Annotated in this window: 44 protein-coding genes; 26 read left to right on the forward strand and 18 right to left on the reverse strand. The window is 66.2% G+C overall.

The genetic code is table 11. The annotated features are described in order from the left end of the window. Nucleotides 1-30: 30 nt before the first annotated feature. The 18 genes from pyrH to QM612_RS05630 all read left to right on the forward strand — a co-directional run bounded on the left by pyrH (nt 31) and on the right by QM612_RS05630 (nt 19,764). Complete coding sequence (pyrH, locus tag QM612_RS05545) at nt 31-669, forward strand: UMP kinase (RefSeq protein ID WP_415252943.1); 639 nt, start codon at nt 31-33, stop codon at nt 667-669. A gap of 64 nt (nt 670-733) precedes the next feature. Beyond that, nucleotides 734-1,291 carry a ribosome recycling factor gene (frr, locus tag QM612_RS05550; protein WP_415252902.1) on the forward strand — a complete coding sequence of 186 codons (558 nt, stop codon included), beginning with the start codon at nt 734-736 and terminating at the stop codon, nt 1,289-1,291. A 143-nt stretch (nt 1,292-1,434) separates the two neighbouring features. Then, nucleotides 1,435-2,187, forward strand: coding sequence for a polyprenyl diphosphate synthase (uppS, locus tag QM612_RS05555; protein WP_415252903.1), 753 nt, complete (start codon nt 1,435-1,437; stop codon nt 2,185-2,187). Next, nucleotides 2,184-3,035: a phosphatidate cytidylyltransferase gene (locus QM612_RS05560; RefSeq protein WP_415252904.1), complete on the forward strand. Its 852-nt coding sequence runs from the start codon at nt 2,184-2,186 to the stop codon at nt 3,033-3,035. The genes uppS and QM612_RS05560 overlap by 4 nt, the downstream gene beginning before the upstream one ends. Before the next feature lie 17 nt (nt 3,036-3,052). After that, complete coding sequence (dxr, locus tag QM612_RS05565; protein WP_415252944.1) at nt 3,053-4,216, forward strand: 1-deoxy-D-xylulose-5-phosphate reductoisomerase; 1,164 nt, start codon at nt 3,053-3,055, stop codon at nt 4,214-4,216. After that, on the forward strand, nt 4,213-5,571 hold the full coding sequence (rseP, locus tag QM612_RS05570) for an RIP metalloprotease RseP (RefSeq protein WP_415252905.1): 1,359 nt from the start codon (nt 4,213-4,215) through the stop codon (nt 5,569-5,571). The genes dxr and rseP overlap by 4 nt, the downstream gene beginning before the upstream one ends. 109 nt (nt 5,572-5,680) lie before the next feature. Next, complete coding sequence (bamA, locus tag QM612_RS05575) at nt 5,681-8,146, forward strand: outer membrane protein assembly factor BamA (RefSeq protein ID WP_415252906.1); 2,466 nt, start codon at nt 5,681-5,683, stop codon at nt 8,144-8,146. Between the two features lie 15 nt (nt 8,147-8,161). Further along, a complete protein-coding gene (lpxD, locus tag QM612_RS05580; protein ID WP_415252907.1) occupies nt 8,162-9,181 on the forward strand; it encodes a UDP-3-O-(3-hydroxymyristoyl)glucosamine N-acyltransferase in 1,020 nt (339 codons plus the stop codon). Then, on the forward strand, nt 9,178-9,645 hold the full coding sequence (gene fabZ / locus QM612_RS05585; protein ID WP_415252908.1) for a 3-hydroxyacyl-ACP dehydratase FabZ: 468 nt from the start codon (nt 9,178-9,180) through the stop codon (nt 9,643-9,645). The genes lpxD and fabZ overlap by 4 nt, the downstream gene beginning before the upstream one ends. A gap of 4 nt (nt 9,646-9,649) precedes the next feature. Continuing rightward, entirely contained in the window at nt 9,650-10,444 is a 795-nt protein-coding gene (gene lpxA / locus QM612_RS05590) for an acyl-ACP--UDP-N-acetylglucosamine O-acyltransferase (RefSeq protein WP_415252909.1), read from the forward strand. A 115-nt stretch (nt 10,445-10,559) separates the two neighbouring features. Continuing rightward, on the forward strand, nt 10,560-11,765 hold the full coding sequence (lpxB, locus tag QM612_RS05595) for a lipid-A-disaccharide synthase (protein WP_415252910.1): 1,206 nt from the start codon (nt 10,560-10,562) through the stop codon (nt 11,763-11,765). 10 nt (nt 11,766-11,775) lie between these two features. Next, complete coding sequence (gene rnhB, locus QM612_RS05600) at nt 11,776-12,393, forward strand: ribonuclease HII (protein ID WP_415252911.1); 618 nt, start codon at nt 11,776-11,778, stop codon at nt 12,391-12,393. A 73-nt stretch (nt 12,394-12,466) separates the two neighbouring features. Then, nucleotides 12,467-15,988: a DNA polymerase III subunit alpha gene (dnaE, locus tag QM612_RS05605; protein ID WP_415252912.1), complete on the forward strand. Its 3,522-nt coding sequence runs from the start codon at nt 12,467-12,469 to the stop codon at nt 15,986-15,988. Between the two features lie 46 nt (nt 15,989-16,034). Then, nucleotides 16,035-16,997 carry an acetyl-CoA carboxylase carboxyltransferase subunit alpha gene (locus QM612_RS05610; RefSeq protein WP_415252913.1) on the forward strand — a complete coding sequence of 321 codons (963 nt, stop codon included), beginning with the start codon at nt 16,035-16,037 and terminating at the stop codon, nt 16,995-16,997. A 79-nt stretch (nt 16,998-17,076) separates the two neighbouring features. Then, complete coding sequence (locus QM612_RS05615; protein WP_415252914.1) at nt 17,077-17,262, forward strand: hypothetical protein; 186 nt, start codon at nt 17,077-17,079, stop codon at nt 17,260-17,262. Nucleotides 17,263-17,354: 92 nt separating this feature from the next. Beyond that, complete coding sequence (gene tilS, locus QM612_RS05620; protein WP_415252915.1) at nt 17,355-18,620, forward strand: tRNA lysidine(34) synthetase TilS; 1,266 nt, start codon at nt 17,355-17,357, stop codon at nt 18,618-18,620. Nucleotides 18,621-18,629: 9 nt separating this feature from the next. Continuing rightward, the gene (locus tag QM612_RS05625) at nt 18,630-18,890 is read left to right on the forward strand and encodes an exodeoxyribonuclease VII small subunit (protein ID WP_415252916.1); all 261 of its coding nucleotides are present in this window, start codon (nt 18,630-18,632) and stop codon (nt 18,888-18,890) included. Next, nucleotides 18,880-19,764: a polyprenyl synthetase family protein gene (locus QM612_RS05630; protein ID WP_415252917.1), complete on the forward strand. Its 885-nt coding sequence runs from the start codon at nt 18,880-18,882 to the stop codon at nt 19,762-19,764. The genes QM612_RS05625 and QM612_RS05630 overlap by 11 nt, the downstream gene beginning before the upstream one ends. A 7-nt stretch (nt 19,765-19,771) precedes the next feature. On the opposite strand, the gene QM612_RS05635 is transcribed toward QM612_RS05630, so the two are convergent. After that, complete coding sequence (locus QM612_RS05635; protein WP_415252918.1) at nt 19,772-20,191, reverse strand: DUF4870 domain-containing protein; 420 nt, start codon at nt 20,189-20,191, stop codon at nt 19,772-19,774. Nucleotides 20,192-20,273: 82 nt separating this feature from the next. Continuing rightward, the gene (pmbA, locus tag QM612_RS05640) at nt 20,274-21,659 is read right to left on the reverse strand and encodes a metalloprotease PmbA (protein ID WP_415252919.1); all 1,386 of its coding nucleotides are present in this window, start codon (nt 21,657-21,659) and stop codon (nt 20,274-20,276) included. 17 nt (nt 21,660-21,676) lie between these two features. On the opposite strand from pmbA, the gene yjgA reads away from it, so the two are divergent. Continuing rightward, nucleotides 21,677-22,225, forward strand: coding sequence for a ribosome biogenesis factor YjgA (gene yjgA / locus QM612_RS05645; protein WP_415252920.1), 549 nt, complete (start codon nt 21,677-21,679; stop codon nt 22,223-22,225). Between the two features lie 92 nt (nt 22,226-22,317). On the opposite strand, the gene tldD is transcribed toward yjgA, so the two are convergent. The 4 genes from tldD to QM612_RS05665 all read right to left on the reverse strand — a co-directional run bounded on the left by tldD (nt 22,318) and on the right by QM612_RS05665 (nt 29,840). Further along, nucleotides 22,318-23,757 (reverse strand): metalloprotease TldD, encoded by a 1,440-nt coding sequence (tldD, locus tag QM612_RS05650; protein ID WP_415252921.1) that lies wholly within the window; start codon nt 23,755-23,757, stop codon nt 22,318-22,320. A gap of 66 nt (nt 23,758-23,823) precedes the next feature. After that, nucleotides 23,824-27,660: a YhdP family protein gene (locus QM612_RS05655; RefSeq protein WP_415252922.1), complete on the reverse strand. Its 3,837-nt coding sequence runs from the start codon at nt 27,658-27,660 to the stop codon at nt 23,824-23,826. A gap of 126 nt (nt 27,661-27,786) precedes the next feature. After that, complete coding sequence (gene rng / locus QM612_RS05660) at nt 27,787-29,274, reverse strand: ribonuclease G (protein ID WP_415252923.1); 1,488 nt, start codon at nt 29,272-29,274, stop codon at nt 27,787-27,789. Then, nucleotides 29,271-29,840, reverse strand: coding sequence for a Maf family protein (locus QM612_RS05665; protein ID WP_415252924.1), 570 nt, complete (start codon nt 29,838-29,840; stop codon nt 29,271-29,273). The genes rng and QM612_RS05665 overlap by 4 nt, the downstream gene beginning before the upstream one ends. 126 nt (nt 29,841-29,966) lie before the next feature. Between QM612_RS05665 and QM612_RS05670 the strand changes: the two genes are divergently transcribed. Together QM612_RS05670 and QM612_RS05675 are read left to right on the forward strand one after the other, a co-directional pair. Beyond that, the gene (locus QM612_RS05670) at nt 29,967-30,701 is read left to right on the forward strand and encodes an SIMPL domain-containing protein (protein ID WP_415252925.1); all 735 of its coding nucleotides are present in this window, start codon (nt 29,967-29,969) and stop codon (nt 30,699-30,701) included. Between the two features lie 229 nt (nt 30,702-30,930). Further along, entirely contained in the window at nt 30,931-31,638 is a 708-nt protein-coding gene (locus tag QM612_RS05675) for an energy transducer TonB (RefSeq protein ID WP_415252926.1), read from the forward strand. A 193-nt stretch (nt 31,639-31,831) separates the two neighbouring features. Here QM612_RS05675 and rlmH read toward each other — a convergent pair whose 3' ends face one another. From rlmH to leuS, 6 genes are all read right to left on the reverse strand, one after another. Then, complete coding sequence (gene rlmH / locus QM612_RS05680; protein WP_415252927.1) at nt 31,832-32,302, reverse strand: 23S rRNA (pseudouridine(1915)-N(3))-methyltransferase RlmH; 471 nt, start codon at nt 32,300-32,302, stop codon at nt 31,832-31,834. Between the two features lie 53 nt (nt 32,303-32,355). Continuing rightward, nucleotides 32,356-32,751: a ribosome silencing factor gene (rsfS, locus tag QM612_RS05685; protein WP_415252928.1), complete on the reverse strand. Its 396-nt coding sequence runs from the start codon at nt 32,749-32,751 to the stop codon at nt 32,356-32,358. Further along, on the reverse strand, nt 32,748-33,491 hold the full coding sequence (gene nadD, locus QM612_RS05690) for a nicotinate-nucleotide adenylyltransferase (protein ID WP_415252929.1): 744 nt from the start codon (nt 33,489-33,491) through the stop codon (nt 32,748-32,750). Before nadD ends, rsfS begins: the two co-directional genes overlap by 4 nt. Before the next feature lie 44 nt (nt 33,492-33,535). Next, nucleotides 33,536-34,576, reverse strand: coding sequence for a DNA polymerase III subunit delta (gene holA / locus QM612_RS05695; RefSeq protein WP_415252930.1), 1,041 nt, complete (start codon nt 34,574-34,576; stop codon nt 33,536-33,538). A gap of 16 nt (nt 34,577-34,592) precedes the next feature. Then, entirely contained in the window at nt 34,593-35,108 is a 516-nt protein-coding gene (gene lptE, locus QM612_RS05700) for an LPS assembly lipoprotein LptE (RefSeq protein ID WP_415252931.1), read from the reverse strand. Nucleotides 35,109-35,171: 63 nt separating this feature from the next. After that, complete coding sequence (leuS, locus tag QM612_RS05705; protein WP_415252932.1) at nt 35,172-37,949, reverse strand: leucine--tRNA ligase; 2,778 nt, start codon at nt 37,947-37,949, stop codon at nt 35,172-35,174. 89 nt (nt 37,950-38,038) lie between these two features. Here leuS and QM612_RS05710 point away from each other — a divergent pair, with 89 nt between their 5' ends. Beyond that, entirely contained in the window at nt 38,039-38,290 is a 252-nt protein-coding gene (locus QM612_RS05710; protein WP_415252933.1) for a SemiSWEET transporter, read from the forward strand. Here the strand turns inward: QM612_RS05710 and QM612_RS05715 are convergent. The 3 genes from QM612_RS05715 to QM612_RS05725 all read right to left on the reverse strand — a co-directional run bounded on the left by QM612_RS05715 (nt 38,238) and on the right by QM612_RS05725 (nt 41,825). Continuing rightward, a complete protein-coding gene (locus tag QM612_RS05715) occupies nt 38,238-38,858 on the reverse strand; it encodes a DUF998 domain-containing protein (RefSeq protein WP_415252934.1) in 621 nt (206 codons plus the stop codon). The genes QM612_RS05710 and QM612_RS05715 overlap by 53 nt on opposite strands. Nucleotides 38,859-38,869: 11 nt before the next feature. Then, complete coding sequence (locus QM612_RS05720) at nt 38,870-39,520, reverse strand: histidine phosphatase family protein (protein ID WP_415252935.1); 651 nt, start codon at nt 39,518-39,520, stop codon at nt 38,870-38,872. Nucleotides 39,521-39,674: 154 nt separating this feature from the next. Beyond that, on the reverse strand, nt 39,675-41,825 hold the full coding sequence (locus QM612_RS05725; protein ID WP_415252936.1) for a S46 family peptidase: 2,151 nt from the start codon (nt 41,823-41,825) through the stop codon (nt 39,675-39,677). A 149-nt stretch (nt 41,826-41,974) separates the two neighbouring features. Between QM612_RS05725 and tdh the strand changes: the two genes are divergently transcribed. Beyond that, nucleotides 41,975-42,997, forward strand: a complete 1,023-nt coding sequence (tdh, locus tag QM612_RS05730) for an L-threonine 3-dehydrogenase (protein ID WP_415252945.1) — start codon at nt 41,975-41,977, stop codon at nt 42,995-42,997. A gap of 100 nt (nt 42,998-43,097) precedes the next feature. Further along, nucleotides 43,098-44,294 carry a glycine C-acetyltransferase gene (gene kbl / locus QM612_RS05735; RefSeq protein ID WP_415252937.1) on the forward strand — a complete coding sequence of 399 codons (1,197 nt, stop codon included), beginning with the start codon at nt 43,098-43,100 and terminating at the stop codon, nt 44,292-44,294. Between the two features lie 67 nt (nt 44,295-44,361). Here kbl and QM612_RS05740 read toward each other — a convergent pair whose 3' ends face one another. From QM612_RS05740 to QM612_RS05750, 3 genes are all read right to left on the reverse strand, one after another. Then, the gene (locus tag QM612_RS05740) at nt 44,362-45,078 is read right to left on the reverse strand and encodes a pseudouridine synthase (protein WP_415252938.1); all 717 of its coding nucleotides are present in this window, start codon (nt 45,076-45,078) and stop codon (nt 44,362-44,364) included. Nucleotides 45,079-45,104: 26 nt separating this feature from the next. Then, nucleotides 45,105-45,593 (reverse strand): hypothetical protein, encoded by a 489-nt coding sequence (locus QM612_RS05745; RefSeq protein ID WP_415252939.1) that lies wholly within the window; start codon nt 45,591-45,593, stop codon nt 45,105-45,107. 134 nt (nt 45,594-45,727) lie between these two features. Beyond that, nucleotides 45,728-46,813 carry an OmpA family protein gene (locus tag QM612_RS05750; RefSeq protein WP_415252940.1) on the reverse strand — a complete coding sequence of 362 codons (1,086 nt, stop codon included), beginning with the start codon at nt 46,811-46,813 and terminating at the stop codon, nt 45,728-45,730. A 231-nt stretch (nt 46,814-47,044) separates the two neighbouring features. Here QM612_RS05750 and QM612_RS05755 point away from each other — a divergent pair, with 231 nt between their 5' ends. Both QM612_RS05755 and QM612_RS05760 read left to right on the forward strand, forming a co-directional pair. After that, complete coding sequence (locus tag QM612_RS05755; RefSeq protein WP_415252941.1) at nt 47,045-49,063, forward strand: FAD-dependent oxidoreductase; 2,019 nt, start codon at nt 47,045-47,047, stop codon at nt 49,061-49,063. Nucleotides 49,064-49,362: 299 nt separating this feature from the next. Next, the coding region (locus tag QM612_RS05760; RefSeq protein WP_415252942.1) for a cell wall hydrolase at nt 49,363-49,790 on the forward strand (428 nt) is incomplete at its 3' end.

Genomic DNA, 49,790 nt, shown 5'->3' on the forward strand with positions numbered 1-49,790 from the left:
CGCGTTGATCACCGTGGTCAGCATGCCTATCTGGTCGCCGGTCACCCGGTCCATGCCGCCGGCGGCCAGGCCCGCGCCGCGGAAGATGTTGCCGCCGCCGATCACCAGCGCCACTTCCGTGGCGCGGGGCTGGCTGCTGGCGGGATGGATCGGGTAACCGGCGACCAGATGGGCATGCTGGCCACGGTCATCAATGCGTTGGCGATGCAGGACGCGCTGGAAAAGCTGGGCGCGCGCTGCCGGGTGATGAGCGCGATCAAGATCAACGACGTGTGCGAGGACTACATCCGCCGCCGCGCGATGCGCCATCTGGAAAAGGGCCGCGTGTGCATCTTCGCCGCCGGCGTCGGCAGCCCGTACTTCACCACCGATTCCGGCGCGGCGCTGCGCGCGATCGAGGTCGGTGCCGACCTGCTGCTGAAGGCGACCAAGGTCGATGGCGTGTATGACAAGGACCCGAAGAAGCACACCGACGCGGTCAAGCTGGACAGCCTGAGCTACGACGAGGTGCTCGCCCGCGACCTGCAGGTGATGGATACCGCCGCGTTCGCGCTGTGCCGCGATGCCGGGCTGCCGCTGCGCATCTTCGACATGGCCCAGCCGGGCGTGCTGCTGCGCATCCTGCGCGGCGAGAAGATCGGCACCCTGGTCCACCCGTCAGGCCGCTGAGCGCATCGCCAGCGCGCCTGCGCCGTATAATTGCTGGCTTGCCACAGAGCCACGGAGCCGCGCGATGCTGAACGAAATCAAGAAGGATGCCCAGGCCCGCATGGCCAAGAGCATCGAATCGCTGCGCCACAACCTGGTCAAGGTGCGCACCGGCCGCGCCAATACCGGCCTCGTGGACAGCATCCGGGTGGTCGCCTACGGCAGCGAAGTGCCGCTTTCGCAGGTGGCGTCCGTGTCGGTGGGCGATGCGCGCTCGCTGGTCATCACCCCGTGGGACAAGACCGTGGTCGGCGCGGTGGAGAAGGCGATCCTGGCCTCCGACCTGGGCCTGACCCCGAACACCGCCGGCACCACCATCCGCCTCAACATCCCGGCCCTGACCGAGGAACGCCGCAAGGACCTGACCAAGGTCGTGCATGGCGAGGGCGAAGACGCCAAGGTGGCGATCCGCAACATCCGCCGCGACGCCAACCATCAGGTCAAGGAACTGCTGAAGGACAAGCAGATCACCGAGGACGAAAGCGCGCGCACCGAGGCCGAGATCCAGAAGATCACGGATGCGGCGATCAAGGACGTTGACGAGGTTATCAAGGCGAAGGAAGTGGAACTGATGGCGGTCTGATCGGGCCTGTTGCGCTTGACCATGCTGCGTCATCGGCATCCTCGACGGCAGTCACGTACTGCCCGTACGCTCCTGCCGTCTCGTTCGCCTCTTCCTTGCCTGGCCTGCGCTCACGGCGGCCCGACTACGTCCGTGCAGATGCCATGACGCAGGATTCGTCGAAACAGATCCCCCGCCACATCGCCATCATCATGGATGGCAACGGGCGCTGGGCGCAGCAGCGCCGCCGCCCGCGCATCATCGGCCATCGCGCCGGCGCACGCGCAGTCAAGCGTTGCGTGGAGTTCTGCCTCGATCACGGGGTTGGCGCGCTGACCCTGTTCGCGTTCTCCAGCGAAAACTGGAACCGCCCGGCGGAAGAAGTGGGCGGGTTGATGAAGCTGTTCCTTGGCGCGCTGGAACGCGAAGTGGATGAACTGCACCGGCTGGGCGCGCGCCTGCGCTTCATCGGCGACCGATCGCGCTTCGATGCCGCCATCCTCGCCCGCATGCAGGCAGCGGAAGCCCTGACCGCCGGCAACACGCGGCTGCAACTGGCCATCGCCGCCAGCTACGGCGGGCGGCAGGACATCGCGCATGCCGCGCGCACATTGGCTGCCGAAGTGGCCGCAGGTCGCCTGCAGCCCGAACAGATCGACGAGGACATGCTGGGCGCGCACGTGGCGCTGGCCGACCTGCCCGCACCCGACCTGTTCATCCGCACCGGCGGCGAGCTGCGCATCAGCAACTTCCTGCTGTGGCAACTGGCCTATACCGAGCTGTGGTTCACCGATACGCTGTGGCCGGATGTCGATGCCGCAACGCTGCAACAGGCGCTGGACGACTACGCCGGTCGCGAACGCCGCTTCGGCCTGACCAGCGCGCAGGTGGCCAACCAGACAGGGGAAAGCAAGTGACCAAGACGCGCGTGCTGGCTGCACTCATCATGGCCCCGGCCGTCATCGGCGCGATCCTGCTGCTGCCCACCCAATGGCTGATGCCGCTGTGCGCGCTGGTGTTCCTGCTGGCGCTGTGGGAATGGCTGAAGCTGGCCGATGTCGAGGACACGCTGGCGCGCACCGTGCTGCTGGCCTGCAACCTGGCGCTGATGGTGGCGCTGGCTTGGGGTTCGCGTTCGCCGCTAGGCGGCACGCTGCCGCTGCTGCAACTGGTGATCGTGATCGGCGTGGTCTGGTGGCTGCTGGCGCTGATCTGGCTGCGCCATTACGACTTCGCTTCCAATCACGATGGCAACGCGCGCATGTTCAAGCTGGCCGCCGGCACGCTGGCGGTGGTGCCGGCCTGGTGCGCGCTGGGCGTGATCCACGCAGGCGAGCCACGCGGCCACTGCTGGCTGCTGCTGGCGCTGATGCTGGTGTGGGCGGCGGATAGCGGTGCCTACTTCACCGGGCGCAAGTTCGGCGGCAACTGGTTCGGCGCACGCCGACTTGCGCCACGGATCAGCCCCAACAAGACGATCGAAGGCCTGCTGGGCGGCATCGTGCTGGCGATGCTGGTGGCCGTGGTCGGCGCCCTGCTGATCGGCGCAGCGCCAGCACAACTGCCGGCGATTGCACTGGTCGCGGCGCTGACCGTCGGTTTTTCGGTGGCTGGCGACCTGTTCGAAAGCCTGCTCAAGCGGCATGCCGGGGCCAAGGATTCCGGCACCCTGATCCCCGGCCACGGCGGCGTGCTGGATCGGGTGGACAGCGTGCTGGCCGCGCTGCCGGTGTTCGCGCTGGGCAAGGCCTGGTTCGGGTTCTGAGGATTGACGGCGTGGACATGCAGCGCGTCGCCGTGCTTGGCGCAACCGGCTCCATCGGCGCATCCGCGCTGGACGTGATCGCGCGTCATCCCGATGCCATGCGCGCCAGCGTGCTGGCCGCTGGCAGCAAGGTCGATGCCCTGCTCGCCCTGTGCCGCCTGCATCGCCCGGATCACGCGGTGATTGCCGATGCAGGCGGCTTTACGGCGCTGCGCGACGGCCTGCGCGAGGCCGGGCTGACCACACAGCCGCACGCGGGCTGCGAAGCACTGGACGCACTGGTTGCAAGCGACGCCTGCGATACCGTGATCGCCGCCATCGTCGGTGCTGCCGGGCTGGCATCCACGCTTGCCGCAGCGCGCGCCGGCAAGCGCCTGCTGCTGGCGAACAAGGAATCGCTGGTGCTGGCCGGGCAGCTGCTGATGCGCGAAGTGCGTGCGCACGGCGCGACCATCGTGCCCATCGACAGTGAACACAATGCGATCTTTCAGTGTCTTGCCGATGGCAGTACGCCTGCGCGCATCACCCTGACCGCGTCCGGTGGCCCGTTCAGGGGCTGGACACGTCAGGCATTGGCGGAAGTGACACCTGCGCAGGCGGTGGCGCATCCGAAGTGGTCGATGGGGCCGAAGATTTCCGTCGATTCGGCCACGCTGATGAACAAGGGGCTGGAAGTCATCGAGGCGCATCACCTGTTCGGCCTGCCCGGCGCGCGCATCGGTGTGCTGGTGCATCCGCAGTCGCTGGTGCATTCCTTCGTCGATTTCGCCGATGGCAGCACGCTGGCGCAGTTGGGCCTGCCGGACATGCGCACCGCACTCGCCGTGGGATTGGGCTGGCCGAAGCGGATCGCTTCGGGCGTGCCGATGCTGGATCTGCTGGCACAAGGCGGGCGGCTGGATTTCCAGGTGCCGGATGCTGACGCCTTCCCCGCGCTGGGCCTTGCCTACGCCGCACTGGACGCCGGCGGCACCGCGCCTGCGGTGCTGAATGCCGCCAACGAAGAAGCTGTTTCAGCCTTTCTTCAGGGCAAGATCGGTTTCCTGTCCATTCCCGACACCGTTGCCGCCGCCCTGGACGCCATGCCGCCGCAGTCCGCCGATTCGCTTGAAGTGCTGCTGGCTGCCGACGCCGGAGCGCGCCGGCATGCACGCGCCCGCATCGCCGCGAGCGCCGCATGAGCACCTTCCTTGCCTCGCTGTGGTGGCTGCTGGTCGCGCTGGGTGTGCTGGTCACCTTCCACGAGTTCGGCCACTTCTGGGTGGCGCGCCGCTGCGGGGTGAAGGTGCTGTGGTTCTCGGTGGGCTTCGGGAAACCGCTCTGGTCGCGCACGGGCCGCGACGGCACCGAATATGTGATCGCCGCAGTCCCGCTGGGCGGCTACGTGCGCATGCTGGACGAGCGCGAGGGCGACGTGCCCGCCGCCGAGCTGGATAGCGCCTTCAACCGCAAGCCGGTGTGGCAGCGGATGGCGATCGTGGCTGCTGGCCCGCTGGCGAACCTGCTGCTGGCCTTCGGCCTGCTGTGGGCGATGCTGGTGATCGGCCGTCCCGATTACGCCCCGGTGGTGGGCCGCGCCGAGGGCATCGCTGCGCAGGCCGGCTTGCAACCGGGCGAGCGCGTGCTGGCCGTGGGCGAACGCGAAACGCCCACCTGGAGCGAACTGCAAATGGCGCTGATGGTGGCCGGGCTGGATCGCAAACCGGTGCCGCTGCGGGTGCAGCGCGAGGACGGCGGCGAAACCCGCCGCAGCCTGCCGCTGGACCGGCTACCCGCCGAGACCGACGAGATGCGGTTGCTGGGCACCATCGGCCTGCTGCCGCGCCACGTCCTGCAACCGGCGCTGGTGGGCAAGGTGCTGGAAGGCCAGCCCGCCTGGGGCCTGCTGGCCGAAGGCGACCGCATCACCGCCATCGACGCCACCCCGGTTGCCAGCTTCGAGGACATCGGCCCGCTGGTGGCCGCGCTGGGCGAACGCGGTGGCCCGGGCATGGTCGAGGTGGAGCGCGACGGCCAGCGGCTGGCACTGGAAATCACCCCGCGCCGCTTCACCGACGAGACGGGCGGTAGCCACTGGCTGCTGGGCGTGGAGCGTGCCGCAGCGGGCGAGCCGGCCAAGGACGCCGTGCTGCGGCTGGGGCCGCTGGCGGCGATTCCCGCCGCCCTGCGCGAGACCGGCTACCAGATGCGGCAACTGGTGGATCTGGTGCGCCACGCCTTCGCCGGCAGGATCTCCGTGCAGAACACGGTGTCCGGGCCGTTGACCATCGCCAGGGCCGCCAATGACTTCGCCGAGCGCGGCCCGGCCTGGTTCCTGAACTTTCTGGCCTTGCTGTCGGTCAGTATCGCCCTGATCAACCTGCTGCCGATCCCCGTCTTGGACGGGGGCCACCTGCTGTATTACCTTATCGAGTTGGTCACGGGTCGTCCCTTGGGCGAACGCGCAATGGCCACCGGCCAGTACCTTGGCCTTGCGATGATCGCGGGGCTGATGGGGCTGGCCTTTTACAATGACATCCTGCGCCTGATGTCATGACGCACCGTTCCACCCGCAGCACCGGCGCAACCGCGCCACGGCACCCCTGACAGGATGCCACCCAACAGGCCGTCCCCGGACGGGCCGACCCCACAACAGGATGTTCCGCATGACCCGACCCTTGTCCCGCCGCCTGCTCACCCTTGCCCTCGCCTCGGCGCTTTCGTTGCCGGCCTGGGCACAGACGGCGTTCGCACCCTTCACGGTCAGCGACATCCGCATCGACGGCCTGCAGCGCATCGGCGCCGGCACCGTGTTCACCTACCTGCCGGTCGAGCGCGGCGACACCCTCGACCAGGCCAAGGCCGCCGAAGCCCTGCGCGCGCTGTACAAGACCGGCTTCTTCCAGGACGTACGCCTTGACCATCAGGGCGGCATTCTGGTGGTGACCGTGGTCGAACGCCCGGCCATCAACAAGCTGACCCTGAGCGGCAACAAGGATCTCCAGACCGAGGACCTGACCAAGAGCCTGAAGGAAATCGGCCTGGCCGAGGGCGAGACCTACAACGAACTCAACATGGACCGGGTGACGCAGGAACTGACCCGCGCCTACAACAACCGCGGCAAGTACAGCGTGCAGATCACGCCCAGCGTGGAGCGGCTGGATCGCAACCGCGTCAACCTGACCTTGAACATCAAGGAAGGCAAGGCCGCGAAGATCCGCCACATCAACCTGATCGGCAACGATTCGTTCGCGGAAGAGGACATCCGCGAAGGCTGGGAATCGCAGACCAGCAACTGGCTGAGCTGGTACAAGCGCGACGACCAGTACTCGCGCGAGAAACTGTCCGGCGACATCGAGAAGCTCAATTCCTGGTACCTGGACCGCGGCCACGTCGATTTCAGCATCGATTCGACCCAGGTGTCGATCAGCCCCGACCGCAAGGACATGTTCATCACCGCCGGCGTCACCGAGGGCGAGGTCTATAGCATCTCCGAGGTCAGCGTGTCCGGCGAGACCATCCTGCCGAAGGAAGAGATCGAAACCATCGTCTCCTTCATCCGCCCCGGCAGCACCTTCTCGCGCGGCCTGCTGGAACTTGCGACCAACGCCATCACCGCGCGCCTGGCCAACATCGGCTACGCCTTTGCCCGGGTCAACCCGGTGCCGGCCATCGACCGTGACAAGCGCACCGTGGGCATCGACTTCCAGGTGCAGCCCGGCCCGCGCGTCAACGTGCGTCGGATCGTGTTCAAGGGCAATACCCGCACCGCCGACACCGTGCTGCGCCGGGAGATGCGCCAGTTCGAAGGCAGCTGGTACTCGCAGGCGGCGATCGACCGCAGCAAGGTGCGTCTGGACAGGCTGGGCTACTTCGAGAGCGTCGAGGTCGAGAACGAGCCGGTGGCCGGCACGGACGATCAGGTCGATGTGGTCTATACCGTCAAGGAGACCACCTCCGGCAGCATTTCCGCCGGCGTCGGCTATTCGCAGCTGACCGGCCTCAACCTGTCGCTGCAACTGTCCGAGAACAACTTCCTCGGCACCGGCAACCGGGTGTCGGTGGCGGTCAACCGCAGCGCCTACCAGAAGCGCTACGACTTCTCGTTCATGAACCCGTACTTCACCGACGAAGGCCTATCACTGGGTTACAACCTGTGGTGGCGCGAGTTCGACTACTCCGCCTTCAACGTGGCCTCGTACTCGACCAACAGCGGCGCGGCGCAGATGTTCCTGGGCCTGCCGCTGAGCGAGAGCGACTCGGTCTCGCTGATGTTCGGCATCGACACCAACGAAATCCTGGCGTTCAGCGGTTCCACCCCGCAGCCGCTGGTGGACTACATCGATGCCGTCGGCCAGCGCACCTTCCACTCCTGGCGCGCGCAGCTGGGCTGGGGCCGCGACACCCGCAACAACTACTTCACCCCGGTGACCGGCAGTACCCAGAGCCTGTCCGCGGAAATCGCCCTGCCCGGCTCCACGGTCGAGTACTTCAAGCTGTCCTACGACATCGCCAAGTACTGGCCGCTCAACCCGATGCTGGTGCTGAAAACCGGCATGAACCTGGGGTATGGCGATTCCTACGGCAAGGACTTCACCCGCAACCTCTGCTACACGCCGCCGACCTACACCGACAGCGATGGTGACGGCGTGCTGGATACCGTCGTCCCCGGCGCCACACCCAGCGTTCCCTGCGAGACCACCTCGTCCGACTTCCAGAAGACGGTCACCGCCAGCGGCCTGCCGTTCTTCCAGAACTTCTACGCGGGCGGCATCTCCTCCTCCGGCAAGGTGCGCGGCTTCGTGGACAACACGCTGGGCCCGTATTACGAAGTCACCAGCGGCTATCGTCAGCCGCTGGGCGGCTCGTTCCTGGTGGCAGGCTCGATCGAGGCGATCTTCCCGAAACTGTTCGACAGCCCGGCTGCGCGCGTCTCGGCCTTCCTCGACTTCGGCAACGTCTATGACGGCTTCGACAATTTCGATGCCGGCGAACTGCGTGCGTCTGCCGGCATTGCCTTGCTGTGGCGTTCGCCGATGGGCCCGCTGTCGATCAGCTACGCAATGCCGATCCGCAAGAAGGATGGCGACCAGATCGAACGCCTGCAGTTCAACTTCGGTGGCCAGCTGTAACGGCCGCGCCGAAGCATGACCGCGCCCGTCCTCAAGGCTTCGGAACTGGCGCAACGGTTCGGGCTTGAACTGCGCGGCACTGACCGCAACGTTGCCGGCGTTGGCACATTGGCCGATGCCGGCAGCACGCAACTGGCCTTCCTTGCCAACCCGCGCTACCGCGCCCAGCTCGCGCAAGCGCGTGCGGGCGTGGTGGTATTGCGCGCCGACGACGCACAGCACTGGCCCGGCACTGCACTCATCGCGCGCGATCCCTACGTCGCATTCGCGCGGATCGCCGCGCTGTTCGAGCGCCTGCCCGCGCGTGAAGCCGGCATCCATCCAAGCGCAGCGATTGATGCTTCCGCAACGGTCGATCCCGGCGCACACATCGGCCCCTTCGTCAGCATCGGCGCACGCAGCAGGATTGCAGCAGGCGCAGTGATCGGCCCCGGCTGCATCATCGGCGAGGATTGCGACATCGGCGAAGGCTGCGAACTGCAGGCGCGGGTGACCCTGCTGACCCGCGTGCGGCTGGGCAAGCGCGTGCGCATCCTGCCCGGCGCGGTGCTGGGCAGCGCCGGCTTTGGCCTTGCGATGGATGCAGGCCGCTGGGTCAACGTGCCGCAGCTTGGTGGCGTGGTGGTCGGTGACGATTGCGAAATCGGCGCGAATACCACCATCGACCGTGGCGCGCTGGGCGACACCGTGCTGGAAGAAGACGTGCGCCTGGACAACCAGATCCAGATCGGCCACAACGTGCGCATCGGCGCGCATACCGCGATGGCCGGCTGCGCGGCAGTGGCCGGCAGCGCGCGCATCGGCCGCTATTGCCTGGTGGGTGGTGCCGCCGGCATCCTCGGCCATCTGGAAGTCTGCGATCGCGTCACCATCACCGCGATGTCGCTGGTCACCCATTCCATCCGCGAGCCCGGCGAGTATTCTTCGGGCACACCTTTGATGGACAATCGCAGCTGGCGCAAGAACGCCGCGCGCTTCAAGCAACTCGACCGCATCGCCCGGCAGCACCGGGCCGGCGACAAGGACAGCGAATGACCGACACCATCCACAACGTGACCCTGCCGGTCAACGCCATCGACATCCAGCGCCTGCTGCCGCACCGCTATCCCTTCCTGCTGGTGGATCGGGTGGTGGAACTGGAACCGGGCAAGCGCGTGCTGGCCTACAAGAACGTCAGCATCAACGAGCCGTTCTTCCAGGGCCATTTCCCCGGCAACCCGGTGATGCCGGGCGTGCTGGTGGTGGAAGCGCTGGCGCAGGCCGGCGGTTTGCTGACCCAGCTTTCGGCGGACCCGGCCAATCCGCAGACCGAAACCTTCTATCTGGTGAAGGTGGACAACGCCAAGTTCAGCCGCATGGTCTCCCCCGGCGACCGGCTGGAGCTGGAAGTCGAACTCAAGCGCCGCATTCGCAACATGGCGCAGTACGTGGGCGTGGCCCGTGTCGATGGCGAGCAGGCCGCCTGCGCCGAAATCCTGTGCGCAGCCGCACGGAGCTGACGGCATGGCCGACGCTGCGCCGCTGATCCACCCCACCGCCGTCATCGATCCATCCGCACGGCTTGGTGCCGGTGTGCAGGTCGGCGCGTATGCGGTGATTGGTGCCGAAGTGGAAATCGGCGACGGCACCCGCATCGGCCCGCATTGCACCATCGAAGGGCCGACCAGGATCGGCCGCGACAACGTGTTCCACGGCCATGCCGCCATCGGTGGCGAGCCGCAGGACAAGAAATATCGCGGTGAGCGCGTGACGCTGGAAATCGGCGACGGCAACGTGATCCGCGAATTCGTCACTCTCAATCGCGGCACCGGCGACGGTGGCGGCATCACCCGCATCGGCCATCGCAACTGGATACTGGCGTACTGCCATGTCGCCCACGATTGCATCGTCGGCGACGACTGCGTGTTCTCCAACAACGCCACGCTGGCCGGGCATGTGACCGTGGGCAACCACGTCATCCTGAGCGGCTTTGCCGGCGTCCACCAGTTCTGCCGGATCGGTAACCACGCCTTCATCGGCATGGGCGCATTCGTCAACGGCGACGTGCCACCGTTCCTGATGGTGGCGCAGGAAAAGTACGCGCGCCCGCGCGGCATCAATGCCGAAGGATTGAAGCGGCGCGGCTTCGACGCCACCCGCATCGCCGCGATCAAGCGCGCCTACCGCGCGCTGTACATGGGCGATACCAAGCTGGACGAGGCCCGCGCAGAACTGGACGAAATCGCCAACGCCGGCAGTGCCGACGTGCGCGCGATGCTCGACTTCATCGAAGGCGGCGAAAGACCGCTGTTGCGATAGTGGGCATCCGCGAACTCCCCTGTGCGGGTAGCGGGCATCCGGCCCAACAAAGCGAGTATCGGGGAGCGACTTGGGCCGTGGTGCCCGCTGCCCGCCTCGGCGATACTTGCGTGCAATGACCACGCGCACTATCCGCATCGCCCTCTGCGCCGGCGAAACCTCCGGCGACCAGCTCGGTGCCGGCCTGATCGAAGCACTGCGCGCGCGTTTTCCGGATGCGCAGTTCGTCGGCATCGGCGGCCCCAACATGCGCGCCGCCGGCATGGACACATGGTGCGATGCCAGCGAGCTTGCGGTGATGGGCCTTGCCGAAGTGCTGGCGCATCTGCCGCGCCTGCTGAAACTGCGCAAGACGTTTCGTCAGCGCGTGCTGGATGCGAAGCCCGATGTTTTCATCGGCATCGACGCACCCGACTTCAACCTCGGCGTCGAAAAATGGCTGAAGCAGCGCGGCGTGCGCACCGTGCATTACGTCAGCCCGTCGGTATGGGCATGGCGCGAAAACCGCGCTGCGAAAATCGGCCAGAGTGCCGACCGCGTGCTCTGCCTGTTCCCGATGGAGCCTGCGATCTACGCGAAGCATGGCGTTGATGCCGTATTCGTCGGCCATCCGCTGGCCGATGCGATTGCACTGCAACCCGACCGCACCGCCGCGCGCACTGCGCTGGGCGAACCTGCCGACGCACCGATCCTTGCCCTGCTGCCCGGCAGCCGCCTCGGCGAAATCCAGCGCATGCTGCCGGTATTCCTTGCAGCAACATCGATGCTGCAACGTGACGTACACGGACTGCGCGTGCTGGTGCCCGCGGCGAACGCGCAATGCCACGCCGCCATCGAACAGATCGCAAAGGCATACCCCCTCCCGGCCTCCCCCTGCACGCAGTGGGAGGAGACAAACATCCGAATCCTCGACGGCGATGCCCAGCGCGCGATGATCGCCAGCGACGTGGTGCTGCTGGCCTCCGGCACCGCCGCGCTGGAAGCGATGCTGTGCAAGCGACCGATGGTCATCGGTCATCGCATTTCCGGCCTGACCTACGCCATCGTCAAGGCGTTTGGCCTGCTGAAATCCGCGCACGTCAGCCTGCCGAACGTGCTGGCCGACGAAACGCTGGTTCCCGAACTGCTGCAGGACGACTGCACACCGCAAAACCTGCACGCCGCGCTGCTGCACTGGTTCCGTGATGCCGATGCCGTGGCTGCCCTGCAGCCGCGCTTCCTCGCCCTCCACCAAACCCTGCGCCGCGACGCCTCCGCACGCGCCGCAGACGCCGTGACTGAACTGCTGTCCCCCTCTCCCTCCGGGAGAGGGCCGGGCTGAGGGTTCGCTGATGCCGGGACATATCGCACGCGCCGTACCCTCACCACAACCCCTGATTGCAGGCGTGGACGAAGCCGGACGCGGCCCATTGGCAGGCCCGGTCTGCGTGGCAGCAGTGATCCTTGACCCCGCAAAGCCCATCGCCGGCCTCAGCGATTCCAAGCAACTCAGCGAGCGCAAGCGCGACGTGCTGTACCCGTTGATCCGCGAACACGCGCTGGCGTGGCACATCACATTCGTCGAAGCCGACGAGATCGACCGCCTCAACATCTTCCAGGCCACCATGGCCGGCATGTCGCGCGCCCTGCGCGGGCTGTCACCTGCACCCGGTTTCGCCCGCATCGACGGCAACAAGCTCCCGCGCGACCTGCCCTGCCCCGGCGAGGCACTGGTCGGCGGCGACGCCCTCGACCCCGCCATTTCCGCCGCGTCCATCCTCGCCAAGGTCGCCCGCGACGCACGCATGCACGAACTGCACGCGCAGTACCCGCAGTACGGCTTCGACCGCCACAAGGGCTACCCCAGCCCGCTGCACCTCGCCGCCCTGCGCGAACACGGCCCCTGCCCCGAACACCGCCGCAGCTACGCCCCGGTGCGCGCGGCGCTGGAGGCTTCCCGCCTGTTGTAGGCGCGACGCCTGTCAAGTCCTTGTCCCCGCCCGCAAGCCGGCCTAACCTGCCGGTTCAACCTGCGGAAGCACGATGCCCGCCCGTTTCGCCCATCTCCACCTGCACAGCGAATACTCGCTGGTCGATTCGACCATCCGCATCAAGGAACTGGTCGCGGCCTGCGCCGCGCGCGGTTTGCCGGCGGTGGCGCTGACCGACCAGAACAATCTGTTCGCGCTGGTGAAGTTCTGGAAGGCGGCGGAGAACGCCGGCATCAAGCCGGTAGCCGGTGCCGACGTGTTGATTGCCGAAGGCAGCGCCCCGCCCAGCCGCCTGACCCTGCTCTGCCGCGATCAAGCGGGCTATCTGCGGCTGTCGCAATTGCTCACGCAGGCGTGGATGGAAGGCCATCGCCACGACGGCGTGGTGCTGCGCCCGCAGTGGTTGCGCGAAGGCACGCAGGGGCTGTTCGCCATCGCGGGACTCAACTCGGAACCCGGACAGTTGCTGGCCGCAGGCCGCGCCGACCATGCCGAGCAGGCATTGCACGATTTGCAGGCTGCGTTCGGCGAACGCCTGCACCTTGAACTGCTGCGCACGGGCCGCGCCGGCGAGGATGCCTACAACGCCTTCGCGCTGGACGTGTCCGCGCGCGCAGGCGTGCCGGTGGTCGCCAGCAACGACGTGCGCTTTCTCGATGCCGACGGCTTCGACGCACACGAGGCCCGCGTCTGCATCGCCACCGGTCGCGTGCTGGACGATGCCCGCCGCCCGCGCGACTACAGCCCGCAGCAATACCTGAAATCCGCCGACGAAATGGCGGACGTGTTCGCCGACGCGCCCGACGCGCTGGACAACGCGGTGGCGCTGGCCGCGCGCTGCAATCTGGAACTGCGCCTCGGCACCTATTACCTGCCCGCGTTCCCGGTGCCGTCCGACGAAACGCTGGATAGCTGGATTCGCAGCCAGTCACGCGAAGGTTTGGCCAAGCGCCTCGCAAAGGCACCACTCGCGCCCGGCAAGACCCGCGAGGATTACGAAGCGCGGCTGGAAACCGAGCTGGATGTCATCGTCAAGATGGGCTTCCCCGGCTACTTCCTGATCGTGGCCGACTTCATCAACTGGGCCAAGGAACATGGCATCCCGGTCGGGCCGGGGCGCGGCTCCGGTGCCGGCTCGCTGGTGGCGTGGGCGCTGGGCATCACCGACCTCGACCCGCTGCCTTACGACCTGCTGTTCGAACGCTTCCTCAACCCCGAACGTGTCTCGATGCCGGACTTCGACATCGATTTCTGCATGGATCGGCGCGACGAGGTGATCGACTACGTGGCGCGCAAATACGGGCGCGACCGCGTTTCGCAGATCATCACCTACGGCACGATGGCGGCGAAGGCCGTGCTGCGCGATACCGGCCGCGTGCTGGGCCACGGCTACGGCCTGGTCAACGACCTTGCCAAGATGATCCCGCTGCAACCGGCGGATCCGCTGTCGCTGGAGGACGTGATCGGCCGCAGCAAGCGTGCGCAGCAGCAGGACGGCTACACCATCGCCGAGTTCAAGGAGCGTTACGAAACCGACGAGGACGTGCGCGATCTTGTCGATCTGGCGCTGAAGCTGGAAGACCTGACCCGCAACGCCGGCAAGCACGCGGGCGGCGTGGTGATCGCGCCCAGCCCGTTGTCCGACTTCTGCCCGCTGTTCGCCGAACACGATGGCACGGGCCGTGGCCGCAACCCGGTCACGCAATTCGACAAGGACGACGTGGAAGCCGTGGGTCTGGTGAAGTTCGACTTCCTCGGCCTGCGCACGCTGACCATCATCGATTGGGCGGTAAAGGCGATCAACGCACGCCGCGCCACGCAGGGCGATGCACCGCTGGACATCAGCGCACTGCCGCTGGATGACAAGCCCAGCTACGAACTGTTCGCACGCGGCGATACCGTCGCCGTGTTCCAGTTCGAATCGCGCGGCATGCGCGAACTGCTCAAGCGGGCGAAGCCGGACACCTTCGAAGACATCATCGCGCTGGCCGCGCTGTTCCGCCCCGGCCCGCTGGGCAGCGGGATGGACAGGCAATGGTGCGACCGCAAGCACGGCATCGAAGAGGTCAGCTACCCGCACCCCGCGCTGGAACAGGTGCTTGCACCGACCTACGGCGTGATCGTGTATCAGGAACAGGTGATGCAGATCGCGCAGGTGCTGGCCGGCTATTCGCTGGGCGGCGCCGACCTGCTGCGCCGCGCGATGGGAAAGAAGAAGCCCGAGGAAATGGCGAAGGAGCGCGCCAAGTTCGAAGCCGGCGCAGCCGAGCGCGGCGTCGATCCGCGCACCGCCGCGCAGATCTTCGACTTGATGGAGAAGTTCGCCGAGTACGGCTTCAACAAGTCGCACTCTGCCGCCTATGCGCTGGTCGCCTACCAGACCGCATGGCTGAAGGTGCATTACCCGGCGGAGTTCATGGCGGCGGTGCTGTCCTCCGACATGGACAATACCGACAAGGTGGTGGGCTTCCTCGACGAGGCGCGCGCGCTGCAACTTGCGGTGTTGCCGCCGGACGTGAACGCCTCCACCTACATGTTCGAAGCCACCGATGCGCGCACGATCCGCTACGGCATCGGCGCGGTGAAGGGCGTGGGTCAGGGCGTGTGCGAAGCCATCGCCGCAGCACGTGAAGAGGGCGGGCCGTTCCGCGACCTGCTGGACTTCTGCAAGCGCGTGTCCGCCAGCGGCCTCAACAAGCGCACGCTGGAAGCATTGATCCACGCCGGCGCGATGGATGCACTGGCGAAGAACCGCGCCTCGCTGATGCTGCAACTGCCGGAAGCACTGAAGGCCACCGAGCAGATGACGCGCAACCGCGAAGCCGGCATGGTGGACATGTTCGGCAATGCAACGGGCGCGGCGGACATCGCCATCGACCTGCCCGAATGCGACGAATGGCCGCTGACGCAGAAGCTGCAGGGCGAGCGCGAAACCCTCGGCCACTACCTCAGCGGCCACCCGATGGACCCGTACCGCGACGAGTTGCAGCGGCTGGTCGGGCACGATCTTTCATCGCTGGACACGCTCTGGGAGAACCGCCCGCAGGAAGCGCGCAAGGGCTGGCGTCAGCAGATGCAGGCAGTGGTGGCCGGGCAAGTGGTCGGCATGCGCAAGCGCGGTGATTCGCAGGCCTTCGTGCAACTGGAAGATGGCCGGGGCCGCATCGAATGCGCCTTCTTCGGCGACGAATGGAAGGAATACGGACAACTGCTGACCCGCGACCGCATCCTGGTGGTGGAAGGCGACCTGCGCGAGGACGAGTTCAGTGGCGGCTTCGCCCTGCGCGCCAGCCGCTGCTGGGACTTCGCCCAGGTCTGCGGCCAGCAGGCGCAGCGGGTGTCGATCCGCATCGACCTGCGCACCCCCGGCGCGCTGCAACAGTTCGAACGGGTGCTGGACACCCATGCCGGCAAAGTGCCAATCCTGCTGGAAGCCACCACCGCAGCCGGCGTCGGCAGGCTCACCCTGAACGGCGGGCGCGGCCTGCGGGTGGATGCCGCCCTGCCCGGCCTGCTGCGCAGCCTGCCCGGCGTGGGCACGGTCAGCGTCCAGTTGTCCAAGCCCTGGGCCTGAGCCTACGCCTCGGTATGGGGCACACCGCTGGGCTAAACTTGCCGGGATGAATCCGAATTACCTCGACTTCGAGCAGCCCATCGCCGACCTGGAAGCCAAGATCCAGGAACTGCGGCATGCCAGCAACGGCCCGGCGGTCAACATCGACGCCGAAGTACATGCCCTGCAGGAAAAGCTGCGCAAGCGCACCGCGACCATCTTCCGCGACCTCACCCCGTGGCAGGTCTCGCAGTTGTCGCGTCACCCCTCGCGCCCGTACACGCTGGATTACCTGCGGGTGATCTGCGAGGAGTTCCAGGAACTGGCCGGCGACCGCGCCTTTGCCGATGACAACGCCATCGTTGGCGGTCTTGCGCGCATCGACGGACGCCCGGTGATGGTGATCGGCCACGAGAAGGGCCGCGACACCAAATCCAAGGTCAAGCGCAACTTCGGCATGCCCAAGCCCGAGGGCTACCGCAAGGCGCTGCGGCTGATGAAGATGGCCGAGCGCTTCGGCCTGCCGATCCTGACCTTCATCGACACGCCCGGCGCATGGCCCGGCATCGACGCCGAGGAACGCGGCCAGTCCGAGGCCATCGCCCGCAACCTGCTGGAAATGGCCGAGCTGCGCGTGCCGATCCTGTGTACGGTGATCGGCGAAGGCGGCAGCGGCGGCGCACTGGCCATCGGCGTGGGCGACCGCACCATCATGCTGGAATACAGCACCTACTCCGTCATCAGCCCGGAAGGCTGCGCCTCGATCCTGTGGCGCGACGCCGCCAAGGCCAAGGATGCCGCCGAGCAACTGGGCATGACCGCCAAGCGCCTGCTGGGGCTGGGCCTGATCGACAAGGTGGTGCGCGAACCCATCGGCGGCGCGCACCGCAACCCGGTGCAGATGGCCAAGCGCCTGAAGGCGGTGCTGCTGAACGAACTGGACGCGCTGGACGGCGTGCCCACCGACGAACTGCTGGAACGCCGCTACCAGCGCCTGCGCGGGTACGGCGCTTACGACGTCGCGCCCTGATCCGGCAGCGCCCAGCTTGCCCGGCTGCGCAGGTCAGCGTAGTAGGATGGCCCCATCGCAATTTCGCAGGGCACCCGCCATGTCCGCCATCTTCAAACAGCAAGCCCACAAACTGGTGGACGAACTGCCCGACGACGCCCGTTGGGAAGAATTGATCTATCAGGCAGCACTGCATCGCGCCATCGAAAAAGGCATCGACGAAGCCAACGACGGCCAGTTGATCGCTGCGGAGGACGTGCTGCGGCAGCTTGAGCTGGCAGCGTGAGGGTTTGATGCAGGCAGGTGGAAATCCTGACCGTGCTGCACTACCGGCAACTGATGCCCACCGATCTCACCGAACTGCTCGGCTGAACCGCTGTGCGCTTGCCTGACCCACCACGCCGTGCCCCGCTGCTGCTCGGCTTCAGCGGCGGGCTGGATTCCACCGTCCTGCTGCATCTGCTGACGCAGCAACACGACGAGCTGCGCGCGATTCATGTGCATCACGGCCTGCATGCCGATGCCGATGCATGGGCGGCGCATTGCCAGCAGGTGTGCGATGCGCTGCACGTGCCGCTGCAAATCGTGCGCGTTGCCGTCGAACGCGACAGCGGCCTCGGCATTGAAGGTGCTGCGCGCAAGGCGCGGCATGCGGCGTTTGCCGGTGTACTGGGCGATGGCGAAATCCTCGCACTTGCCCATCATCGCGACGATCAGGCGGAAACCTTCCTGTTGCGTGCGCTGCGCGGCTCGGGCACTGACGGCTTGGCGGCGATGCGGCCGTGGCGCGCGTTTGCGCGTGGCTGGCTGTGGCGGCCACTGCTGGATGTTTCGCGCGATGCCCTGCACGACTACGCCGCGCGGCATGATCTGCGCTGGATCGAAGACACCAGCAATGGCGAGGATGGCTTCGATCGCAATTTCCTGCGCAACCGGGTGATGCCGCTGCTGCGCCAGCGCTGGCCGCATGCTGCGGATGCCTTCGCCCGCAGCGCCACACTGTCACGTGAAGCAACGGGTTTGCTCGATGCCGAAGATGCCGCCGCGCTGCATGCTGCACGCGCCGATGACGACGGCCTGCGCATCGATGCACTGCGCACACTGCCACCCGAACGCCGTGCGCGGGTGCTGCGCCGCTGGATTGCCGAACGCGATTTGCCGCCGCTGCCGGGCAATGGCATTACCCGCATCGAAGGTGAATTGCTGGCCGCAGCACACGACGCCACGCCACGCTTCGACTGGGCCGGTGCGCGCGTGCAGCGCTGGCGAGATTTGCTGCATGCAGGCGTCATCCGTGAACCACTACCCGCGGATTGGTCGCAGGCATGGGACGGCAGCTCGCCACTTGTGTTGCCCACCGGCGGCACGTTGGCCTTGATCGGTGCATCGCGCTTCGAAACACCATTGCGCGTCCATGCACGCGCGGGCGGCGAACGCATCGTGCTGCCGGGCCGCACGTATTCGCACGCGCTCAAGCATGTCCTGCAGGACGCCGGCATCCCGCCATTGCAGCGCGAACGCCTGCCGCTGCTTTCCGGTAAGGACGGCGAATTGCTGGCTGCAGGCGACGCCATCCTGTCCGCACGCATGACGGCATGGCTGCACGAACACGGCGCGCGGCTGCACTGGACGCGGCTGGCGTAAACTCCGCGCATGGCAAAGAAACCCGTACCCGACACCTCCCCGGTCGCCGACTTCGAGCAATCGATGCAGGCGCTGGAAGACCTTGTCGGCAAGATGGAAACCGGCGAGATGACGCTGGAGGAATCACTGGCCGCCTACGAGCGTGGCGTTGGCCTGTACCGCAGTTGCCAGACCGCGCTGGAACAGGCGGAACTGCGCGTGCGCCTGCTCAGCGACCCGGCCAGTCCCGACGACGCCCGCCCGTTCGACGCAAATGATGATGCCCCCTGAGCACGCATTCGCGGCATGGCGCGCGCGGGTCGAAGCCGCGCTGGCTCGCGCCCTGCCTTCGCCCGACACCGCACCGCAACGCCTGCACGCGGCCATGCGCCATGGCGTGCTGAACGGCGGCAAGCGCATGCGCCCGCTGCTTGCCTATGCCACCGGCACTGCCTTCGGTGCGAATGAAGACGCGCTGGACACCGCAGCGGTCGCCGTGGAACTGATCCACTGCTATTCGCTCGTCCACGACGACCTGCCTGCGATGGACGATGACGCCCTGCGTCGCGGCCAGCCCACCGTACACGTCGCCTTCGACGAAGCCACCGCCATCCTTGCCGGCGATGCCCTGCAATCGCTGGCCTTCGAGGTGCTCGCAGACGCACCACTACCTGCGGAGCGAGGTGTAGCGATGCTGGCGGAACTCGCCCGCGCTGCCGGCATGGCCGGTATGTGTGGCGGGCAGGCGCTGGATATCGATGCCACCGGCAATGCAGCGGCCATCGACATCGATGCACTGCAACGCCTGCACGCACTCAAGACCGGCGCGCTGCTGTGCTGTGCGGTGCGGCTTGGTGCGCTGGCGGCAGGTGCAGATGCAGCGGGTCGTGCAGCGCTGGACCGCTACGCCGACGCGCTGGGGCTGGCCTTCCAGATCCGCGACGATCTGCTGGATATCGAAGGCGACGCCGCCACGCTGGGCAAGACTGCCGGCAAGGACGCGGCGCAGGACAAGGCGACGTTCCCGGCGCTGATCGGCGCGGAAGCCAGCCGCAAGCGGCTGGCAGAGTTGTCCGTGACGATGCGCGACGCGCTGGCAGAACTCCGTGCCAACACCGACGCGCTGGCCGCGCTCGGCCGGATGGTGGTCGAGCGCGACCGCTGAGGCCTGCTTATTTCACCAGGCGGACGTTGAACGGGTAACGGTAGGCGACGCCTTCGTTCGCCTTGATCGCAGCGATGATCGTCAGCACCAATGCGGCGATGCCGACGATCAGCATGATCGGCCCGGTGATGAGCAAACCGATGCCCAGGGTCAGGATGCTCAGGATGAGCAGGATCAGGAAGATCGCCGACACCGTGATGTTGAAGTTCAGCGCTTCCTTGGCCTGATCGCCAACGAACGGCATTTCATCCTTCTTCATCAGCCAGATCACCAGCGGGCCGATGAAGAAACCCCAGCCACCCATGGCCGAGGTCAGCAGACCACCTGCCAGAGCAGACAGATGCGCGAACATCGCCCATTGCCGCTCCTGCTGCGACGGCGTTCCCGATGGCGGCGGCGGTGACTTGGTGACTTCATCGATATCCATCTGGAACTCCCGGTTCGGCGCGGAATGCGCGGCTCAGGGAACATAACGCATTTGGCGATGAAATCCTGCCGCCAATACGCATTCAGCCCGCCCCTGCCAATGTCATGCGACCGATGAGGATCGGCCCGGTGCGGATGTGGGAACGCGGGTCGAACTCGCTGCCCACCGCTTCGATGCCCGCGAACATGGCCTTCAGGTTGCCGGCGATGGTGATGCCATCGACCGGGTAGGCGATCTGGCCGTTCTCCACCCAGAAGCCCGCCGCGCCGCGCGAATAGTCGCCGGTGATCGCGTTCACGCCCTGCCCCATCAGTTCGGTGACCAGCAGGCCACGGCCCATGCCACGCAGCATCGAAGCAAGATCGCCGGCATTCGCCTTCACCACCAGGTTGTGGACGCCGCCGGCATTGGCGGTGGTCGCAAGCCCCAGCTTGCGCGCGGAATAACTGCCCAGCACATAGCGCTGGACGATGCCGCCGCGCACCAGCGCCGACTCGCGAGTGGCGACGCCTTCAGAATCGAATGATGCGGAACGGAAACCACGCGGCAGGAACGGGGTTTCGTCGATGCCGAACCATTCCGGGAATACCTGCGTGCCCACGCTGTCCAGCAGGAAACTGGCCTTGCGGTACAACGCGCCGCCAGACACCGCGTTGATGTAGCTGCCCACCAGCGAGCGCGCCATTTCCGCGCTGAACAGCACCGGCACTTCGCAGGTGGGCAGCCCGCGCGGATCGAGCCGGTCCAGCGTGCGCCGCGCGGCCTTGCGGCCGATGGCCTCGGGCGATTCCAGATCGCCTTCGGCCAAGGCCACGCTGTACCAGTGGTCGCGCTGCATGGCATCGCCACTGCCTGCAATCAGCGCGCAGCCGATGCTGTACGAAGTGCCGCGCTCCGCGCCGAGAAAGCCGTGCGAATTGGCATACACACTGAGCGAGGCATTGGCATTCATCGATGCACCGTCGGAATTGCCGATGCGCGCATCCACGTCGCGGCCCGCGGCCTCGGCGGCCAGTGCGATGTCGATGGCGCGCTCGGCATTGAACGCGGCCGGATGCCAGGTGTCGAACTCTCGCTGGGTCGCGGCCATCAACGCGGCATCGGCAAGGCCGGCAGCCGGGTCTTCCTCGGTGTGCTTCGCGATCGCGCAGGCCTGCGCAACGGTCGCTTCAAGACTGGCATCGCGCAGGTCGGCAGTGCTGGCGCTACCCTTGCGCTGGCCGAAATAGACCGTGATGCCGATACCGCGGTCGCGGGTGGCTTCCACCGTTTCCACCTCGCCCATGCGCACGTTGACGGCAAGGCCGCTGTCCTCGTTGCAGGTGACCTCGGCCTGCGTCGCGCCATTGGCGCGGGCGCGTTCCAGCAGGCGCTGGGCGGTGGCGGACAGGCGTTGCAGGCGCTCGCGGCTGTCGTCGGTGACGGTGGCCTGTTGTGAAGCAGCAAGTTCTGAAGTCGAAGCGTTCAATGGATTATCCTGTTGCAATGCGTGGACGCGACGAAGACACCGGCCAGTTCCTCAGCCCCAGCCGCAGCGCCCAACGGCGCGCGGCGCTGGACGTGCTGGAACTTGGCGAACAACTGGCGGCGATGAGCGCCGCGCAACTGGCGAAGCTGCCCATCCCCGACGAGTTGATGCCGCATATCCGCGACACCCAGAAGATCACCTCGCACATCGCGCGCAAGCGGCAGCAGGCGTTTCTGGCCAAGCAGATGCGCAAGCTGGATGACGAAGTGCTGGACGCGATCCGCGATGCCATGAGCAAGGACGGCGAAGCGGGCAAGCGCGAAACCGCGGTGCTGCATCGCGCCGAGGCGCTGCGCGATGCGCTGCTGGGCGATGACGGCGACGCGGCGATGACCGACCTGCTGGCCGCGCATGCGGATGCCGACCGCCAGAAGCTGCGGCAACTGGTACGCAATGCGCGCGAAGAACGGGCGAAGCACAAACCCCCGCGCGCGTTCCGGGAACTGTTCCGCGAGCTGCGGGATTTGTTGGCGGAACATGCCGAGATCGACGAGGACAGCGAATGACGTAGCTGCGGAGCTTGCTCCGCAAACGTGCATTCTGTGCGGAGCAAGCTCCGCACCTACAGATGTAGCGCGCGACGAACGCAGGCGAAACATCACGCCTTCGTCCCGCCCACGGTCAATTCGGAAATCAGCAAGGACGGCTGGCCCACGCCCACCGGCACGCTCTGCCCATCCTTGCCGCAGATGCCAACGCCATCGTCCAGCGCAAGGTCATGGCCGATCATCGCCACCTTCTGCATGGTCTCCGGGCCGTTGCCGATCAGGGTTGCGCCCTTCACCGGCGTGGTGATTTTCCCGTCCTCGATCAGATAGGCCTCGGTCGCGGAGAACACGTACTTGCCGCTGGTGATGTCCACCTGCCCGCCACCGAAGTTGACCGCATACAGGCCGCGCTTGACCGAGCGGATCATCTCCTCGGGGTCGTGGGTGCCGGCACGCATGTAGGTATTGGTCATGCGTGGCATTACCAGATGCGCGAAGGATTCGCGGCGGCCGTTGCCGGTCGGCGTCATGCCCATCAGCCGCGCGTTCAAGGTGTCCTGCATGTAGCCCACCAGAATCCCGTCCTCGATCAGCGTGGTGCATGAGGTCGGCGTGCCTTCGTCATCGATGTTGAGCGAGCCGCGCCGGCCTTCCAGCGTGCCGTCATCCACGATGGTGACACCGGGTGATGCAACGCGCTGGCCGATCTTGCCGGCATAGGTTGACGTGCCCTTGCGGTTGAAGTCGCCTTCCAGCCCGTGGCCCACCGCTTCGTGCAGCAGCACGCCCGGCCAGCCGTGGCCGAGCACCACCGGCATCGTGCCTGCGGGCGCATCCACGGCTTCAAGATTTACCAGCGCCTGCCGCAATGCCTCGCGCGCGAATTTTTCCGGCTTGTCATCGGCCAGCAGCTCTTCATACGAATAGCGTCCGCCAAAACCGGCAAAGCCCGACTCACGCCGCCCGTTCTGCTCCACGATCACCTGCACGTTCATCCGCACCAGCGGACGCACGTCGCCAGCCAGCACGCCATCGCTGCGTGCCACCAGCACGGTATCCACACCGCCGGTCATGCTCACCATCACCTGCTGCACGCGCGGGTCCAGCGCGCGCACCAGCGCATCCACGCGGCGCAGTGCTTCCACCTTGGCGGCGTTGTCCAGCGCATCGACCGGATCAAGTGCCGGATACAGCGCACGGCCACTTGCACGCTGCAAGGCATGCGCGCCATGCGCGCGGCCATCGCGGGCGATGGCGCGGGCGGACTGCGCGGAAGCCAGCAGCGCCTGTGCATCGAGATCATCGGAATAGGCGAAGCCGGTCTTCTCGCCCGAAATCGCGCGCACACCCACGCCCTGTTCAATGGAATGCGCGCCATCCTTGACGATGCCGTCTTCCATGCTCCAGCTCTCGCGCCGTGCATGCTGGAAATACAGGTCGCCGAAATCGATGCCCGGCCCCAGCAGTGCGCTGAAGGCGCGTTCCAGCGCGGCGGTGTCGAGGCCTGCGGGAACAAGCAAGCGGGATTCGGCGATGGTCAGTGCGGTCATGCGGTCTGCTTCTGTTGTCGTTCGTATCAAAATGGCGGCGATGTGCGATGGTTCAACCTGCGCCATTCAACCTGATGGATCGGCCTGCGGCTTGGCCTGTGCCGATGGGGCATTGCGATCAATCACTTCCACCTTGGGCGCTGCCCACGGCCCGGTGATGCGATAGGTCTTGGCCCCGATGCCCTGCATCGGCTTGTCCAGCACGGCATTGGCCACCGCGCCCACGGCCGCGCCCACCGGGCCACCTGCCAGCGCACCCACTGCGGTCAGGATGCCGCCGGACTTGGGCAGCACGTCCACGGTCTGGTCGAAGCGTTTTGCGCGCAGATCGGCGCTGCCGTGCAGGCGGATGTCGGCAGCAGGGCCGTTGATCGCCATGTCATCACTGCTGGCACTGCCACCGCCCACGCGCACGTTGCCGTGGATGCGATTGAAGGCGAAGCCTTTCTCGAAGAAATCGCGGAAGTCCAGGGTCAACCGACGCCGCAACTGTGCAACGCCAAGCAGGCCCAGCAACCGGCCCGCGCCGGGTTCGATTTCAAGCAATTGACCATTGCGCACATCGACCACCACGCCGGCATCCAGCGTTGCCAGCGCGAACGCATCCGGCCCGCCACGCCAGCGCGCATCCACATCGAAACCGCCCTTGCCGCCACCCACCTGTCCGCCAAGCCCAAGCCCGGTCAGCAGCTTGCCAACATCATCACTGTCGATCTTCAGCGCCAGCTGCGTGCGCGCCGCATCACCGCGACCACTCCACAGGCCGCTGCCGGACAAACGCTGCTGGCTGCCCGTGGCCGTGATCTGATCCATGCGCAGACCAGCGGCGGTGGGCGTGCTGCGAAAACGCGCCTGCCCCAGCGCAACGCTGCCGATGCGCAGATCGGCCACGTCGATCAGCAGCGGCGGGATGCGGGCAGGATCGAAGCCCGGCGCACGCGGCGATGCCGGCGTCGTCGCGGCGGCATTCGCAGCGACCGCATTCGTCTTGCCGGGCAAGGCCCAATGCAGTCGATCGAAACGACCGGCAACCGTCGCACCGTCCTGCGTTGGCACCAGCAACGCGCCGGCCAGCGTCGGTGCGTCCACCTGTACTGCCGTGCCACGCGATGCAGGCACCACCTGCAGGCGTGCATCGGCAAAGCTGGAACCCAGCAATTGCAGGCGTTCGGCGGTCACGTCGATGCGTTGCAGCGGCAAGCCTTCGCCTTCGCGACTGCCGGCAATCGCCGCGATCCAGTCCAGCGCGTCCAGCTTCGCCACCTGCCCAAGCACGGACAGTCCATGTGTCGAAGGCGCTTCTGCGCGCGTGCCGCCGAAACGAATGCCCACGCCGGTCTGCCCATTCGCCAGACTGCGGCTGCGCAGCGAAAGCAGCCTGCCCAACGTCACTTCCAGCTCACCCTTTCCCAGCGGAAGCTGCAGATCCACCGCCACCGGCAAGGCCTGCGCGGCCGGCTTGCGCAGCGGTTCCGGCAGGTCGATGGCGGTGCCGGCAAGATTCGATTGCAGGCGCAGCCGGCCTGGTGCATCACTGCCGCGCGGAACGGCCAGCGCGGCGATCCATGTGGAATTGCCGCGCACGAATGGCAGCAGCCAGTCCATGCCATCGGTCTTTTCCAGCAGGCCATCGATGTCCGCCTGCGCCTGCATCTCGGCCTCGAACGCATGCGCGCGATCCCGCACATGCGGCCCGGCGCGCAATGACAACTGGCCGGGCATGCCGTCGTGACGCACGCGCAGGCCATCGGCGATGAAACCGCCTTCGTCGTAACGCGCCTGCCCGCGCACATCGTCGAAGGCCAGCTTCCAGCGCTGTTCGCCCAGCTTGGCACCGGCCAGCTCCACCGTGCCGCGAATGGTCTGCTTGCCGGCATTCGCATGTAGCGGCAACAGCATGTTGAACTGCGCCTGCGCCGGCCCGCTGGCACGCAGGTTGTCCATGATGTCGCCATAGGGCTTGTGCAACGGACTGCTGCGCAGCATGGACAGGAAATTCGCGGCATCGCCGCCGGCTTCGGCATCGACCTGCAATTGCGCGCGCCCGAACCGCGCGATACCACCGCGCAGGTGCGACACCGGCACATCGGCCAGTCGCGCGCTGCCATCCACGCTGAAGCCATCGGCGACGAAACGCACTTCGGCATCAAGGCGCTCCGCCGCCGGCCAGTCCGGCTGGAACTTCAGCACGCCATCGCGGATATGGGTCTGCGCGCGGAACAGTCCGGCACCGGCCATGCCCGGCTCGTTGCGAAACGGCCAGTCGTCCAGATCACCCACCACCAACGCGCGGGTCTCGTGCAGGCGACCGCCCTGCAAGGCACGATCCAGCCACTGCACGGTCGCCTTCGGCATCAGGTGATGAATCCAGAAACCGGGTGCCTTCGATACCGGCGTCTCGCCGATTTCCACCGCAAGATCAAGGCGCGGCCGGGTGCCGTCATTCGGCAGACCGATGCCGCCACGCGCCTTCAACTGCAAATCACCGCCCAGCGCCAGCCCCGGCGTGTGGATCGTCCAGCCATCGCCATCGCGCCACGCCACCGCTTCGCCATCCAGCGTGAAGGCATGCGGCACGCCGAAGCCCACCGGCCAGTCGAACGCGACCTGTGCGTCGGGATCGAAACGCAGGCGCAGGCCATCGCGGTCGCCCTGCAGCCAGCCCTGCACGCCCCGCATGCCGGGCGTGTTGCCGACCGGCGCAAACTGCAAACCGTCGATGCGCGCCTGCACCTGCAATGCGCCGCCGCGCCTGCCGTGCAGGTCAAAGTCCTGCAATACCGCACCGGCAGCGGACGCCGCCAGCCAGCGTCGCAAACCGGGGTTCAGGCCATCGCTCAGTGCCAGCACCGCCAGCAGCGGCGCGGCATCCACCCGCTGCGCCTGCATGCCGAATACCTCGCCACCCTGCACCGCGAGTCCGTCCAGCACCTGCCTTGAAGCGCCATCGCCCACCCGCAAGCGTGTTGCATTGGCCTGCCACTGGCGAATGTCGCCGGCCCAGCGTGCATCCAGTTCCAGCCGGCCCAATGCGCGTTCCGGTGGCGACATGCCGGCGGCGATCGGCACGCCACGCAGCACCACATCATTCAGGTCAGCCACGGCCCGCAACGCAACCACGCGATGCCCGCGCAGCTGCGCCCAGGCCTGCGCGCGGCCCTTGCCCGACACTGCACCCACGCCGGAAATTCCCAATTTTCCCGCCAGCAAGGACAGATCGCTGCTGTCGCTGCCTGCATGTGCGCGGCCATCGCCACTGCTGCGGTCGAAATCCAGCGACATCTCGAACGGCGTTGCCTCCGTGCGCAACCATGCACGCGCGCCGGTGCGGATTCGCGAGCCGTTCACCTGCATGCGCAGGTCGATGCGTGGCAGTTGCAGGTCCAGGCCAAGCTCGGGTGCATGCACGCGCAGGCGCGCGTGCGAGACCTGCAACTCACCCAACCGTTCCAGCACCGCGAATGGATCACCGCCGTCGGTTTGCTGCTGGCCCGGCAGGCCGCGCACCAGCCATGTGCCATCGGCGCTGCGTTCCAGTGCAAGGTCCAGTCCACGCAGGCGCAGTTCGGTGAACGAACGCCCCGGCAACAGGCCGGCGTATTGCGCAACCAGAATCTCGGCATCGCCGATCCGCAACGGGTCTGCGCCCTCCCCCACGCGCAGATTGTCCAGACGCAGCAGCGGCCCGCGCCTCGTCCATTCGGTCTGCACCCGGTCAAACGCGACCGGCCTGCCGGCGCGCTCACCCAGCCATGCGGCGATCTTCTGCGGGTTGCGCTCTGCAAGCGGCAGCAGGCGGCTGCCGATGCCACTTGCAACCGCCAACAGCAGCAAGACGGCGGCGAGCGCATACCACGCACCACGGCGCAGCAGACGCAGGCGATGACGCCAGGGCATGGTCATGCTCAAAGCCCCTCTCCCTGCGGGAGAGGGGTTGGGGTGAGGGTTCGAGGCAAGAGTGGAACTTGATGCCTGCGCCGAACCCTCATCCGCCCTGCGGGCACCTTCTCCCGGAGGGAGAAGGAAAAATCAGAGCAGCACCACATCGAACTGCTCCTGCATGTATTGCGCATCCGCCTGGAAGCGGATCGATTTCCCGAGGAACTCCTCCAGCTCGGCGACCGCGTTGGATTCCTCGTCGGTGATCCGCCCGACCACCTTGGGCGAGGCGATCACCAGCAGGCGCGCGGCTTCGAACTGGCGCACCGCACGCACGATCTCGCGGAAGATTTCGTAGATCACGGTTTCCGAGGTCTTGACCATGCCGCGCCCGCCGCATTCGTGGCAGGGCTCGCACAACTGCCGTTCCAGACTGTCCACCGTGCGCTTGCGGGTCATCTCCACCAGACCCAGCGGCGAGAAGTCATACACCGTGGTCTTGGCATGATCCTTCGCCAGCGACTTCTCCAGCGTGCGCAGCACCTGCCGGCGATGCTCGGCATCCTGCATGTCGATGAAGTCGATGATGATGATGCCGCCCAGGTTGCGCAGCCGCAGCTGCCGCGCCACTGCCTGTGCCGCTTCGAGGTTGGTGCGATAGACGGTTTCTTCGAGGTTGCGCTGGCCGAGGAAGCTGCCGGTGTTCACATCGACCGTGGTCATCGCCTCGGTCTGGTCGATGACCAGATAACCACCGGATTTCAGCGGCACTTCCTTTTCCAGCGCGCGGCCGATTTCATCCTCCACGCCGTACAGGTCGAATATCGGGCGCGCGCCTGCGTAATGCTCGATCTTCTCGGCAAGCCCAGGCATGTATTGCGCGGCGAATTCGCGCAGGCGCTCGCAGGTCTCGCGCGAATCAACCTTCACCTTCTCCACGTCGCGGCGGATCAGGTCACGCACCGCACGCAGCGGCAGGCTGAGGTCTTCGTAAACGCAACTGCCCACTTTGGCGGTCGCCGAGGTTTCCTCCACCAGCTTCCACACCCGCCCGAGGTAGGCGATGTCCTCGGCCAGTGCTTCCGCCGGCTGGCCTTCGGCATTGGTGCGCACGATGTAGCCGTGCCCAGCGGGTGACGACGCACCGGCCACCAGACTCTTCAGGCGCGCGCGCTCGTCCTCGTCCTCGATCCGCGCCGACACGCCAACCACCCGCGAACGCGGCAGCAGCACGAGGTAGCGCGAGGGAATGCTGATCTGCGTGGTCAGCCGCGCGCCCTTGCTGCCGATGGGATCCTTCACCACCTGCACCACGATCTCGGCGCCATCGCGCAGCAATTCGGAAATCGGGATCTGCACCTGCGGCGGCGCAACCGGGGCGTCCTCGCCTTCCGACGCTTCCAGCGGCGCGCTGCGGAAAATGTCGTTGGCGTGCAGGAAGGCGGCGCGTTCCAGACCGATGTCCACGAACGCGGCCTGCATGCCCGGCATCACCCGTTGCACCTTGCCCTTGTAGATGTTGCCGACCACGCCGCGCTGGCTGCCACGCTCGATGTGCAGCTCCTGCAGCATGCCGTTTTCGACCACCGCCACGCGGGTTTCACGCGGGGTGACGTTGACCAGCAATTCCTCGCTCATGCCAGCACCCCGAATGCGCGCAGCAGCGTGGCGGTTTCGTGCAGCGGCAGGCCCATCACGCCGGAATAGCTGCCTTCCAGTCGTTCAACGTGCGCTTCGAAGCGGCCCTGTATCGCATACGCACCGGCCTTGCCCTGCCATTCGTCGCTTGCGATGTAGCGGGCGATGTCGGCATCGGACAGCGGCGCGACCGTCACCTTGGTCAGTGATGCCGCCTGCGCCTCGCGCCCGGCGGACACCAGCGACACCGCCGTCACCACCTCATGCGTGCGCCCGGACAGCCGGCGCAGCATGGCTGCTGCCGCTTCGGCATCGACCGGCTTGCCGAAGACCTCGCCATCCAGGATCACCTCGGTATCCGCGCCCAGCACCACCGCGCCCGGCACCGCGACCACCTTCAACAGGCCGGCACCGGCCTTCTCGCGGGCAACACGGCGCACATAGTCGGCGGCGGCTTCGCCGGAACCCTGCAATTCGGGGATGTCGAGGTCGATGACGCCGAAATCCAGACCCAGACGGCCCAGCAATTCGGCGCGCCGTGGGGAGCGCGAGGCAAGATGCAGCATGCGTGCAGTCTAACCCGCAGCCGCCCGGAGAACCGCGCCCGGCGGGGCGCTGACCCCGTTGCGGCTCATGGCGCGTTCACTCCGGCGGTGTCATTCATCCACCATCCACCACCGCCGGAGCCCACCATGCCGCTACGCCCGCTGATCCTCGCCCTCGCACTCGCCCTTGGAACCGCTCCCATGACCGCCTGCGCCCAGAACGCCCCGCAAACACCCGTGATCGCCGCCGATTCCACCCTGCTGTCGGTGTCCAGCACCGCGCAGGCTACCCGCGTGCCGGACGTGGCCACCATTTCCACCGGCGTCATCACCGAGGCCACCGACGCCAACGCGGCGATGCGCGCCAATGCCGTGCAGATGGACAAGCTGATGGCGGCAATCCGCGCCGCCGGCATCGCCGAACGCGACGTGCAGACCAGCGGCATCAACCTCAACCCGCAGTACAAGTACGCCGACAACCAGCCGCCGCGCGTGGTCGGCTATCAGGCCAGCAACACCGTCAACGTGAAGGTGCGCGACCTGTCCAGGCTGGGCAAGGTGCTGGATGCCTTCGTCGCCAATGGCGCAAACCAGATCAGCGGCCCCAGCTTCGAGGTGGACAAGCCGGACGAGGCCTATGCCGAAGCACGCACCGCCGCGATCCACAAGGCACAGGCGCAGGCGAAGACCTATGCCGATGCGCTGGGCATGAAGGTGCGCCGCGTGGTCAGCATCAGCGAAGGCGGTGCCAGCATGCCGCGCCCGATGCTGATGATGCGGGCGATGGCGGCGTCTGACGCGATGGCGAAGGAAACCTCGGTATCGCCGGGCGAGTCCACCCTGTCGGTGAACATCGAGGTGGTGTTCGAACTGGGGCGCTGAGTCCCTCGGCAACACCTGCGCGCCGCCCCGCCGGGGCGGCTGCGTTTTGGTGGGGAACCACAAACGGATGTCATCGCCACTCGTCGGCACGGAACGCCCGGCCATCGCCTGCCGGTTGCCGGGCATCGGCCTGCCGGCGCAGCGTGGAAGTGTGCATAAGACGGGCCGCAACCCCATCGCCGCCGCCCGTCCGTTGCATGGAACACACCCACCCCGGAGGAGGTTGACCATGGCCCGCACGTACGCAATCGATCTGTCCCGCCCGGCTGGCTTCGCGCTGCTCAAGCCCGCCAGCAAACCGCAACTGGACGCCACCCGCATCGGCACGCTCAGCGGCTCCATCGCGGTCAACCTGCTGGCCATGGGCCTGCTGATGATGCCGATGACCCTGCCGCCGCCGGCCAGAGTGGCAGATACCGACCGCGATCCCGACATCATCTGGGTGAAGCGCGAGACACCCAAGCCGGTGGAAGTCGAAGTCGTCCGCACGCCAACCCCACCGCGGGCCGCGCAAACCATCGAACGCCCGCGCACCGCCGCGCCGTCGCAGGTCGAAACCTCAGCGCCGGTGCTGGTCGAAAACGGCAGCGAACAGGCCATCGACACGTCCTTCGACGAAGCCGTTGGCCCGACCGATATCGGCCCGCCGCTCACCGGCCCGGCACCGATGCAGTTGCAGTATCTGGTCGCCCCGGCACCTGCTTATCCGCGCAATGCACTGCGGCAGAACATCACCGGCACCGTGCTGCTGCAGGTGATCGTCGGCATCGATGGACGCCCGCTGGAAGTCACGGTGCATCAGAGCAGCGGCAACCGCGAACTGGACGCAGCGGCAAAGGCGCAGGTGCTCAAGCGCTGGAGCTTCCGCCCAGCGACGCTGAATGGTCAGGCGGTGCAGGCAGTTGGGCTGGTGCCGATCGAGTTCAAGCTGCAATAAGGCGTCCCGACCAACAGGATTTTGCTCGTCATCCCGGCGAAAGCCGGGATAAGGCGTCCCGACCAACAGGATTTTGCTCGTCATCCCGGCGAAAGCCGGGATCCAGCTTTTCAGCCCTTCGGCAGGTCAAGCAAGAACTGGATCCCGGCTTTCGCCGGGATGACGAGCGTATTTCAGGCCTTTGGGCGGGCGCTCAGGCGCGGTGGTAAGGATGATTCGCCAGCAGGGCGGCAGCGCGATACAACTGCTCGGCCAACACCAACCGCACCAGCATGTGCGGCAGCGTGAGCGGCCCCAGCGACCATTGTTCGTCGGCGCGCGCGATCACCTCCGGCGCATGCCCTTCCGGCCCGCCGATCAGGAACGCCAGGTCACGGCCCTGCCCGCGCCAGTGTTCCAGCCGCTGCGCCAGTTGTTCGGACGCATGCATTTTTCCGCGTCCATCCAGCGCAATCACATGCGCATGCTTCGGCAACGCCGCCAGCACGCGCGCGCCTTCGTCGGTCATCGCCCTTGCGGTGTCACGGCCCTTGCCGCGCACGCCGGGCTCGACTTCGGCCAGCTCCAGCGGCAGCCAGTGCGACAGCCGTTTCTGGTATTCGGCGAAGCCTTCCGCCACCCATGACGGCGCGCGTTCACCGACGGCGATCAGGCGGGCTTTCATCGATGCACCTTGTCCCGTGCAATCAGTCGGCATCGAATGCCGAGCGCAGCAGGTTACTGTTCGTGTTCGGGCGGCTGATCGCCCACCGTCCACAGCCTTTCCAGCGCATAGAACTCGCGCACGCGCGGCAGCATGACGTGGACAACCACATCGCCCAGGTCAACCAGCACCCATTCGGCCTCGCGCTCACCTTCCACGCCCAGCGGCATCACGTCCAGCTGCTTGGCGAAGCGCACCACTTCGTCGGCCACCGACTTCACGTGCCGGGTCGAGGTGCCGGAAGCGACCACCATGAAATCGCAGACGCTGCTCTTGCCGCGCACATCGATCTGCACCGTGTCTTTGGCCTTGAGTTCCTCCAGCGCTGCATGGACGGCCTTGAGCAGGGCTTCGACCGGCGGCGGCGGATTGGGCAGGCTGGTCTTGATGACGTGGGCAGTGGTGGTCAAGGGCGCGGGCTCGGTGGAGATGTGGGCAGTATAACGGTGGGGTCGCGATACAGGCGGTGACGGACGATATAGGCCGCGACCGCAGGCGACACCCAACCCTGCCAGTCCTCGCCTGTGGCAATGCGGCGGCGCAGCTCGGTGGAGGATTCCGGGCGCAGTTCCGGCAGCGGCAGCAGGGCGAAACCGCCACAGGGGCTTTCCCGCAGCGCGCGCGCCGGCAGCCAGCGCTGGTCGATTTCGGCCAGCACTTGCGGTGCATGTTCACGCAGGCGGCCGGCATCGATCTCGGAACCCGGACGCTGCACGGCGATGATGTGGGCGCGCTCGAACAGGTCGCGCCAGCGGTGCCAGGTATGCAGTTGCAGCAGCGAATCCGCGCCGATCAGCCATGCAATCGGCGCGGCATCGCCCAGTTCGGCGCGTAACTCGCCCAGCGTGTCGAAGGTGTAGGAAGGCCCGCTGCGCAGCAGTTCGCGACGATCCACGCCGAGGCGTGCGTGACCGGCAACGGCGAGTTCCAGCATCGCCGCACGCTGCATCGCGTCCGCGCGGGTCGCGCCCTTGTGCGGCGGGTCGCGTGCGGGAATCAGGGCAACGTCGGCATCCAGCGCATCACGCGCGGCGCGGGCAACGGCCAGATGGCCGTTGTGGACGGGGTCGAAGGTGCCGCCATAGAAAACCCTCAGTGCCTGCTCTTGTTCGTCATTCCGGCGAAAGCCGGAATCCAGCTTTTGAGGCAAGCCAGGAACTGGATTCCGGCTTTCGCCGGAATGACGGGAGCTGCTCACGATGCCAGCAGGCGCGCAGCGCCCTTGTCCGCCGTCGCCAGCAGCAGGCGTTCCAGTTGCAACCACGCATCGGCTGGTTCGCTGCCCAGCCGCACGCGGCCCTTGGCGATGCGGTCCACCTTCCCGGCTTCCACCAGCAGGCGCTGCCAGCTTTCCGGCGGATAACGGCCCAGCGCGCGCTTGTAAACGGCTTCCTTCGCAGGCCAGATGCGCTGCGCCTTGCATTCGGCGGAGAAATTGCACGCCCGCGCCAGCGTGGCGACGGTGTTCAGTTCCTTCACCACCATGCCCATCAGTGCCGGGATCGCTTCGCCTTCCGCACGCAGGCCGGCAAGGATGCGCGAGACCTGCGCGGCCTGCCCGTTCAGCGCGGCATCGACCAGACGGAACACGTCGAAGCGCGCCGAATCGGCCACCAGCGCGTCCATCCGCTCCACGTCCAGCATGCCGGCTTCGCCACCGGCCAGCAGCGCCAGCTTGTCCACTTCCTGCGCGGCGGCCAGCAGATTGCCTTCCACCCGCTGCGCCAGCCGCGCCACTGCATCCGGCGTGGCCTTGATGCCACGGCTGCGCAGGCGCTGGCTGACCCAACCATTCAGTTCATGCGGCTTCACCGGCCATGCCACGGCAACATGGCCGGCGCGGGCGATGGCCTCGCTCCATTTGCCGGCGTGCGCCTTCGACCATTCACCGGCGATCACCAGCAGCACCACGTCCGGTGCCGGATTGGCGCAGAACGCCGCGATCAGCTTGCCGCCTTCCGCGCCCGGCTTGCCGGTGGGCAGGCGCACTTCCACCAGCCGCTGGCTGGCGAACAGGCTGGGCGCGTTGATCGCCGCGTCCAGCGCATCCCAGTCGGCATCGCGCCCTTCCATGTCGAACACTTCGCGCTCACCGATGCCCTGCGCACGCGCGGCAGCACGCACGGCATCGGCCGCTTCCAGCACCAGCAGCGGTTCACTGCCGGCGACCAGATAAACCGGGCGCAGCGGCTCGCCGGCCAGTTGCGCGGCAAGGCGATCGCAGCTCAGTTCCATCCGTCGATCCGCGCGCTCACTGCGCGGCGGGTGCCGCCGGCTTGGACGCGGCATCCACGCGGCGCAGGATGGCTGCGGCCATGTCGCGGCGCAATTCGTTCACCAGCATTTCGCGCTCGCTGGCCTTGCCGATGGAATCCACTGCCGGCGCAAGGTAATCGCGCGACAACTCGATCGCCTGCTGCGGCACCGCCACGCTGTCATCGGCACGGCGCAGGGTGAAGATCACCGCATAGCGCAGCGCGTATTCCTGCGCGCGCCCGAACTGGTCGTGGCTGATCGGCGTATCCGCCCACTGTTCGGAGATCACCTGCAAGGTCGCAACGCCGGACTTCGCCTGTTCCGGTGCAGCCTGCGCGCCTGCGCGTTGCAGGCCATCGGCCAGCAGTTCCGCCAGCGGGCTGTAGCGATCGGCTGTCACGACACGCACCGGCCCGAGGTCTGCCGGCAGGTTGAGTGCGTTGCGCAGATGGAAGCCGCAGCCAGACAGCAGCGCGGCGGACAGGGCGATGGCGGCGAGGCGTCGGGTCATGGGCGCAGTTTAGGCGAAAAGTCGTCCGTCATTCCGGCGTTCGCGGGAATGACGGTGGTTGGGTTACACAACGATATTGACGATCTTGCCGGGCACCACGATGAGCTTCTTCACCTCGTTTCCGCCCACGTAGGCAGCCACGCCCGGTTCGGCCAGCGCGGCAGCCTCGATGGCTTCGCGCGGGGTATCGATGCCGACTTCAATCGTGCCACGCAGCTTGCCGTTGACCTGCACCGCAAGCCGTACCGCATCGCGCACCAGCGCGGCGGGATCAGCCTGCGGGAACGGGATGTCCTCCAGCAGCGTTTCCGGATGCCCCAGCGTTTGCCACAGCGCATGCGCGATGTGCGGGGTGATCGGGTTGAGCAGCAGCACGATGGCCTCGAAGGCTTCGTGACGCACGGCGCGGCCCTGCGCGCTGGTGTCGGTGAACTTGCCCAGCGCGTTCAGCAGTTCCATCAGCGCGGCGATGGCGGTGTTGAAGCTGTGGCGGCGGCCATAGTCATCGCCGACTTTCTGGATGGCTTCGTGGGTCTGGCGGCGCAGGGTTTTCTGCGCGGCGTCGAGCGATGCCGCATCAATCGCGCCTGCGGCGCGCCCCCATCCGCCTTCGGCACCTTCCCCCGCAAGCGGGGGAAGGAAAGAAGCAGCATGCGCATGCACATCACGCCACAGGCGGCGCAGGAAGCGCGCCATGCCTTCCACGCCGGCATCGCTCCATTCCAGCGACTGCTCCGGCGGCGCGGCGAACATCGAGAACAGGCGCACGGTGTCCGCGCCGTACTTGTCCACCAGCACCTGCGGATCGACGCCGTTGTTCTTCGACTTCGACATCTTCTCGGTGCCGCCGATCTTCACCGGCTGACCATCGGCGATCAGCGCCGCACCAGTGATGCGGCCCTTGTCATCGCGTTGCAGTTCCACGTCGGCGGGGTTGATCCATTCCTTCGCGCCGCCTTCCAGTTCGCGATAGAAGGTATCGGCGATCACCATGCCCTGCGTCAGCAGGCGCGTGGCCGGCTCGTCGCTATGCACCAGGCCCGCGTCGCGCAGCAGCTTGTGATAGAAGCGGAAGTACATCAGGTGAAGGATCGCGTGCTCGATGCCGCCGATGTATTGATCCACCGGCAGCCAGTAATTCGCGCGCTCATCCACCATGTCGGATGCGCCCGGCGAGGTGTAACGCGCGTAGTACCAGCTCGACTCCATGAAGGTGTCGAAGGTGTCGGTTTCGCGCTCGGCCGGCTTGCCGCACTGCGGGCAGGTGGTCTTGCGCCAGTCGGGGTCGGACTTGATCGGCGAATGCACATCGCCCGAAGCAAAGGCATCGGCCACGTCCTCCGGCAGCAGCACCGGCAACTGGTCTTCCGGCACCGGCACCACGCCGCAGTCGGCGCAGTGGATGACCGGGATCGGGCAGCCCCAGTAACGCTGGCGCGAGACGCCCCAGTCGCGCAGGCGGAAGTTGATCTTGCGCTTGCCGCGCCCTTCGGCCTCGAAGCGCGCCGCCAGTGCGTCCAGCGCGGCATCAAAATCCATCCCGTTGAACTCGCCGGAATTGATCAGCCAGCCGCGTTCGGTCTGCGCGCCTTCTTCCTCGATGCGGCGCAGGTAATCGCGCACCACGGCGACGGCAGCGTCGGTCTCCACCACGTCCACCGGCGCGTGACCGCCCAGCGCGACCGCCATCGGGTCATCGTGTTCTTTCAGATGCGATGCCATTTCTTCCAGCGCATCGCGGGTGGCGGCATCGACGATCACCGGCTTCACCGGCAATCCATACGCCTTCGCAAACTCCCAGTCGCGCTGGTCGTGCGCCGGCACCGCCATCACCGCGCCGGTGCCGTAGCCCATCAGCACGAAGTTGGCCACATAAATTGGCACGTCCTCGCCGGTGACCGGATGCCTGGCCCACTGGCCAGTCGCCATGCCGCGCTTTTCCTGCGTTTCCAGCTCCGCCTCGGACACGCCGCCCTGCTTCAGTTCGGCGAGGAACGCGGCCAGTTCCGGGTTGTCCTGCGCGGCCTTCAGCGCCAGCGGATGTTCACCTGCAATGCTGATGAAGGTCACGCCCATCAGCGTGTCCGGGCGCGTGGTGAAAACAGTCAATGGCTCGGCTTCGCCATCGACCTCGAACTGGATTTCCAGCCCCTGGCTGCGACCGATCCAGTTGCGCTGCATGGTCTTGACCGAATCCGGCCAGCCCTCCAGCGTGTCCAGCTCGTCCAGCAGTTCCTGCGCGTAATCGGTGATGCGCAGGAACCACTGCGGGATCTCGCGTTTTTCCACCAGCGCGCCGGTGCGCCAGCCCCGCCCGTCGATCACCTGCTCGTTCGCCAGCACGGTCTGATCGACCGGGTCCCAATTCACCACCGAGTTCTTGCGATAGGCGATGCCCTTCTTCAGCAGGCGCACGAACATGCGCTGCTCGTGGACGTAGTAGTCCGGCTTGCAGGTGGCGAACTCGCGGCTCCAGTCAATCGCATAACCCAGCGACTGCAACTGCTTGCGCATGTGCTCGATGTTGGCGTACGTCCACTTGGCCGGCGCGGTCTTGTTCTTGATCGCGGCGTTTTCGGCGGGCAGGCCGAAGGCATCCCAACCCATCGGCTGCAGCACATTGAAGCCGGTCATGCGCTTGTGGCGGCTGATGACATCGCCAATCGTGTAATTGCGCACATGGCCGACGTGCAGCGCGCCGCTCGGGTACGGCAGCATCGACAGGCAGTAGTACTTCGGCTTGCCCGTGTCCTCGCGCACCTCGAAGGCGCGGCTGCTGGCCCAGAACGACTGGGCGGCGGATTCAACGGCGGATGGATCGTAGATGGCGGGCTCGGACACGGCGGGAACTGCTGGAATCGGGCTGGAAAGCCTACCGCAGCGCAGCAAGACCCGCCATTATTCGCGCTTGTCCCCAACCGGCACCCGGCATGTCAATGGAATGGATCGGCTATCTGGCCGCTGCCTGCACCACCCTGTCCTTCGTCCCGCAGGCGGTGAAAACCATCCGCAGCCGCGACACCAGCGGCATTTCACTGTGGATGTACGTGGTGTTCACCTTCGGCATCGCCTGCTGGTTTGGCTATGGGCTGTACCTGCATTCCTGGCCGATGATCCTGTCGAACGCCGTCACCTTCCTGCTGTCTTCGACGATCCTTGGCCTGAAGTTGAAGCACAAGTAAGCGCCCGCGCCGCAAGCCACCACCAGCCGAACCACAGCGCAAACGCCAGCCGCTGCGCCAGCCCCACCCAGCCGCCGACGGGCGCAAGCACCGCCAGCACCGGCACCAGCACGCCCGCCGCCAGACTTGCGATGGCAAAGCTGCGGCCACGCCGCGCGCCGAAGGCCAGCAGCAACGCGGCGGGCACGAAGGCGATCCACCACAACATCCACGCCAGCACATGCAGGCGGGTTGCATCGGCATCCAGATCGGAAGCATCCATCTGCAACGCACCTTGCGCGGCGAACGCCAGCGCCGACAACTGCGCCAGCGCCACCCCGATGCGCGCGGCCCAGCCGGCGTCGGCCAATGCGTTGCGCAGCGCATGCGATGCCAGCAACAGGCAGATGCCCGGCAACAGGAAGGCACCGGCGTTGAACAGCATCGCCCCGGGCAAGCCTGCCGCGCCACGCAGCCCGAGCGGGTGCAGGCGATGGGAGTATTCCGGCAAGCCGACGCCGGCCAGCAGCAGCGCAAGTGCGAACAGGCCGATGGCGACCAGCACGAAGGCGCGCGGCGTCCTGTCCATGTGTTTGCTGCTTATAACGCGCGATGCACGGCTTCGCCGAAGAACGCGGTGTGGTGGGCGCAGTCGTTCAGGCGCACCACGTCCAGCGCATCGACGGACGCGCCTTCCAGCAGGTTGAGCGTGGTCGGTGCTTGCCGGAACGTCCACAGCCGCGACAGCGGGATGCCCAGCACCTTGCACAGCAGCACGCGGTTGACGGCGTCGTGGGCGACGACCAGCAAGGTGTCGCCTGCGCCCAATCCATCGCAGGCGCGGGCGAAGGCCGGCCATGCGCGGTCGAACACCTGCTGCAGGGATTCGCCACCCGCACCCGGCATCTGCACCGTGTCCGGGGCATCGCGCCACGCCTGCAGGCGCTGCGGATCGCGCGCGGCGATTTCGCTGGCAAGCAGGCCTTCCCATTCGCCGTGGCCGATTTCCTTCAGGCCGTCATCGAACAGCAGTTGCGATGCACGCGCATCACCCAGCGCAAGCTGCGCGGTGCGGGTGGCACGCGACAGTGGCGATGCGACAGCGCGGTCGATGCGCAGGTCGGCAAGACGCACACCCAGCGCGGTGGCCTGCGCGATGCCCACTTCGGACAGCGGGATGTCTTCCTGGCCCTGATAGCGGCCTTCGGCATTCCACGGGGTTTCGCCGTGGCGGGCAAGCAGAATCCTCATGCGATGCGGCATCCGGTAGTTGTGCGGCGCAACAGCCTAGCAGGTTGCGCGTGCCTCACATCGCGCGTTGCAGGCTGGCACCATCACGGACTGGAATCCGGACATGCAGGCCGAAGGCGAATTGATCGGCGCGTCGATCAGATCGTATGCCCGCTCACTGCGCCGGCAGGTGCATTTCCTTCAGCAGGTGCGGCGCCGGGTACACCTTCGCCAGCAGCCAGCGCACATAGCGCATGTCAACGTGGATGGCGCGCTTGTAGCGCGGGTCGAACATCCAGCTGGCACTGACGGCTTCCCAATTGCTGTCGAAGTTCAGGCCGATCAGCCGACCTTCTGCATCCAGCACCGGTGAGCCGGAATTGCCGCCGGTGGTGTCGAGGTTGGTCATGAAGTTCACGGTCTGCGTCTTCAGCACCGAGTCGGCGGTGCTGCCGAAATCACCCTTGGCGATGGCGTCCAGCAGCGGCCTGGGTGCATCGAAGGGTTCCTGGTTGGTGTTCTTTTCGACGATGCCGCCCACCACGGTCAGCGGGCGATAGTCCACGCCATCACGCGGTGACAGCGGGCTGACCTTGCCGAAGCTGACGCGCAATGTGGAATTGGCATCCGGATACACCGCCCTGCCCTGCGACTTGCGATAGCCCGTCAACGCCTGCATGTAAGCCGGGCGCAGTCGCAGCAGTTCGCCGTTGCGCTGCTTGGCTTCATCCTCCAGCCGCAGCAGTGCCGGTTGCAGTGTTGCCGCCGCCTTCAGCAGCGTGTCCTTGGATGCCGCAAGCGTGGCCGCGTTTTGCTTCATCGCCGCCAGCCGCGTGGTTTCGTTGCCGAGTTTTGTTCCGATGTAAAGCGTGTTGAGTCGAGCGCTGGCGATGGCTTCATCCTTGCCGAATACCGCATCGAACTCGGCGACGCGCTGCGCCTTCGGCAGCGCGTAATACTGCTTCAGCGCATAGCGCAGCGTGGCCTTTTCGACCTCCGGATCGAAGCGGCGCTGCAACTGCTTCAGGCCAGCTTCGATGCGCGCCTCGTCGCGCTGCTGGTAACCGGATTCGCGCTGCGCATCCGGCTTGCCGCGTTCAAGCGCCAGCCGCTGCAACTGCACGGCGGCACCCAGCAAACCGGGGCGCAGGAACGGCAGCAGGAAATCGCGTTCGCGCATCGCTTCGCCGGCATCCAGCAATGCCTGCATCTGACGAATATCGGTTTGCAGCGAAGCGGCGTTCGGCTGCTTTGCCAACCACGTCAACATCGCGTCCTCATCGGCGCGGCGCACGCGCACCGCATCGCTGCGGCGCAGGCCATCCAGTTCGCCTTGCGCACGCTTGAGCGTGTTCTTGTAGCCGGCAACGGTGGAGGCGTAGAGGACTTCCTTCGCCGCGCTGCCTGCGGTCGCGGCCTGCGTCGCCTTGATGAGCCCGTCCATGAAGCCGACGCGCTGGGGCAGCAGCCATTCGATCTGGCCTGCGAACTCCGAAGCCGTGCGATGACGGAACGTGGTGCCGGGATAACCCGCCACCATCGCGAAATCGCCCGCCTTCACCGGCGCAGTGGACACGGTGAGCCATGCCGGCGGCTTGTAGGGCACGTTGTCCGGCGAATACGCCGCCGGCTTGCCGTCCTTGCCGACGTAGGCGCGATAGAAGGTGAAGTCACCGGTATGGCGCGGCCACATGAAGTTGTCGGTTTCGTCGCCATAGTTGCCGATGGCGCGCGGCGGCGCATAGACCAGGCGAATGTCCTGCAACTCCACCTGCTTGATGCGGTGGAACTCGTTGCCGTAGTACATGTTGGCGATGCTGCAACGATGCCCGGCATCGGCTTCGCATTCGGCCACGATGGCTTTTTCCGCCGCATCGATGGCATCGTAATAGTCGCGTCCGGTCTTGCCGCGCGCACCCGCAAGCATGCGATCCGTCACGTTGTCGAAACCCACCGTTACCCATACCCGCGCGGCAGGGCCTGCGGAAACTTCGTCGGCGCGAGTGGCAGCGATGAAGCCATCGCGGATCAGGTTCTTTTCGGGCGTGGAATTGAGCTGGATCGCGCCCAGCGCGCAGTGATGATTGGTGACCACCAGGCCTTCCGGCGAAACGAAGCTGGCCGTGCAGCCGCCCAGCGACACCACCGCTGCCATCGGCTTGCGGGTCAGGTCGGCCAGCGCCTTCGGGTCACCACGGAAGCCTGTGGCCTTCAGCTGCTTCTGCAGTTGCGGCAGTTGCGACGGCATCCACATGCCTTCATCGGCATGGGTAAGGCCGCAGGTCAGGGTCAGGGCCAGTGCAGCGGACAAGGGACGATGGCGCATCTTCGCAACTCCTCGGAACCAGAACCTGCAATTAGACCATCCCGGGCGCAGATTGCCCCCTGCCCGTGGTCATGGGCGCAAGCTGGCGTGGGCGCGGCGGTAGAATGGGCATCCGGTTCAGCGAGGCATCCAGGATGTCGCAAGCGATGATGAAGGCGCTGGTGAAGCGCGAAGCCAGCAAGGGCATCTGGATGGAACAGGTGCCGGTGCCGGTGCCCGGCCCCAACGAGGTGCTTATCAGGCTGGAAAAGACCGCGATCTGCGGCACCGATCTGCACATCTACCTGTGGGACGAGTGGAGCCAGCGCACCATCAAGCCGGGGCTGACCATCGGCCATGAGTTCGTGGGCCGCATCGCGCAACTCGGCTCGGCAGTGACCGGCTATGAAGTCGGCCAGCGCGTGTCCGCCGAAGGCCACATCGTCTGCGGCCATTGCCGCAACTGCCGGGGTGGCCGCCCGCACCTGTGCCCGAACACCGTCGGCATCGGCGTGAACCGCAATGGCGCATTCGCCGAATACATGGTGATGCCTGTCAGCAACCTGTGGCCGATCCCCGACCAGATTCCGTCCGAACTGGCCGCTTTCTTCGATCCCTACGGCAACGCCGCGCACTGCGCGCTGGAGTTCGACGTGATCGGCGAAGACGTGCTGATTACCGGCGCGGGCCCGATCGGCATCATCGCCGCCGGCATCTGCAAGCACATCGGCGCACGCAACATCGTGGTCACCGACGTCAATGACTTCCGCCTGAAGCTGGCCGCCGACATGGGCGCAACGCGGGTGGTCAACGTCGCCAACCAGTCGCTGAAGGACGTGATGGCCGACCTGCACATGGAAGGCTTCGACGTGGGCCTTGAAATGAGCGGCAACCCGCGCGCGTTCAACGACATGCTCGACTGCATGTACCACGGTGGCAAGATCGCGATGCTCGGCATCATGCCGAAGGGCGCAGGTTGCGACTGGGACAAGATCATCTTCAAGGGCCTGACCGTGCAGGGCATCTACGGCCGCAAGATGTACGAGACCTGGTACAAGATGACGCAGTTGGTGTTGAGCGGCTTTCCGCTGGGCAAGGTGCTGACGCATCAACTGCACGTTGATGATTTCCAGAAGGGCTTCGACCTGATGGAACAGGGCAAGGCCGGCAAGGTGGTATTGAGCTGGAATTGATTGTCGTCATCCCCGCGAAAGCGGGGATCCAGCGACTCTGATTCTCTATCCGAAAGACACTGGATTCCCGCTTTCGCGGGAATGACGAGCGAGAAAACGCATGTCACTCACCCAACGCTACGCCGACACGCTGGACGAAATCCGCGCCGCCGGCCTGTTCAAGTCCGAACGCATCATCACCGGCCCGCAGTCGGCGCAGATCACGCTGGCCGATGGCCGCAAGGTGCTGAACTTCTGCGCCAACAACTATCTTGGCCTCGCCGATCATCCCGACATCATCACCGCCGCCAAGGATGCGCTGGACAGCCACGGCTTCGGCATGGCGTCGGTGCGCTTCATCTGCGGCACGCAGGACCTGCACAAGCAGCTGGAAAAGACCATCGCCGATTTCTTCGGCACCGAGGACACCATCCTCTATGCCGCCTGCTTCGATGCCAACGGTGGCCTGTTCGAGCCGCTGCTGGACGAAAACGACGCCATCATCAGCGACGCACTCAACCACGCCTCGATCATCGACGGCGTGCGCCTGTGCAAGGCCAAGCGCTACCGCTACGCCAACTGCGACATGGCCGATCTGGAAACGCAATTGCAGCAAGCGCAGGCCGACGGCGCACGCACCATCATGATTACCACCGATGGCGTGTTCTCGATGGATGGCTTCATCGCGCCGCTGGATGACATCACTGCGCTGGCGAAACAGTACGGCGCGCTGGTACACATCGACGAATGCCATGCCACCGGCTTCCTCGGCGCCAGCGGGCGCGGCAGCGCCGAGGTGAAGGGCGTGCTGGACAGGATCGACATCTTCACCGGCACGCTGGGCAAGGCGATGGGCGGCGCGCTGGGTGGTTTCACCACTGCCAGGCGCGAAGTCATCGAACTGCTGCGCCAGCGTTCACGCCCCTATCTGTTCTCCAACTCGTTGCCGCCGCATGTTGCCGCTGCCGGCAGCAAGGCCTTCGAGATGTTGTCGTCTGCCGGCGAGCTGCGCGAGCGCCTGCGCGAAAACACCGCGTATTTCCGCGAGCGCATGACCGCTGCCGGCTTCGACATCAAGCCCGGCGCGCATCCGATCTGCCCGGTGATGCTGTATGACGCGCCGCTGGCGCAGCGCTTCGCGCAGCGGCTGCTGGAAGAAGGCATCTACGCGATCGGCTTCTTCTTCCCGGTGGTCGCCAAGGGACAGGCGCGCATCCGCACGCAGATGAGCGCGGCGCATACGCGCGAGCAGCTTGACCACGCGATTGATGCCTTCACCCGCATCGGCAAGGAACTCGGCGTCGTGCAGGGGCCGTAGGGGCAGCCCCTGTGGCTGCCCGCATTTCCCGAAGCCCATCGAGTTGGGCGACCACGGTGGGCCGCCCCTACGGCGACAATGCCGCCACCTCTGCCTCGGTCAAATCCCGCCACTGGCCTTTTGGCAAATCGCCGAGGGCAAGCGACCCGATACCCACCCGCACCAACCGCAGCACGCCGATGTCGAGTGCCGCAAGCAAGCGCCGAATCTGCCGGTTGCGGCCTTCGTCCAGCACGATTTCCAGCCACGCATGCTTTTCGCCAGCGCGCAGCAGCAATGCCGACTTCGCACGTAACCATTGACCTTCAACCTGCACGCCTGTCTGCATCGCCGACAACATCGCGGCATCGGGAATGCAGTCCACCTGTACGTGGTAGGTCTTGTCCGGCCCTGTTTCGGGATCGGTGATCCGCGCCGCCCATTGCGGATTGTTGGTAAACAGCAGCAGGCCTTCGCTGGCCTTGTCCAGCCGCCCCACCGGCGCGATCCACGGCAGGCCCGCACCATCGAAGCAGCGATAAACGGTATCGCGCCCCTGTTCGTCACGCGCGGTCGTCACCAGGCCGCGCGGCTTGTTGAGCATCAGATAGCGCGGCGCAGCCTGTGCATCCTCGCCATCAATCTCGATGACGGCCGCTTGCAGGTCAGTGGGATGCTCGGGATCACGCACGATGCAGCCATCCAGCCGCACGCGCCCTTCGCGCACCAGTCGCATCGCTTCGGTGCGCGAGCAGAGCCCGCGCTTGGACAGCACGCGCGCCAAGCCGTGGCGAGTCCCCGACATGCCGCGCATTCGACGTGTGTGGCGGATCAGTTACCCGACGTGGTGGCCGGTGCAGGTGCCGCCTGTGCGGGCTCATCCTTGCGGCCCACGACACGCACACCCTTGGACTTCATCCAGGCATCGAACTCGTCGGCGGTCATGCGCTTGCCGTTCTGGGTCATGTCGAAACGCCAGGGTGCATTGTCGTGCTCGGTGCGCGGCTTGTAGGCCGCAGGATCACCGGCACCGACTACCGGCGCAGCCGCCGCCTTGGCAACCGCACGGCAATTGTCCAGGCGAATGCGGGTCAGCACGTTGTCCACCGACAGCGCCTCGTCGAACGATTGCGACAGCACGCCGTTCGCGCCGCCGAGTTGGGTCGTGGCGGGCGCAAGCTCAACCGCCAGCGGCGAAAGCAGGGTCGGGCGCACCGGCATGGCCGAAAGCACGTCGCTGTTGCAGGCACTGGTAGTGGCCAGCAACGGCAGCGGCATCGCGAGCAGGAACAAGGCACAGCAGGCGCAACGAATGGACATGACAACTCCCCGGAAGACCGCGACAGTGTAGGCGTCACTTCCCACTGCGGCAATCGACGCACGCATTCGCATTGCAGAAAAAACGAAGCCCGGCACTGGGCCGGGCTTCGTGGACTTGCTTGGCTGAAGCCGTATTACAGGCTGTTCAGCTCGGTGCGGCGGTTGGTCTCGCTCTTGCAGCCCGGCAGCGTCTGCGCGGTCTGTTCCAGCGGACGGCTCTCGCCGTAGCCGACCGGGCCCGCCAAGCGACCGGCGTCAACGCCGTTGCTGGTCAGGTAGTCGTACACCGCCTTGGCGCGACGCTCGGACAGCGACTGGTTGTAGCCGTCCTTGCCGCACAGGTCGGTGTGACCGGCGACTTCAACGCGCAGTTCCGGATAACGCTTCAGGATCTCGACGGCCTCGTTCAGGATCGCCACCGCGTCAGGACGCAGGGTTGCCTTGTCGAAGTCGAAGTTGACGCCCTTCAGGTCGATCGAAACCGGCACCGGGCAGCCATCCGGACCGATGGTCTGGCCAGCCTGCGAACCCGGGCACTTGTCGTTGCAATTGTTGACGCCGTCGCCGTCGTCATCCAGATCGGCGCAGCTCTGCTGCGGAGCAACCGGAGCCGGGGCAACCGGGGCGGTCGGCTCCGGGCCAAGGGCGATGGTCATGCCGATCGATGCCAGAATGTCACCAAAAGCATCTTCCTGGTCCCCAATACGTGCCTGTTGATCGTCGAAATCAACGCGGGTTCCAAGTTCGGCACGCACACCTACGCGACCTGCCTGCGTCTGCAGGCCGACACCCAAATTCACCGCCAGGTTGGCGTCTTCATGCTGACCCGGGGAGTTGGCGCTCGGGGAAGCATCGTACTCCTCCTCGTGACGCTGCCAACCCAGACCACCACGCAGGTAAGGCCACCACTTGGAATCGGCATTGCGGAAGTGGTAACGGCCATCCAGCGACACGCCGTACTGGCTCCACCACAGGTTGTTGTTGACCGTCTTCTTCGGGTTCTGGTAGTTCAGCTCGGCTTCCAGCGAGAAGCGCGGGGTCAGGAACTTGCCGAAGCCCAGCGTGCCGAAGAGTGCGTCTTCGGTGCCACGATCGTTGTCCTGGAAGTTCACACCGGTCGAACCGGACACGTACCAGCGATCATCGAATTCCTGGGCAGACGCAGCCTGCGCCAGTCCCAGACCACCCAGAAGGGCAGCGCAGAGAAGTTTCTTGTTCATGTTTCAGCTCCTTGATTCAGTAAAAGAAACCGTGACGCAGTAAAAGAGTTGCTTCAGACGGCTGCATCCGCACGTCATGCCGCGCACTTTAATGGCGACAACGTGAAAGCGGCGTTAACACTACCATAACAGTTGCATCACCGCAAACATCTGGGCTTGCTGCCGCAGGCGCATGTGCAGGATGCTGGACGCAGCCATGCATCATACCGTACGCACCGGTATGCTTGATCGATGACGACTGCCTATCCGCACTTGTTTGCGCCCCTCGACCTCGGCTTCACCACCCTGCGCAACCGGGTGCTGATGGGTTCGATGCACACCGGGCTGGAAGACCGTGCAACAGACTTCCCGAAGCTGGCCACCTACTTTGCCGAACGCGCGGCCGGCGGCACCGGCCTGATCGTGACCGGCGGCATCGCACCCAACATGGCGGGCTGGGTGAAGCCCTTTGCCGGGCGATTGTCGATGCCCTGGCATGTCCGCCGGCATCGGCAGGTCACCGACGCCGTGCATGCACACGAGGGGAAAATCTGCATGCAATTGCTGCATGCCGGGCGCTACGCCTACCACCCGCTGTCGGTGGCACCGTCGAAACTGAAGGCACCGATCAACCCGTTCACCCCGCGCGCGCTGTCGGCGCGTGGCATCGAACACCATATCCACGACTTCGCCAACGCCGCGAAACTGGCCCGCGAGGCCGGCTACGACGGCGTGGAGATCATGGGCTCGGAAGGCTATCTGCTGAACGAGTTCACCGCGCCGCGCACCAACAAGCGCAGCGACGGCTGGGGCGGTGATGCTGCAAAGCGCATGCGCTTCGCGGTGGAAATCGTGCGTCGCGTGCGCGAAGCCTGCGGGCCGGATTTCATCCTCATCTATCGGCTGTCGATGCTGGATCTGGTCGAAAGCGGCAACGGCTGGGACGACATCGTGGCGCAGGCCAAGGCCGTGGAAGCCGCCGGCGCGACCATCATCAATACCGGTATCGGCTGGCACGAAGCGCGGGTGCCGACCATCGCAACATCGGTGCCGCGCGCGGCATTCGCAGGCGTGACCGCCAAGCTGAAACCACACGTCGGCCTGCCACTGGTCGCCACCAACCGCATCAACATGCCGGAGGTGGCGGAAGCCATCCTTGCATCGGGCGGCGCGGACATGGTGTCGATGGCGCGCCCGCTACTGGCCGATCCGCAGTGGGTGAACAAGGCGCGCGCCGGGCGCAGCGATGCCATCAATACCTGCATCGCCTGCAATCAGGCCTGCCTCGATCATGTTTTCGAAAACAGAAAAGCAAGCTGTCTGGTGAACCCACGCGCCTGCGCGGAAACCGAGCTCAACTACACGAGGACGGCAACACCGAAATCCATCGCCGTGGTCGGTGCCGGGCCTGCCGGATTGGCTTGCGCCACCGTCGCCGCCGAACGCGGTCATGCAGTGACCCTGTTCGATGCCGCCAGCGAAATCGGTGGCCAGTTCAACATCGCCAAGCGCATTCCGGGCAAGGAAGAGTTCCATGAAACCCTGCGCTACTTCGGCCATCGCATCGCTGAAACCGGCGTCGAACTGCGCCTGTCCACCCGCGTCGGTGCCGATGCACTGACAGGTTTCGATGACGTCGTCGTCGCCACCGGCGTGACCCCGCGCGCTGCCGGCTTCCCCGGCCATGACCATCCCAAGGTGGTCGGCTACCTCGACGTGCTGGAAGGCCGGGTGGTGCCGGGCCGCAAAGTGGCGATCATCGGTGCCGGCGGGATTGGATTTGACGTGGGCGAATATCTGGTCGAATCCGGCCCGTCGGCCGCGCTGGATGCGCAGCGCTGGATGGCCGAATGGGGCATCGACCCGAACTTCGAAGCCCCCGGCGGGCTGGCGAAGCCACACCCGGAACCACCCGCGCGGCAGGTCTGGCTGCTGCAGCGCAGCCCCGGCAAGCCCGGCGCGCGGCTGGGCAAGACCACCGGCTGGATCCATCGCGCCACCCTCAAGGCCAAGGGCGTGAAGATGCTGGGCGGCGTGGAATATCTGGGCGTGGACGATGCCGGCCTGCATATCCGGGTGGATGACTCCGAGCAGGTGCTGGACGTGGATCACATCGTGGTCTGTGCCGGTCAGGAGCCGCGCCGGGAATTATTCGACACGCTGCAGGCGCAGGGCCGGCCGGTACACCTGATCGGCGGCGCAAAGCTGGCGGCGGAGCTGGACGCCAAGCGCGCGATAGCCGAAGGCAGCCGGCTTGCAGCCGTGCTTTGATGCACTGCATCGAATAAAAACTCAAATCAAATCAAACACTTCTGATTCTCTCGTTCAGCTGACGTTTGGGCAGGCCCGCCTAAGGTGCGCGCACTTCTGTCCTGTCTGGCTGCGTTTTTACGTATCCAATTACAACAGGCAACACCGGCACGCCGACCGAATCCAAAACGGTACGACGCGCCCGGGCAAAGGTCGCCATAGAGCTGCCGCCCTCCTAAGTACGCCATGACGTGACAACTGCCGGCCGGGCCTGTTCCGGTGCGACGGGAACCACGCCGCAACGGAGCAAGGAGTCCGACATGAAACTGGCGTGGATCCTCTGGTTGTCCAGCAACGTGCTGCCGCAGCCCGCCGCTGATTCGCTGTGCTTGTCCACCACCGTCTATCTGGAGGCGCGGGATCAGTCCGTGCGCGGCCAGCAGGCGGTGGCCGAAGTCGCCCTGCGTCGCCGCGACAGCGGCCTGTGGGGCGAGAACGTCTGCGAGGTGGTGACCGCGCGCAGGCAGTTCGCGCCGTCCATCGTCTCGCCGCGCACCCGCCTGTCCAATGCCGAAGCCTGGGCCGAGGCGGTGGGCGTTGCACTGGAATCCGAGCGCAACTGGGCCCTGCCCATCGGCCAGCGCAAGGAAATCGTGCCGGGTGCCAGCCACTTCGCCGCGATGTCCATCGCCAACCCGGTCTGGAGCAGCGCCTACCAGGTGGCCACCATCGGCGACCACACCTTCTA

Source organism: Thermomonas sp. (assembly GCF_047606765.1).
Lineage (GTDB): Bacteria > Pseudomonadota > Gammaproteobacteria > Xanthomonadales > Xanthomonadaceae > Thermomonas.

Bases quoted from the DNA above. Each gene is read 5' to 3' on its own strand.
- frr (WP_415252902.1), top strand. From the start codon at position 734: ATGCTGAACGAAATCAAGAAGGATGCCCAGGCCCGCATGGCCAAGAGC.
- uppS (WP_415252903.1), top strand. From the start codon at position 1,435: ATGACGCAGGATTCGTCGAAACAGATCCCCCGCCACATCGCCATCATC.
- dxr (WP_415252944.1), top strand. From the start codon at position 3,053: ATGCAGCGCGTCGCCGTGCTTGGCGCAACCGGCTCCATCGGCGCATCC.
- rseP (WP_415252905.1), top strand. From the start codon at position 4,213: ATGAGCACCTTCCTTGCCTCGCTGTGGTGGCTGCTGGTCGCGCTGGGT.
- bamA (WP_415252906.1), top strand. From the start codon at position 5,681: ATGACCCGACCCTTGTCCCGCCGCCTGCTCACCCTTGCCCTCGCCTCG.
- lpxD (WP_415252907.1), top strand. From the start codon at position 8,162: ATGACCGCGCCCGTCCTCAAGGCTTCGGAACTGGCGCAACGGTTCGGG.
- fabZ (WP_415252908.1), top strand. From the start codon at position 9,178: ATGACCGACACCATCCACAACGTGACCCTGCCGGTCAACGCCATCGAC.
- lpxA (WP_415252909.1), top strand. From the start codon at position 9,650: ATGGCCGACGCTGCGCCGCTGATCCACCCCACCGCCGTCATCGATCCA.
- lpxB (WP_415252910.1), top strand. From the start codon at position 10,560: ATGACCACGCGCACTATCCGCATCGCCCTCTGCGCCGGCGAAACCTCC.
- rnhB (WP_415252911.1), top strand. From the start codon at position 11,776: ATGCCGGGACATATCGCACGCGCCGTACCCTCACCACAACCCCTGATT.
- dnaE (WP_415252912.1), top strand. From the start codon at position 12,467: ATGCCCGCCCGTTTCGCCCATCTCCACCTGCACAGCGAATACTCGCTG.
- QM612_RS05610 (WP_415252913.1), top strand. From the start codon at position 16,035: ATGAATCCGAATTACCTCGACTTCGAGCAGCCCATCGCCGACCTGGAA.
- QM612_RS05615 (WP_415252914.1), top strand. From the start codon at position 17,077: ATGTCCGCCATCTTCAAACAGCAAGCCCACAAACTGGTGGACGAACTG.
- QM612_RS05625 (WP_415252916.1), top strand. From the start codon at position 18,630: ATGGCAAAGAAACCCGTACCCGACACCTCCCCGGTCGCCGACTTCGAG.
- QM612_RS05630 (WP_415252917.1), top strand. From the start codon at position 18,880: ATGCCCCCTGAGCACGCATTCGCGGCATGGCGCGCGCGGGTCGAAGCC.
- QM612_RS05635 (WP_415252918.1), bottom strand. From the start codon at position 20,191: ATGGATATCGATGAAGTCACCAAGTCACCGCCGCCGCCATCGGGAACG.
- yjgA (WP_415252920.1), top strand. From the start codon at position 21,677: ATGCGTGGACGCGACGAAGACACCGGCCAGTTCCTCAGCCCCAGCCGC.
- tldD (WP_415252921.1), bottom strand. From the start codon at position 23,757: ATGACCGCACTGACCATCGCCGAATCCCGCTTGCTTGTTCCCGCAGGC.
- QM612_RS05655 (WP_415252922.1), bottom strand. From the start codon at position 27,660: ATGACCATGCCCTGGCGTCATCGCCTGCGTCTGCTGCGCCGTGGTGCG.
- rng (WP_415252923.1), bottom strand. From the start codon at position 29,274: ATGAGCGAGGAATTGCTGGTCAACGTCACCCCGCGTGAAACCCGCGTG.
- QM612_RS05665 (WP_415252924.1), bottom strand. From the start codon at position 29,840: ATGCTGCATCTTGCCTCGCGCTCCCCACGGCGCGCCGAATTGCTGGGC.
- QM612_RS05670 (WP_415252925.1), top strand. From the start codon at position 29,967: ATGCCGCTACGCCCGCTGATCCTCGCCCTCGCACTCGCCCTTGGAACC.
- QM612_RS05675 (WP_415252926.1), top strand. From the start codon at position 30,931: ATGGCCCGCACGTACGCAATCGATCTGTCCCGCCCGGCTGGCTTCGCG.
- rlmH (WP_415252927.1), bottom strand. From the start codon at position 32,302: ATGAAAGCCCGCCTGATCGCCGTCGGTGAACGCGCGCCGTCATGGGTG.
- holA (WP_415252930.1), bottom strand. From the start codon at position 34,576: ATGGAACTGAGCTGCGATCGCCTTGCCGCGCAACTGGCCGGCGAGCCG.
- lptE (WP_415252931.1), bottom strand. From the start codon at position 35,108: ATGACCCGACGCCTCGCCGCCATCGCCCTGTCCGCCGCGCTGCTGTCT.
- QM612_RS05710 (WP_415252933.1), top strand. From the start codon at position 38,039: ATGTCAATGGAATGGATCGGCTATCTGGCCGCTGCCTGCACCACCCTG.
- QM612_RS05715 (WP_415252934.1), bottom strand. From the start codon at position 38,858: ATGGACAGGACGCCGCGCGCCTTCGTGCTGGTCGCCATCGGCCTGTTC.
- QM612_RS05720 (WP_415252935.1), bottom strand. From the start codon at position 39,520: ATGAGGATTCTGCTTGCCCGCCACGGCGAAACCCCGTGGAATGCCGAA.
- QM612_RS05725 (WP_415252936.1), bottom strand. From the start codon at position 41,825: ATGCGCCATCGTCCCTTGTCCGCTGCACTGGCCCTGACCCTGACCTGC.
- tdh (WP_415252945.1), top strand. From the start codon at position 41,975: ATGAAGGCGCTGGTGAAGCGCGAAGCCAGCAAGGGCATCTGGATGGAA.
- kbl (WP_415252937.1), top strand. From the start codon at position 43,098: ATGTCACTCACCCAACGCTACGCCGACACGCTGGACGAAATCCGCGCC.
- QM612_RS05740 (WP_415252938.1), bottom strand. From the start codon at position 45,078: ATGTCGGGGACTCGCCACGGCTTGGCGCGCGTGCTGTCCAAGCGCGGG.
- QM612_RS05745 (WP_415252939.1), bottom strand. From the start codon at position 45,593: ATGTCCATTCGTTGCGCCTGCTGTGCCTTGTTCCTGCTCGCGATGCCG.
- QM612_RS05750 (WP_415252940.1), bottom strand. From the start codon at position 46,813: ATGAACAAGAAACTTCTCTGCGCTGCCCTTCTGGGTGGTCTGGGACTG.
- QM612_RS05755 (WP_415252941.1), top strand. From the start codon at position 47,045: ATGACGACTGCCTATCCGCACTTGTTTGCGCCCCTCGACCTCGGCTTC.